We start from the raw sequence: 57,671 nt of genomic DNA on the forward strand, positions 1-57,671 counted from the left end.
CCGCGAGGCCGAGGAGCCCGCGCCGGGACAGCCCGCGGGCCGGCGGCTCGGCGGGTGCCGTGCCGTCGGGGGACGGGGTGGTGTCGTCGGTGGTCATCGGGGTCCTCGGTCCTCGTGGGTTCCTCGGGTGCGCGGGTCCGGGGTGCGCGGCTCGCGCCTCGCCGGGCCGGTCGCGCCGCGGGTCAGGCCGCGCCGGTGATGGTCGCGGTGAGCTGCGAGAGGGGCTCGCTCACGGCGTCGACCGCCGCGGCCAGCGCCTTGATGTCCTCGGGTGAGAGCGCGTCGTACGTCGGGAAGCCCGTGTCGACGCTGCCCTGCTCGGCGAGGAGGCCGCGCAGCGCGGTGAACCGCTCGTCGAGCGTCGCGACGAGCTCCGCGTCCTCCGCCTCGGCGACGTCCCGCAGCACCTCGACCGCGACCCACGCGCCGTCGACGTTGGCCTCGAAGTCCCACAGGTCGGTGTGCGACCAGATCTCCTCCTCGCCGGTGACCTTGCCGCCGGCGACCTCGTCGAGGAGCTCCTTGGCGCCGTTCGCGATCTGGAAGGACTCGAACGTGAAGTCGTCGGCGTTGACCTGGTCCGCGAGCTGCTGGGTGTACCGCACGAGGTCGGCCGCGGCCACCTGACGCTGCTCGGGGGTCAGCGGCGTGTACGCGACCCCGCCGTTGTCCTCGGGCGCCGGTGCCCACAGGTCCTTCTCGACGTAGTGCCAGCCGCTCCACGCCTGACCCTCCTCGAGGTCGGCCTCCCGCAGGTCGAGCAGCGGGTCGAGGTCGCCGAACGACTCGGCGACGGGCTCGACGCGCTCCCAGTGCACGCGCGTCGGGGCGTAGAGCTGGCGCGCGGCCTCGTCGTCGCCCGCGACGTAGGCGTCGGCGAACGCCTGGGTGCCGGTCACGAGGCTCGCGACCTGGTCCTTGACGTAGGCGACGTACGACGCCTCGGCCGCCGCGAGCTGCTGCGCGGTGTCGCCCGTGGGGCCCACGTCGGCGCCCGAGTCGGTCACGGTGAACTCGGCGCGGATGCCGTCACCGACCATGCCGGGCTTGCACGCCGTGAAGTAGCTGCCCGGGCGCGCCTGCACCACGAGGTCACGCGTGAGGCCGGGGCCGATGTTCTCGACCTCGGAGACGACGCGCAGGCCGTCCTCGCCGAGCAGGTAGAACTCGGTGACGTCGTCGCCGGAGTTCGTCACGGAGAACGTGAGCGTGCCCGAGGGGGCCTCGGCCGCCGAGACCGCGCAGTCGGACGCGGACGAGTCGACGGTCAGGACGCCGCCCGTCGTGGCGTCGCGCCCGTCGGGCGCCGACGCGGCGGGCTCGTTCGCGACGCAGCCCGCGGCGAGGGGCAGCACGAGCGCGGCGAGGGCGGCTGCGGTGAGGGCGGGGCGGGGCATGACGGTCCTCCGGGGGCGGGGCGGGGTCTGCGGCGGTGGTGCGCGCGCGGCGGCGGTGGTGCCGGGGCGGGTCGGGCGGTCGGTCGGGCGAGGCCCGCGACGACGGGGAGCTCAGGCGGGCGCGGCGGCGGTGCTCACGGCGGGGGCGGGTGTGCGGGCCGGGGCCGGCGGTCCGCCCCACGTCGTGCGCACGAAGAAGAACGCGGTCGGGACGACGTACGCGACCCAGGCGACCAGCTCGAGCCACGTGGTGGCGGGGGAGAAGTTGAAGACGCCCTTGAGCAGCGTGCCGTACCAGCTCGACGGCGGGATGGTGGCCGAGACGTCGAACGCGAGGTTCGACAGGCCGGGCAGGATGCGGGCCTCCTGCAGGTCGTGCACGCCGTAGGACAGCACCCCGGCGGCCACGACGACGAGGAACAGGCCGGTCCACGCGAAGAACGTGCGCAGGTTCAGGCGCACCGCGCCGCGGTACACGAGCCAGCCGAGCACCACGGCGGTCGCGAGCCCGAGCGCGGCGCCGAGCAGCGGCGAGGTCGAGGCGCCCGTGGCCTTGGCCCCGGCCCACAGGAACAGCGCGGTCTCGAGGCCCTCGCGCCCGACGGCGAGCAGTGCCATGACCGTGACCGCGCCCTTGCCGGCGCTGATCGCGTCGTCCAGGCGGCTGTGCAGGTCCGCCTTGAGGTGCCGGGCGGTCCTCGCCATCCAGAAGACCATCCACGTGATGAGCCCGACGGCGACGATCGAGAGCGAGCCCCCGATGGCCTCCTGCGCCTCGAACGTCAGGCCCTGCGGGCCGAACGTGAGGAGCGCGCCGAAGCCGAGCGAGACGACGGCGGCGATGCCGACGCCGGACCACAGCGCGGGCAGCAGGTCCCGGCGCCCCGTCCGCACGACGTAGGCGACGAGGATCCCGACGACGAGCGCCGCTTCGAGGCCCTCGCGCAGGCCGATCAGGTAGTTGGCGAACATGGCGGCTCTCGCTCCAGGACCGGCCCGTCCCCGCGTCCGGGGGTGTCGGTGGGTGGCTGTCGTAGTGAGGGATGCCTTACCTCACCGTGGGGAATGTACTGCACCCCGCGCGCCGCTCGGGAGGCGTCTCGCGGACGGGTGGGTGTGAGAGCCGTCACCCGCGACCGCGGGCATCACGCCGCGCGGGCGGCAGCCAGGCGGGTGCGGAGGGCGGGCCACGCGTCGGCGAACGCGGGCAGCAGAGGCAGCGCGTCGACCTCCGCGGCGGCCACCCACCGCACCTCGAGGCTCTCCGCGTCGGTCACGGCCGGCTCGAACGCCGTGACCGCCTCGGCGAGCACGGTCGTGTAGCTCCAGGTCCCGTGGTCCAGCACGTGCGTCCCGAGCACGCGCACCGCACGCGCCGGCACGCCGGCCTCCTCGTGCGCCTCCCGCAGCGCCGCGTCGGCCGCGGACTCCCCGGGGGCGCGCGCACCGCCCGGCAGCCCCCAGGTCCCACCGTGGTCGCTCCACAGCGCACGGTGCTGCAGCACGACCGCGTCGAGCCCACCCGACCCCGCGTCCCAGCGCCCGAGCAGCAGCCCCGCCGCGCCGAGCAGCCCCCAGTGCCGCCGCCCGCACGCGCACTCGACCCAGCCGTCGCCCGGCAGGCGGTGGTGCGCGTGCTCCGTCATGCGGCCGGACCGTGGCCCGTCAGCCGACGATGTCGCAGATCGCGGTGCCGGCGCTCACGCTGGAGCCGACGCCCGCGGCGAGCCCCGTGACGGTGCCTGCGCGGTGCGCGACGAGCGGCTGCTCCATCTTCATGGCCTCGAGCACGACGACGAGGTCGCCCTCCGCCACCTGGGCGCCGTCCTCGACCGCGACCTTGACGATCGTGCCCTGCATCGGCGAGGCGAGCGTGATCCCGCCGGCGCTCGCGGTCGCCCGCGACGGCGCACGCCGGACCGGTCGGCGCGCGGACCCGTTGGGCCGGCCCCGGCCACCGCCGAGCGCGAGCGCGGACGGCAGCACGACCTCGAGCCGCTTGCCGCCGACCTCGACGACGACGCGCTCGAACGACTCGGGCTCCTCGGGCTCGGCCGGGCGGGTCCCGACGGGAGCCACGGGAGCACCCGCGAGCCCCGGCAGCCGGTCCGCGAACTCGGTCTCGATCCAGCGCGTGTGCACGCGGAACGCCTCCTGCGGGTCCGCGGGGACGAAGGCGTCCTCCTCGAGCACCGCGCGGTGGAACGGCACGACCGTCGGGATCCCGACGACCTCGAGCTCGGCGAGCGCCCGGCGGGCCCGCTCGACGGCCTGGCGGCGCGTGGCGCCCGTGACGATGAGCTTGGCGACCATCGAGTCGAACGCGCCCGAGACGGTGTCGCCCTCGACGACGCCCGAGTCGACCCGCACGCCCGGCCCGGCGGGGAAGCGCAGCGTCGTGATGCGACCCGGCGCGGGCAGGAACCCGGCGGCCGGGTCCTCGCCGTTGATCCGGAACTCGATCGAGTGCCCGCGCGTGGCCACGGAGTCGTAGCCCAGCGGCTCGCCCGCGGCGATGCGCAGCTGCTCGCGCACGAGGTCGATGCCGCTGACCTCCTCGGTCACCGGGTGCTCGACCTGGAGCCGGGTGTTGACCTCGAGGAAGCTGACCGTGCCGTCGGCGCCCACGAGGAACTCGCACGTCCCGGCGCCGACGTAGCCGGCCTCGCGGAGGATCGCGACCGACGCGCGGACGAGCTCGGCGTTCTGCTCGTCGGTCAGGAACGGCGCGGGCGCCTCCTCGACGAGCTTCTGGTGGCGGCGCTGCAGCGAGCAGTCGCGCGTCGAGACCACGACGACCGTGCCGTGCGCGTCGGCGAGGCACTGGGTCTCGACGTGGCGCGGCCGGTCGAGGTACCGCTCGACGAAGCACTCGCCGCGCCCGAACGCCGCGGTGGCCTCGCGGACCGCCGAGTCGAACAGCTCGTCGATCTCGTCGGCCTCGCGCGCGACCTTGAGCCCGCGCCCGCCACCGCCGAACGCGGCCTTGATCGCGACGGGCAGCCCGTGCTCCGCGGCGAACGCGTGGATCTCCCGCACGTCGAGCACCGGCTCGGGGGTCCCGGCGACGAGCGGCGCGCCGGCGCGCTGCGCGATGTGCCGGGCGCTGACCTTGTCGCCGAGCTGCTCGATGGCGGAGGGCGGCGGGCCGATCCACGTCAGGCCGGCGGCGATCACGGCGCGCGCGAAGTCGGCGTTCTCGGCGAGGAAGCCGTAGCCGGGGTGCACGGCGTCCGCGCCGGAGCGCCGCGCGACGTCGAGCAGCTTGCCCATGTCGAGGTACGTCTCCTGGGCGCGCGCGCCCTCGAGCGCGTACGCCTCGTCGGCGGAGCGCACGTGCAGGGCCTCACGGTCGGGATCGGCGTAGACAGCGACGGAGCCGATGCCGGCGTCGCGGCACGCGCGGGCGATGCGGACGGCGATCTCGCCGCGGTTGGCGACGAGGACCTTCGAGATGGGGGGCACGGCTCACCGTAACGTGGCCAGGGTCGCAGGTCCCACCTGCTGCGCCGGAGCGCCCGAAGATTGGGGATGTGGCCATCGGGCGCGGACCGGTCTTGTAGGACTCCTCCAACGGCGCGCCGACGATGTCCGGTCGTGGGCCGCGCGGTTGTCCGGTGGGGACAACGCGCGCGGCGGCGGTCAGCGGGCCGGGGTCGTGCGCCAGAGCTCCGGCAGCGTCACGCCGACCTCGCCGAGGAGCTCGCGGAGCAGCGGCAGGCTCAGCCCGACGACGCCGTGGTGGTCGCCCTCGATGCCGGTCACGAACGCGCCCCCGAGCCCGTCGACCGTGAACGCGCCCGCGACCGCGAGCGGCTCGCCCGTCGCGACGTACGCGTCGATCTCGTCGTCGGTCAGGTCCGCGAAGTGCACGACCGTCGAGGACGTCGCCCCGAGCGTGCCGCCCGTCCCGCGCCCGCCGTCGGCCGCGCCGGGCCGGTCGTCGATCAGCCAGTGCCCCGTGTGCAGCACGCCGCTGCGCCCACGCATCGTCCGCCACCGCGCGACGGCCTGCTCGGCGCTCGCGGGCTTGCCGAAGATCTCGCCGTCGAGCTCGAGCATCGAGTCGCAGCCGAGCAGCAGCAGGTCGTCGTCGGGCTCGTCGTCCGCGGCTGCACCCGCGTCTCCCGCGACGGGCGCTGCGGCGAGCGTCCGGGCGACGTCCTCGACCTTGGCCTGCGCGAGCACCAGGACCGCGTCGGCGGGCTCGAGCTCGCCGAACCGCTCGCGCGCGGCGGCGAGCGTCGCCTCCTCGTCGACCGCGGAGACGGCGACGAGCGGGTCGACCCCCGCCGCGATCAGCGTCGCGCGGCGGGCAGGGGAGGCGGAGGCCAGGAGCAGTCGGGTCACGGCGTGCGAGCCTACCGACGCGCCGGCGGAGGCGCCGGGCCGGACGCCGGTGGCGGCGCCGGACGGACGTTTCCTGTGAATCTGCCCCGCAGCGGGTCCTGGGACCTTCGATTCTCGACCTGCGCGCCCGGCGTGGGCGATGATCAGGCGACACCTGCTCACCGACGCACCGCCGCGACCGGCTCGAGCCTCGACGGACCGTGAGGACCCCTGTTGCCATGACCGACGTTCTCGACCCCACGCCACCGAGCACGGTGGGCCGCGCGCGCGAGCTGCGGCACTCGCGCGGCTGGATCTTCGGCACGATGCTCGTCTCCGCGCTGCTGAGCCTCACGGCGTCGCTCGTCCTCTCGGCCGAGGCGATCACCCTGGCGGCGGACCCGACCTCCAAGCTCGGGTGCGACATCAACTCCGTGATCAGCTGTGCGACGGTCGCGCTCTCCGACCAGGCCAGCCTCCTCGGCTTCCCGAACGCGTTCCTCGGCCTGATGGCCGAGCCGGTGGTCATCACGATCGCCGTCGCGGCGCTCGGGGGCGTGCGGTTCCCGCGCTGGTTCATGTTCTCGGCGCAGCTCGTCTACCTGATCGGCGTGATCTTCGCGTACTGGCTGTTCCAGCAGTCGCTGTTCGAGATCGGCGCGCTGTGCCCCTGGTGCATGCTCGTGACCGTCTCGACGACGCTCGTGTTCGCGTCGCTGCTGCACTACAACATCCGTGAGGACAACCTGTACCTCCCTCGCGGGGTGCAGCGCTGGGCCAAGGAGTTCGTCGACGCCGACAACGACGTCATCGTCATCGTCGCGTGGCTCATCCTGCTGGCGGCGCTGATCGTCCTGAAGCACGGCGCCGCGCTGTTCGCCTGACGGAGCGGTCGCCGAGCGGCGACCGCAGCCCGCGCACCGCTCGACGGGGACGATGAGACTTCTCTCATCGTCCCCGTCGTCGTCTCCGGCGGACGCGGGCCCGGCTCGCGGTCGCGTGGGGTGTGGGAAACCCCGCAGCACCTGCTGGGACGGCTCGATCCGCCCACGCGAGGCGGGCTGCGGCCGGGTGAGACCGCTCCCAAGGCCGCGGCGCCGGATCGTCTCAGTGTCCGAGATGTCCGTTTACGCGTGACGCGCCGCGTGGGTTGACTCCGCTGCCGACAGGGGGGTCGGGTGGCTCGGGGTCGAGCAGCCCGACCGCACGACGACGTGCGGGGCCGGTGCGCACGGGTGCCAGGGGGCAGAGATGGACGTGCGTGCAGGCCGGCGTGGTGTCGGCGTCGTGGTGGGTCGGGCGCTCGTGGTCGCGGTCGCGGCCACGTCGATCAGCCTCGTGCCGGTCGGCGCGGGGGTGGCGGTCGCCGAGACGCCGGTGGCGACCGAGGGGGCTCCGCCGGTCGAGCGGCCGCTCCCCCCGACCGCCGTCCGAGCAGGCGACGGGCTCGACGCGCCGGTCGTGCCGCCCGCGGTCGACGCCGCCGCTGTCCCCGGTGACGAGGCGGCCTCGCCGCGCGTCGCCTGGTGGCCCGGCGCCCTCGCCGCTCCCGAGCTGCTCGTGCCGGCCGCGGACGCCGCCGACCCCGCCGACGTCCCCGAGCCGGCGGCCCCGCCGGCCCCGGGTGCCGTCGTGGCCGAGGGTGCCGCGACCGGCGTGCTGCTCCGGTCCGGCTACCTGCTCGGCGACACGTCGCTCGTGACGTACTTCGACGCCGACGTGGCCGACGGCGACCCGACCTCCTGGGCGCGCTGGTTCGCCACGGTGACCGACGCCGCGACGGGCGCGACGCAGGTGTCCGGCTACCTGGACCGCGACGACCTGGCCCGGTGCGGCTCCCCGCGCGAGTTCTGCCGCAGCTTCGGTGCCGCCGACGGCTGGGTCCTCGACGCGACGCGCACCTACACGGTGACGATCACGGTGCTCGACGAGGCGGGGGAGCGCGCGGACTCGGCACCCTCCGCTGCGGCCCGCCCGCGCACGACCGTCGTCCCGCCGAGCCTCTCGGCCGAGCAGGCGGCCGGCTGCGCGTGCCCCAACGTCCTCGGGCGCACCGTCGACGGCCAGGAGCTGCGCGGTGCGCTCGTGAACACCGGGACCGGCGCGTTCAACCGCACCGAGGCCGACCTGACGATGTCCGGCTTCGGCATCCCGTTCCAGGCGGTGCGCTTCTACTCGTCCGCGAACCCCGGCGTCGGCATGTTCGGCGCGGGCTGGACGTGGACGTACGACGCCCGGGTCGAGGCCGGCGACGGTGCGGACGCGGTGCGGGTGCGCGCGGAGGACGGCGCGGAGGCCGTCTACACGCGGGCCGCCGACGGCTCCTACGAGCGGCCGGCCGGCGTGCGCGCGGTGCTGACCGACCGCCCGGGCGGCGGCTGGGTCCTGACCCCGCCGGACCAGCGCCGGCTCGAGTTCGACGCGAACGGCGTGCTGCTGTCCGTCGAGGACGCCCGCGGCCACGGCGTCACGCTCGCCTACGACAGCGCGGGCCTGCTCACGACCGTCACGGACGCCGCCGGTCGGGTCGTCCGCATCGAGAACCGCCGCGACGTCGAGGCGATCAGCAGGATCACGCTGCCCGACGGGCGCAGCGTGCAGTTCGACTACGACCAGGGTCGCCTCGCGAAGGTCCAGGACGCGCGCGGCCTGACGTGGAGCTACCGGTACTCCGGCGGCCGGCTCACCGAGGTCACGAACGCGCGCGGCAAGCGGGACGTCGCCAACGTGTACGACGCGGACGGCCGCGTCACGCAGCAGACCGACGCGTCGGGTGCCGTGAGCACGTTCGCCTGGGACGCGGGTGAGCAGGTCGCCACCACGACGGACCCCGACGGCGTCGTCTCGCTCGACGGCTACCGCGACAACGTGCTGCTGTACTCGCGCAACGGCAACGGCGAGACGGTCACCTACCGCTACGACGCCCGCCTGAACGAGGGCCTCGTCGTCGACCCCGACGGCAACCAGGCGGCGGCGTCGCACGACCCGAACGGCAACCCGGTCGAGCGCGTGGCCCCGGCCCCGTTCGAGTACGTCGAGCGCAACGCGTTCGACGCGGGCAACAACCTCACGTCGCACACCGACGGCCGCGGCAGCACCTGGTCGTACGCGTACAACGCCGAGCAGGAGCTCACGAGCCAGAGGGACCCCGAGCAGTCCGACGGCTACTCCTACGTGTACGACGCGCGGGGCCTGCTGTCGCGGCGCACGGACCCGCGCGGCAAGGTCACGCGCTACGAGTACGACGCGGCGGGCAACCGCACCGCAGAGGTCGCGGCGACCGGCCGACGCACCGAGTTCACGTACGACGCGACGGGCCGCATGGTGTCGGTCGTCGACCCCCGCGGCACGGTCGCGGGTGCGAGCAAGGACGCCTACCGCACGCGCGTCGTGTACGACCACCAGGACCGCGTGCTCGAGCGGTTCGACCCGGGCAAGAGCGTCCCGGTCCGCACGACGTACGACGAGCTCGGCAACGTCGTCGTCGTGACCGACCAGCTCGCGAACTCCTACCGGTACACGTACGACGACTCGGGCCGGCTCGTCACGCTCAAGGACCCGGTCGGCAACGTCACGGAGCACACCTACACGAAGGCGGGCCGGACGTCGTCGGTCACCGACGGCGAGGGCAACCGCACGTCGTGGACCTACGACGGCCAGGGTCGGGCGAAGACCGAGACGCTGCCGCTCGGCAACCAGGCCCGGCGCGACGGCGAGTCCGAGGCGGAGGCGAAGGCTCGGCGCACCGCGTACACGACGACGTTCCACTACGACTTCCGCGGCAACCTGATCCGCGCGGAGCGCCCGGACCCGCAGGGCCGGCCGGTGCAGGTCGACACGCGCTTCGACGAGCTGGGCCGTCCGGTCCAGCAGATCGACGAGCTCGGGGCGACGACGGGGATCGGCTACGACCCGTCCGGTCACGTCACGAACATCTCCGACGAGACGGGCCAGGACCTCGGCTTCACGTACGACAAGGCCGGCCGCCGCACGGGTGGCTCCGGCGTCGAGTCACCCGCGCGCATCGAGTACGACCAGGCCGGCAACCCGACGCGCCAGGTCACCGCGTCGGGCGGCGTCATCACGTGGGAGTACGACGACGACGGACGCCCGGTGGCGGTCACCGAGCCGCGCGGCCACGTCGCGGGCGCCGACCCGGCCGCGTTCACGACCCGCTACACCTACGACCCGTCGGGCAACCTCGTCGAGGTCCGCGACCCGCTCGGTCACGTCACGAAGGCGGCCTACGACACGTCCGGGCGGCTGTCGTCGACGACCGACCCGACCGGCTCGGCCGTGCGGTACGGCTACGACGCCGCAGACCGGCTGACGTCCGTGCTCGGGCCCGACGCGAGCGGTGAGCAGCAGTCGCTGCGCTACCTGTACGACGCGAACGGGCAGGTCATCAAGCGCCGCGACCCGCTGGGTCACGAGGCGGCGCTCGAGTACGACCGCGCCGGACGCACCAAGGCGACGACCGACCCGCTGGGCCGGCGCCGCGAGTACGTGCACGACGCGAACTCCAACCTCACCCAGCTCGTCGCCGCGCGGGTCGTGGAGGGCGACCCGCGGGTCGACCCGAACCGGGAGGCCCGCACGGTCCTGTTCGACTACGACACGCTCGACCGGCTCACGTCGAAGCAGCTCGGGGCCGACGGGCAGGTCTTCACGTACGGCTACGACGCGAAGAACCGTCTCGTCTCGCTCGCCGACCCGAGCGGCGTGCGCGAGCACGCGTTCGACGCGACGGGACTGCTGACGGGGGTGACGCGCACGGGTGTCGACGGCGCCGTCGAGCAGTTCACGTACGCCTACGACGACCAGGACAACCTGACGTCACGCACGTACCCGGACGGCACGACCGTCGCCGCCACCTACGACGTCGCCGACCGCCTCACGTCGCTGACCGCGACCCGGGGCGGGACGAGCGCGGCGTACGGCTTCGGCTACGACGTCGCCAACCAGCTCACGGCGATCACGTTCCCGGAGTCCACCGGGCTGACCGAGGACCGGGAGTACGACGCGGCGGGTCGGATGACCCGGGTCGCCACGACGCGTGCGGGTGGCGAGGTCGTCTCGTCGCACGACCTGGACCTCGACGCCGCCGGGAACCCCACCCGGATCTCGGCGGCGCGGACCACGACACCCGGCGGCACCCCGGTGACGGAGACCACGGCCTACGCCTACGACAAGGCGCACCGCCTCACCTCCGCGTGCTACGGCGCCGAGAGCTGCACCCCGGGCGCGTCGGCGACGCAGCGGTTCGACTACACCTACGACCTGGTCGGGAACCGGGCCGCGCAGAAGATCACCACCGCGACCGGAACCGCGAGCACCGCGTACACCTACGACGCGGGGGACCAGCTCACGCGCGAGGTCACGTCGGTCACCGGGACGGTCACCGGTCTGGGCGACGTGCGCGCCGGCACCCGGGAGTTCACCTACGACGCCGAGGGCAACCAGACGCGCGCGGGTGACGAGCGGTACTCCTACAACCTCGACGGGTCGCTTGCCTCGGCGACGGCCCGGGGGAGCTCGACGCAGTACGCCTACGACGGCGCGGGGATGCGGCTGGGGTCGGTCACGCGGCCGGAGGGCGAGACCGCCGGTGCGAGTACGGCGACCGCCTGGTCCTGGGACGTCGCGGCCGGGATGCCGCTGCTCGCGACCGAGGCCCTGTCAGGTCTCGACGGGGACGGGGCCGAGACGTCGTCGTCCACCACCTCGTTCCTGTACGCGCCCGACGGGTCACCGCTCGCGCTGCTCGGCGGAGGGGCGACCGAGGAGGGCGAGCAGCCCGGCACGTTCTCGGCCTACGTCCGCGACTGGCTCGGCGGCGTGTCGGGGGTCGTGTCGCAGACCGGTGTGCCGCAGTGGGCCTACGACCACGACCCGTTCGGCAACCCGCGCGGCACCGACCTGGTGGACGGTGGCCGACAGCTCGACCCCGGGGCGCCCACGAACCCGCTGCAGTACGCGGGAGGCTACCGGGACGTCACCCAGTCCGACCGGTACCAGCTGCGGGCACGCAACTACGACTCGTCCACGGGCCGGTTCGACTCGATCGACCCGGTCGCCGGGTCCGGGCAGAACGCCGCGGTGTCGTCGTACGCGTACGTCGCGAACCGACCGACGTTCACGACGGACCCGACGGGCAAGCGGCCCGACGACGCCACGGGCACGGACGCGGGCGTCACGACGACGACGGACCCGTTCGCGGGTCAGCGCGAGGCGGCGAAGAAGGCCGTCGCCGAGGCGGAGGCGCTCGTCTCCCAGATCGGCGACGAGATCATCTCGCTGGTCATGGACCTGATCGGGGTCACGGACGCGAGGAAGTGCATCTCCGAGGGCGACGTCGGGGCCTGCATCTCGACCGCTCTGAACGCCGTGCCCTGGGGCAAGCTCTTCAAGGCGGCGAAGGTCGCGATCAAGGCGGTCGGGGTCGGCAAGCGTCTCGTCGAGGGGTACTCCAAGCTCAAGGCGGCCCGGCGAGCCCTCGACGACATCCCGAAGGCGACGCCGACGAAGGTCACGCCCGACGCCGCCGCGGTCACGAAGGCGAACACCGCGGCCAAGCAGGCGCAGGACGCCGCCGCGTCCACCAGGACCGTCGCGACGAGGACCTCGAAGGAGGTCGCGTCGGCGAAGAAGGCCAACGCGAAGGCGCAGGCGCGCGCCGCGGACGACGTGGCGGAGACAGGAGCCCGGGCCTGCTCGTTCGACGGTTCGACGCCCGTCCTGATGGCCGACGGTTCCCGCAAGCCGATCGCGGAGATCGAGGTCGGTGACGACGTCGTCGCTTCGGACCCGGAGACCGGGGAGCGAGGCGCACGCGACGTCGAGCACGTCTTCGTGCACGAGGACACCGTCACCGACCTGGCTCTCGCCGGCGGCGAGGTTCTCGCGACGACGGAGGACCACCCGTTCTGGTCGGTGACCGACCAGAGGTTCGAGCGGGCCGACGAGCTCGCGGCCGGCGAGCTGGTCCTCACGGCCGACGGTCGCGTCCTCGCGGTGAGCGGTCTGCGGGTCACCACCGCGCGCGCAGCTCTCGCCTACAACCTCGAGGTCGCCGGGGTCCACACGTACCACGTCGGTGCTGACGAGGTTCTCGTCCACAACGCGTGCCGCACGTTCTCGAGCCTCACGCCGTCGGGGGTCATCCCCGACACGGCCGGCGTCTACGTGATCGAGATGAAGGACGGGATGGTGTACGTCGGCTCGGCGACCCTCCGGAACACGATCCACCGGCGCTTGCACCGCGCCTTCACCGACAGCACGCACGCCGTCGCCAGCGCGGGCTACAAGGTCTCGGACGTCGCACAGATCCGGACGATCCCCGTCCCCGGCGGAGCGCCGGCGCAGATCCACAAGATGGAGCAGGCGCTGATCGACTCCTACGGTGGGTGGCGCGGTTCGACGTTGCTGAACCGCTCGAACGTTCCCGGCGTGCCCTGATCGACGGCTGGAGGAGGAAGCTGATGGACGACGAGCGCTTCTGGGCACTCATCGACGAGGCCGTCGAGCGTGCGAGCCGCACCGGTGGTGCCTCGGCGGTGGCGGGGAGTGAGGTCAGCGACGTGCTTGTGGACCGGGCCGCACCCGACGAGGTGGTCCGCTTCACCCGGCACGCGGACGTGGTCGCCGGCCGGGCCGCGACGTGGGACCTGCTGGCGGCGTGCCACCTGATCGACGGGTGGCACTCCGACGACGCCTTCCGCGACTTCCGGGACTTCCTCGTCCTCGCCGGCCGGGCGGTGTTCGAGCGCGCCGTCGAGGACGCGGACTCGCTCGCCGAGCGCGCGCCGCTCGTGCTCGGACGGCGGGACGGCCGTCTCGCCCCGGAGCCGGTCGACGACCTCGCCCGGACCGCCTGGGCGCGGCTGACGGGGTCGGACGACGAGGACGACTGGTTCGAGGCGGTCGCGGCCGCCGCACCGGAGGCCGGGGGCGGCTCTGGCGGCGCCGGGCTGCGAGGAAGGCCGTGGGAGTCCTGGGAGCGGCGTGAGTACGACAGCCGGCTCCCTGCTCTGGTCTCGCTGGTCGGCCTGCGCGGCTGACGGTCTGCGCGGCTGACGGCCTGTGTCGACGGGCTGCGGCGCGCGACGAGGATCGCGAGCGCCGCCAGCAGCAGACCCGTGCACGTGTCGGTGTGCGGCAGGTCGAGCAGGTGGCCCGCGCCGGACATGAGGAACGTCGCGGTCACGTCGTTCGTCAGTGCCGTGCGCCCGAGCGGCGCGAGGACGGCGGTCAGCAGCGGACGGGCGGGGGTCGCCAGCAGCACGAGCGTCCCGGTGACGTACGCGCCGGCCATGAGCCCGCCCGTGACGCCCGACGAGTGGCTCGACCAGGTCTCGGTGATCTCGCCGACGTGCCACGGGATCGCGCTGCCGGCGAGGACGGCGAACACCAGGAACACCGGACCGCTGCCGCGCAGCGTCGGTCGGCCCATGCGCTCGACGACGCCGTACCGCACGAGCGCGGAGCCGACGAGGAAGAGCCCGGGGACGAGCGGCAGCCCGCCCTCGAAGAGCCACAGCGCGAGCGCGACGCCGAGCGCTCCGCCGACGGCGACGAGCCACCGCGGGAGCCAGGAGGACGGGAGCAGCACGAGCAGCCCGAGCACCGCGTACTGGCTGAGCGCCTCGCCGGGGTGCAGGCACGCGTGCCCGATGCCGAGGGGCAGCAGCAGGAGCAGGCGGCGGAGCAGCAGGACGCGGGGGTTCGGGGCGCCGCGCCGGGTCGCGGACTCGAGGAACAGCGTGAACCCGATGCCGAACAGCAGCGAGAAGATCGGGAAGAAGCGCTGGTGCGCGAGCAGCTCGATCCAGCCGCTCGGGTTCCCCAGCGTCGCCGGAGGGTTGGCGTCCGTCTCCTAGTCGAACCGGCGGCGCGGGTGGTGGGGGTCACGCGACCAGCCTCGTGCGCGGTCCCAGGCGGCGCGCCCGTCCGTGGACCCCCGCCCGGTGCGCTCGCTCCGCCCCGGGACGGACGAGGCGTCCACCCGCAGGACCCCTGCGGTTGGACGCCTCGCGTGCGTCGTCCGGCTCAGACCAGCGCGGTCCGCAGCACGTCGAGCGGCAGACCACCGAGCGCGAGCGCGCGCTTGTGGAACTCGCGCAGGTCGAACTGCTCGCCGCGCGCGCGGGCGGAGGCGGCGGCGTCGTCCCGCGCCTGCTCCCAGAGCCGCTGGCCGACCTTGTAGGACGGCGCCTGCCCGGGCCACCCGAGGTAGCGGTTGAGCTCGAAGCGGATGAACGCCTCGGGCATGTTGACGTTCGCGAGCAGGAAGTGCCACGCCTTGTCGGCGTCCCACGTGCCGCCGCCCCACCGCTCGGGCGCGGGCAGGCCGAGGTGGACCCCGATGTCCAGCACGACGCGCGCGGCACGCATGCGCTGACCGTCGAGCATGCCCAGGCGGTCGCCCGGGTCGTCCATGAAGCCCAGGTCGGCCATGAGGCGCTCGGCGTACAGCGCCCAGCCCTCGCCGTGCCCCGAGACCCAGCACGCGAGCCGGCGCCAGGAGTTCAGCGTCGCGCGCTCGTGGACGGCCTGGCCGACCTGGAGGTGGTGCCCGGGGATGCCCTCGTGGAAGACCGTCGTCTTCTCGCGCCACGTGTTGAAGGTCGTGACCGACGGCGGGACGGACCACCACATGCGCCCGGGCCGCGTGAAGTCGTCGCTCGGGCCGGTGTAGTAGATGCCGCCGTTCTGGGTGGGCGCGATGCGGCACTCGAGCGTGAGCAGCGGCTCGGGGATGTCGAAGTGCGTGCCGTTCAGCGCGGCGATGGCGCCGTCCGACGTCTCCTGCATCCAGGCGCGCAGCGCGTCCGTGCCGTGCAGGGTGCGGGTCGGGTCGGCGTCGAGCGCGGCGACGGCCTGCTCGACGGTCGCGCCGGGCCCGGCGATCTGCGCCGCGACCGCCTCCTGCTCGGCGACGACGCGGGCGAGCTCCTCGAGCCCCCACTGGTACGTCTCCTCGAGGTCCACCGTCGCCCCGAGGAAGTAGCGCGACCAGAGCCCGTAGCGCTCGCGGCCCGCGGCGTCGGCCTGCGGGGCCTGCGGGGCGAGCTCGTCGCGCAGGAACGTCGTGAGCTGCGCGTAGGCCTCGCGCGCGGCGGCGGCACCGCGCTCGAGCTCGGCGCGCACGAGCGAGCACGACGCGGACTCGTCGAGCGCCGCGGCGACGTCGGGACCCTGGACGTAGGTCGTGAAGAAGGAGGTCGACGGGTCGGCGAGCTCGGTCGCCTGCTCGATGGCCTCGCGCACCTGGCGGACGGCGGCGACGTGCCCCTGCGACGCGGCGAGGCGCAGCGACTCGATGTAGCCCGCCATCGAGTCCGGGACCGCGTTGAGGCGGGCGGCGACGTTCTCCCACGCCTCGACGGTGCCGGTCGGCATGCTGTCGAACACGTCGCGCAGGCCCTGGACGGGCGAGGCGATGTTGTTGAGGCTCGCGAGGTTCTCGCCGGCCGCATCGAGCTCGAGCTCGAGGCCCAGGCGCTCGCGCATCGCGGACAGCGTGACCTCGTCGACCTCGTCGGCCGGCGCGTGCGCGTCGAGCGCGACGAGCGTGCTGCGCGTCGCGTCGGCGCGCGCGGCGTGGCCCGCGGGGGACAGGTCGGTCATCTCGTGGTCGAACCCCGCGACGCCCATCTCGGTCGCGAGGACGGGGTCGAGGCGCGCGACCGTTATGACGTGCGCGTCGGCGATCGCGTCGATCGGGGTGGGTTCGCGGCGGCTGCTGAGGTGCTGGTTCGTGCTCACGCAGCGACCCTACCCGGCGGTCCGGCGCTCCTCGATGAGTGCGGCGACCCCGTCGAGCAGGCGCGCGAGCCCGAAGTGGAACGCGTGGTCCGGGTCGTACGCGGCCTGCAGCGCCTCGCCCGCGACCGGTCCGACGCGCGCGACGGTCGGGTAGCGCTCGGCGTCGAAGACGCGGTCGACGTAGGGGGCGGTCGCGTCCCACCACTGCTGCTCGGTGACGCCGGTGGTCCGCTCGGCCTCGCCCTTCTCGAGCAGGCCGCCGACGGTGCCGTTGACGAAGCCGTTGAGCAGCGTCACGACCGAGTCCATCTCGAGCTCGTCGAGCCCCGTCCCGTCGACCGCCCGCAGCTCGATCTCGTACTTCGCCATGAGGTGCGGGCCGAGCGGCGGGCGGCCCGTCGCGACGTGCAGCGCCCAGGGGTGCCGGACGTAGAAGTCCCAGTTGGCGCGCGCCACCTGCTCGAGGCGCTCCCGCCACGGGGTCTGCGGTGACGGCGGGCCGTCGGGGTACACCTCGGCGAGCGCCCGGTCGAGCATGAGGTCGATGAGCTCGCCCTTGCCGGGCACGTGCGTGTAGAGCGACATCGCACCGACGCCGAGCTGCTCGGCGACGCGGCGCATCGACAGGACCGCGAGCCCCTCGGCGTCGGCGAGCGCGATCGCGGCGTCGACGATGCCGTCGACGGTGAGCCGGGCGCGGGGGCCGCGGGTGGGACGCGGGTGGTCGTCCCCCCGCCAGAGCAGCTCCATGCTGCGGGCCGGGTCGCCCGTGCCCGTGAACTCGGTCGCCATGCCGCCATCCTCCCGCACACGGTCGCCGTGCCGTCGACCGTCCGGCGGCAGAAGGCTCGACAACCCCGTACAGCGTACGCTAACGTCGGTCGAGCAAACTCCGTACGGCATACGGGAAAGGCAGTCCATGACCCCGCCCGCCATCCGCCTGCACCACCTCACCAAGAGCTACGGCCCGCGCACCGTGCTCGACCGGGTCGACCTCGACGTCCCCGCCGGGAGCGTCCTCGGTCTGCTCGGCCCGAACGGCGCCGGCAAGACCACCGCCGTCCGCATCCTCACCACGCTGCTCCGCCCCGACTCCGGCACCGCCGAGGTCGCCGGCCACGACGTGCTGCGCGACCCGCACGAGGTGCGCCGGAGCATCGGCCTCGTCGGCCAGAGCGCCGCGCTCGACGAGGTGCTCGACGCGCGCCAGAACCTCGTCATGTTCGGGCGCCTGCACCACCTCGGCGTCCGGGCGGCACGCGTGCGTGCGGACGAGCTGCTCGAGGCGTTCGGCCTCGCCGGGACCGGCGCCAAGGCCGTCCGCGACTTCTCCGGCGGCATGCGCCGGCGCCTCGACCTCGCGGCGAGCCTCCTGCTCGCCCCGCCCGTGCTGTTCCTCGACGAGCCGACCACGGGCCTCGACCCCCAGGGCCGGCTCGACGTCTGGGCCGCCGTGCGCACGCTCGTCGGCGACGGCACGACCGTGCTGCTCACGACGCAGCACCTCGACGAGGCCGACCGCCTCGCGGACCGCGTCTGCGTGCTCGACGGCGGCCGGGTCGTCGCGGACGGGACGCCCGCCGCGCTCAAGTCCGCGACGGGCGGGGACCGGATCGACGTCGTGCTCGCCGACGCCGCCGACCTCGGGCGGGCCGCGGAGCTCGTCGGCCGAGCGCTCGGCGCGCCCCCGGCGGACGTGGGCACCGACGTCGCGGCGCGCCGCGTGACCGCACCCGTGACCGACCGGATGGGTGCGCTCGCCGCGGTCGTCGCCGCCCTCACGGAGGCGGGGCTCGCGGTCGACGACCTCGGGCTGCGCCGCCCGACGCTCGACGAGGCGTACCTGCGCCTCACGGGGCACGGCGCGCACAGTGACGACCCCGCCCGGCCGGGCCCGGCCGCGGAGCAGGACCCCACCCCGCAGCCGGGCGGCACCGTCCCCGCAGGCTCCGGCACCGCCCGCACCGCCGAGGAGGCCGCATGACCACGACCCTGACCGCGCCGGCGGTCCGCACGCCCGCACCCACCGGATCCGCGCTGCGCTGGGCGCTCGTCGACGGCTGGACGATCGCGCTGCGCGACCTGCAGCACTGGCGGCGCCAGCCCGGACAGCTCGCCGTCGGGCTGCTGTTCCCGGTGCTCATGGTGGTGATGTTCGGGTACCTGCTCGGGGGCGGGATGGCCGTCGAGGGCGGCGGCAGCTACCTCGACTTCCTCATGCCGGGGATGTTCGCGCTCACGATGGTCTTCGGCCTCGAGGCGACGATGACCGCGGTCGCGACCGACGCGGAGAAGGGGGTGACCGACCGGTTCCGGTCGATGCCGATGTCGTCCGCCGGCGTCGTCCTCGGGCGCTGCTTCGCCGACATGCTCAACTCCGTGGTCGGCCTCGCGGTCATGGTCGCGTTCGGCCTCCTCGTCGGCTGGCGCTGGCACGAGGGCCCCGCGCGCGCCGCGCTCGCGATCGTGCTGCTGCTCCTGCTGCGGTTCGCGTTCCTGTGGGTCGGGATCTTCCTCGGGCTCGTCGCGCGCGGGCCCGGCATGGTGGTCGCGGTGCAGATCATCGTGTGGCCGTTCGCGTTCCTGTCGAACGCGTTCGTGCCGACCGAGACCATGCCCGCGTGGCTCGGGACGCTCGCGCAGGTCAACCCCATGGCGGCGAGCGTCGCGGCCGCGAGGGAGCTGTTCGGCAACCCGGGAGTGGGCGGGGACGGCTGGCTGGCCGAGCACGCCGTCTTCGCCGCGGTCGTGTGGCCGGCCGCGCTGGCCGTGGTGTTCCTCGCGCTCGCGGTCCGGCGCTGGACGACGCTCGGGCGCTGACGGGTGCGGCGCCGCCCGGGCCCCCGCCGCGTCGCGGACCGGCCCGGTCGGCGCGACCGTGCGGTCAGCCGCGCAGGCTCCAGCGCCACGCGTCCGGTGCGGCGCCCGGGGTGACGCTGCCGCGCAGCACCCGTGCCCGGTCCGTCCACGCGCTGCGCGGGGAGGTCGCGGTGGTGTCCGCCTCGGACGCCGCCGCGACCAGCCCGGCGACGAGGGCGGCGAGCTCGACGTCGTCGGGCGCCCCGCGCACCACGCGCACGTGCGGGCGCGGGGCGGGTGTCGACGGGACGTCCGGCGACGGCGGGCCCCCGGGGGCCGACGGCGCGGCGCTCACTCGTCGTCCTCGTGGTCGTCGAAGAGCACGGGGGCCCCGCGCGAGGCGCCCCACTCCGAGACCTCGAAGCCCGACTCGAGGAGACGGCGCGCGATCTGCTCGCCCGCGTCGTCGACGAGCCCCAGGACCGAGTCCATCGACAGGTCGGACGTGCCGGCCTGCGGCCCGACGACGAAGCCGAGGTGGAAGGTCTCGACCTCCTCGGCCCCCGGCGGGGTGTCGGCGTCGGACTCGTCCTCGTCGGCGTCGTCCCACGTCATGCCGGTGAGGTCGGGGTGCAGCCCCAGGCGCTCGTGCACGAGGTCGTACAGCGCGGCGTTGAGGCCCGAGACGCGCGCCTCGATCGCGAGGATCCGCGGGTCCTCGTCGGCCTCGTGCGCGCCGAACTCCGCACGCACGCCCACGGCCGTCTCGATGTACTCGTGCAGCACCGCGGTGAGCTCGTCGACCGTGACGTGCAGCTCGGCCGCGTCGACGCCGCTCAGCGGGTCCGGGCCGTGCGCGGGGTGGTCGTGACCCTCGTGGTCGTGCCCCTCGTGGTCGTGGCCGGCGTGCTCGTCGCCGTGCCCGCCCTCGTGGGGCCCCGACGCGCTGTCGTCCCCGCCGCCGGTGCCGCCACCCGTGCCCGTGGGCTCCTCGACGCCGCTCACAGCGGGATGTTCCCGTGCTTCTTGGGCGGCAGGCTCGCGCGCTTGGTGCGCAGCAGGCGCAGCGCCTTCACGATCTCCGTGCGCGTGTGCGACGGCGGGATGACCGCGTCGACGTAGCCGCGGTCCGCGGCGTCCCAGGGGTTCACGATGGCCTCCTCGTACTCGCGCGTGAGCCGGGCCCGCTCCGCCTCGACGTCGCCGCCGGCGTCGGCGACGGTCTTGAGCGCGCCGCGCTGCAGGATGTTCACCGCACCTCCGGCGCCCATGACCGCGATCTGCGCCGTCGGCCAGGCGAGGTTGACGTCCGCGCCCAGCTGCTTGGAGCCCATGACGATGTACGCGCCACCGTACGCCTTGCGGGTGATGACGGTGACGAGCGGGACGGTCGCCTCGGCGTACGCGTAGATGAGCTTGGCGCCGCGGCGGATGATGCCGTTCCACTCCTGGTCCGTACCGGGCAGGAACCCGGGGACGTCGACGAACGTCAGGACCGGGATGTTGAACGCGTCGCACGTGCGCACGAAGCGCGCGGCCTTCTCGGCGGCGTTGATGTCGAGCGTCCCGGCCATCGAGAGCGGCTGGTTCGCGACGATGCCGACCGGGTGCCCCTCGACGTGCCCGAACCCGACCAGCACGTTCTGCGCGTAGAGCGGCTGCACCTCGAGCAGGACACCGTCGTCCACGACGTGCTCGACGACGGTTCGCATGTCGTACGGCTGGGAGTCGGAGTCGGGCACGAGCGTGTCGAGCTCGGCGTCCTCGTCGCTGACCGCGAGGTCGGCCTCGTGGGAGAACGTCGGCGGGTCCGTGAGGTTGTTCTGCGGCAGGTACGACAGCAGCGAGCGCACGTAGTCGATCGCGTCGTCCTCGTCGGACGCGAGGTAGTGCGCGACGCCCGACTTCGTGTTGTGCGTCGTCGCGCCGCCGAGCTCCTCGAAGCCGACGTCCTCGCCGGTCACGGCCCGGATCACGTCGGGGCCGGTGATGAACATGTTCGAGGTGCCGTCGGCCATGACGATGAAGTCGGTCAGCGCGGGGGAGTACACGGCGCCGCCCGCGCTCGGGCCGAGGATGAGGCTGATCTGCGGGATCACGCCGGACGCGGCGACGTTCCGGCGGAAGATCTCCGCGAACTGGGTGAGGCCCGCGACGCCCTCCTGGATGCGCGCGCCGCCGCCGTCGCTGATGCCGATGAGCGGCACGCCGGTGCGCAGCGCGAGGTCCATGACCTTGGTGATCTTCTGGCCGTGCACCTCCCCGAGGCTCCCGCCGAAGACCGTGAAGTCCTGCGAGTACACCGCGACCGGCCGGCCGTCGACCGTCCCGTGCCCGACGACGACGCCGTCCCCGGCCACGCGCTTCTTCTCGAGCCCGAAGTTGGTCGAGCGGTGCCGCACGAACGCGTCGAGCTCCGTGAACGAGCCCTCGTCGAGCAGCGCGTCGATGCGCTCGCGGGCGGTCTTCTTGCCACGGGCGTGCTGCTTGGCCGCGGCGTTCTCCTCGGGCGTCACGACGGCGGCCTGGTGGCGCGCCGCGAGGTCCTCGATCTTGGCGGCCGTGCTGCTCTGGGGTGTCGGCCGGGCTGCGGGCCTGTCGGGTGCGTCGGTCACCCGACAGAGGCTAGTTGCCCGGCGCCCCGGACCGGCGCTCGTCGGCGGCACGCGTCTGCGGGTGCGCGTTGTGCGAACCCGACAAGCGCGCGACCGCGGCGCGCGCGACCGGGCGATGGATGATGTCCCCATGGACACCGCCCCCGACCGTCCGGCGCTGCGCGAGCACGTGCTCCGTGAGCTCCTGCTGGCCCCGGCCGGGCCGCTCGCACGGCTCGACGTCGTCGAGCGGACGGGCTCGACGAACGTCGACCTCGCCGCCGCGCTGCGAGCCGAGCCCGACGCGTGGCCGCACCCGAGCCTGCTCGCCGCCGAGGCGCAGGACTCCGGCCGGGGGCGCGCGGGCCGCACGTGGGAGACGCCCGCGCGCTCGGCGCTCATGCTGTCGTTCGCGCTGCGCCCCACCGCGCCGGTGACGTCGTACGGGTGGCTCCCGCTGCTCGCGGGCCTCGGTGCGGTCAACGCGCTGCGGGCCACGGTCGGGGTGCCCGCGGTGCTCAAGTGGCCCAACGACGTCATGGTCCCCGCCCCCGACGGCTCCGACCTCGCCGGCTGGGGCCCGCTGCGCAAGGTCGGCGGGATCCTCACCGAGCTCGTCACGACGCCGGCCGGCTCGGCCGTCGTGGTCGGCATCGGCATCAACGTCTCGCAGACGCCCGGCGAGCTCCCGGTGCCGAGCGCGACCTCGCTCGCGCTCGCGGGCGGCCGCGACGTCGACCGGGAGATGCTGCTCGTCGCCCTCGTCAGCGCGCTCGCGGAGGTCACGGCGCGCTGGTCGGAGCACGGCGGCGACGTGCACGCCGCCGGCCTGGTCGAGGACGTCTCCGCGGTGTGCGCGACGCTCGGCACGCAGGTGCGCGTCGAGCTCCCGGGCGGGCGCGAGGTCACGGGCACCGCGCAGCGCCTCGACCGCGAGGGTGCGCTCGTCGTGGTCGACGCCTCGGGCGCCGAGCACCAGGTGCTCGCGGGTGACGTGCATCACGTCCGTGCAGCCCGGTGAACTACGCTCGTCCGCGTGGATGACGGCCCTGACCTGACGGACGAGACGCAGCCCGAGAAGGGCGCCGGCCACGACCTCCCGTCGACGCTCGCGGCCCTCGACGAGTCCCTGCTCGGCGGCCCCCGCACCCTGACGCTGCGCGACCTGGCGACCCGGACGGACTCCGACCTCGACCGGATCCGGCTGTTCTGGCAGACGCTGGGCCTCCCGCACACCGCTCCCGACGACGCCGTGTTCACCGAGCAGGACGCCGAGGCGCTCGACCGGATGAGCCGGCTCATGCGCGAGCACGGGGTCAGCCTGCGCACCGCTGTGTCGCTCACGCGCGCTCTCGGCCACACCGCCGACCGGCTCGCGCTGTGGCAGGTCGAGGCGCTCGTCGAGGACCTCGCGACCCGGTACGCGCTCGACGACACGTCCTCGCGCCTGCTGGTGCTGGACCGGCTCACCGAGCTCGGGCCGCTGCTCGAGGCCCAGCTCGTGCACGCGTGGCGGCGTCAGCTCGCGGCGGTCGCGGGGCGGCTCGCGGCCGAGTTCGGCGAGCAGCGCACCGCGCCCCCGGACGTCGACGGGCTGCCGCTCGCGCGCGCGGTGGGCTTCGCGGACATGGTCTCGTTCACGCGCCGGACCGCGGGGCTGGGCTCGACCGACCTGTCGGACTTCGTGCAGCGTTTCGAGACCGCGGCGCGCGACGTCGTCACCGCGGCCGGCGGGCGCGTCGTCAAGACGATCGGGGACGCGGTGCTGTTCGTGGCCGACGACGTCGCGACCGGGGCGCAGGTCGCCCTCGGGCTCGCGCGCGTGCTGGGCGGTGAGCTCGACATCGAGCGTGAGCGGGGCGCCGGCGGGCTCGCCGAGCGGGCGCGCGGCGTCACGCCCGTGCGGGTCGGGTTCGTGTGGGGGCGGCTGCTGTCCCGGTTCGGGGACGTGTTCGGGGAGCCCGTGAACCTCGCCGCGCGGCTCACCGACATCGCGGACCCGTCGAGCGTGCTGACGGACCCGGCGACCGCCGCGCTGCTCGAGGGCGACGACCGGTTCGTCGCGGAGCCGCAGCCCGAGCGCGAGCTCGAGGGGCTCGGGGTCGTGCGCCCCGTCCTGCTGCGGGCGGGCGAGGACGCCGCGCCGTCGCCGCGCGACCTGCCGCACGGCCTGAGCTGACCGGCCCGGAGGCTGGCCGGCGGGCCGGCCGGACTGCCTGACCAGGTGGTCGGCTTCCGCTCCACGAGGCGCATCGAATCGATTCGCTCCCGCGCGCGCGGGATGGGACGATCGAGGGGATGAGTACCGGCGGCCCGCAACCCACGTCCCCGTACCGCCCCAACGCGAAGTACGTCCTCCTGCTCGGTGCGATGACCGCGCTCCCCGCGATCTCGACCGACATCTACCTGCCGTCCCTGCCCGACGTCGCCCGCGACCTCGGCACGTCGGCGACCGCGGCGCAGCTCACCATGACCGGGATGCTCATCGGCGGCGCCGTCGGGCAGCTCGTGATCGGCCCCACGTCCGACCGCTTCGGCCGCCGCGCGCCCGTGCTCGTCGGGATCGTCCTGCACGTGATCACGTCGCTGCTGTGCGCCGTCGCGCCGGGGATCGTCCCGCTCGTCGCGCTGCGCGTGATGCAGGGCTTCTTCAACGCGTCGGCCTCGGTCGTGGCCATGGCGGTGATCCGGGACCGCTTCGTCGGCGCGGACGCCTCGCGGCTGCTGTCCCGCCTCATGCTCGTGATCGGTGTCGCGCCGCTGTTCGCCCCGAGCGTCGGCGGCCTCATCGCGGGGGAGTGGGGGTGGCGCGCGGTCTTCGTCGCCCTCGCCCTGTACGGCGCGGCGCTCTGGGTCGTCGTCTGGCGGCGCCTGCCCGAGACGCTGCCCGTCGAGCGGCGCCGCGGGCCCGGCTTCGGCGCGGCGATCTCGGGCTATCGCGCGCTCCTGCGTGACCGGCACTTCCTCGCGCTCGCGGTCCTGCCGGGCCTGTCGGTCGCCGGGCTCATGAGCTACGTCGTCGGGTCCCCGTTCGTGCTCCAGGAGGGCTACGGGCTGTCGTCGCACGAGTTCGCGCTGCTGTTCGCGGTCAACGGCGCCGGGCTCGTCGTGGGCGCCCAGGTCAACGCGGCGCTCGTGCGCCGCTACGCGCCCGTGCGGATCCTGCGCGTCGTCCTGCCGATCTCGGTCGTGTTCTCGCTCGGGCTGTTCGCGGTGGGCGCGACCGGCGCCGGCGGGCTGCCGCTGCTCCTCGTCATGCTGTGGTTCCAGCTCGCGCTCGTGAACTTCACGCCGCCCAACGCCTCGGCGCTCGCGCTCGGGCGGCACGGCGCGATCGCGGGGACCGCCGCGGCGTTCATCGGCTCGTCGCAGGCCGCGATCTCGGGGACCATCAGCCCGCTCGTCGGCGTCCTCGGCGGCGACGCCCTCGCGATGACCGCCGTCATGGCCGGTTCCGCGGTGCTCGCGCTCCTCGTGCTCGCGCTCGGCACGCCCGCCTACCGCGCGGGCGGCTGGGGCACCTGACGCCGGCGGGACGCGTCGCGGCGAGCCCGTCCGCCCGCTCACCCCGCCGTCCGCCCGGTCGCCCGTCGTGCCGGTCGTCCGGCGGCCCGCCGCCGCCCGGCCTCAGCCGCGCGCCGACCCCCACGCGGTGAGCCGCTCGACCGCCTCGCGCAGCACCGGCTCGCGCTTGACGAACGTGAACCGCACCGCGGTGCGCAGCGCGGCGTCGGCCGCCGAGCCCGCGTGCGCGAACGCGCTCACGGGCACCCCGACGACGCCGGCGAGCTCGGGCAGCCGGCGGCACAGCGTCGCGCCGTCGGACACGTCCGCGCCGGCGCGGCCCGCGGCGATCAGCGCCGCGGCGTCCGCTACCACGAAGTACGTGCCCTGCGGGCGCACGACCGCGAACCCGGCGGCCTCGAGCCCCGCGCACAGCAGGTCGCGCCGCGCGGCGAGCGACGCCGCGAGGTCGCGCACCCAGGTCGAGTCGGGCCCGTCGCCGGTCTCGAGCCCGAGCGCGAGCGCGACGGCGGGCTGGAACGGCGCGCCCGAGACGTACGTGAGGAACTGCTTGACCGTCCGGACCGCCTCGACGAGGTGCGCCGGCCCGCTGACCCAGCCGATCTTCCAGCCGGTGAACGAGAACGTCTTGCCCGCCGAGGAGATCGTGAGGGTGCGCCCGGCCATCCCCGGCAGCGTCGCGACGGGCACGTGCACGGCGTCGTCGAACACGAGGTGCTCGTACACCTCGTCGGTCACCACGAGCGCGTCGTGCTCGGTCGCGAGCCGCGCGACGACCTGGAGCTCGGCGCGCGTCAGCACCGCGCCCGTCGGGTTGTGCGGGGTGTTGAGCAGGACGAGCCGCGTGCGGTCGCTGAACGCGGCGCGCAGCGCGTCCTCGTCGAGCCGGAAGCCGTCGGGCGTCGCCCGGAGCGCCGCGGTGGTGTGCGTCGCACCCGCGAGCGCGACGACCGCGGCGTACGAGTCGTAGAACGGCTCGAGCGTGAGCACCTCGTCGCCCGGGCCGGCCAGGGCGAGCACCGCGGCGGCCAGCGCCTCGGTCGCGCCCGTCGTCACGAGCACCTCGCGGTCCGGGTCCAGGACGAGGCCGTAGCGGCGCTCCTGGTGCGCGGCGACCGCGTGGCGCAGCTCGGGGATGCCGGGGCCGGGCGGGTACTGGTTGACGCCCGCCGCGATCGCCTCCTGCGCGGCGCGGGCCACCGAGGGCGGCCCGTCGACGTCGGGGAAGCCCTGGCCGAGGTTGAGCGCGCCGGTGCGGGCGGCGAGCGCCGACATCTCCGCGAACACGGTCGCGCGCGTGGTGCCGTCCGCCTCGAGCAGCCCGGTCGCGCGGGCGACGGCGCGCCAGCGTCCCTCGTCGGTCGGCATCGGTGCTCCTGTCCTCGGCGGGGCGACCCGACGAGGATAGGGCGGCGTGCCCGGGTCGGCCGGGCTCAGCCGATCCCCGCCGCGCCGGTGACCCCGGCGGCGACGACGAGCACGAGCGATCCCCAGGCCGACAGGACCCACCACTCGACGTGGCGTCGCCGCGTGCTGCGCGGCATCTCCTGTGTCTCCATGCCCGGAAGATCGGCAGCCGCACCGCGTGAGACAACAACCGGGCCGCGGGTTCAGCCGCTCCGCGAGGTTTTCACCCGTCGGTCGCCACGGCCCCCGCGATCTGGTTCCGGAGCTTCTCGACCTCGGCCGAGAGCGTCTCCAGCGTGACCTCGGCCTTCGTGTCGGTCGAGTCGATCGCCGACTCGACCTGCGTGCGCGCGTCCGCCAGCGCGGCCTCGGCCGCCGCGAGCTCGTCGCGCGTGGCCTGCGTCGCCTCGGCCCCCTCGGCGGACGCGGCGTCGAGCGCGGCCTGTGCCTGGTCGACCGCGGACGACGCACCCGTCACGGCCTCACCGACGGCGGCGCTCGCCTGGTCGTCGAGCTTGCTCGCCTCGGCCTGCGCGTCGGTGATCGCGTTGCGGACCTCCTGCGCCTCCGCGTGCGCCGCGTCGATCTGGCCCTGGAACGAGTCGATCGCCGCCTTCGCGTCGTCCACGGCGGTCTCGGCCTGGTTCGTGAGCTCCTGCGCCTCGGCGCACCCGGTGAGCGCGAGCGCGCCCGCGAGCGTCAGGACGGGCAGGGCACGGGCGGCGCGGCCGAGGCGGGGGGATGACGTGCGCACGGGTGGCTCCTCACAGGTCGGGGGCCCCCAGTGTGCCCGGTATGTCCCCTCGCCGCCGCCGGTACGACGCTCCGCGGACGGCGCGTCGTGCCGGCGCGGTCCGGCCGGCGGAACCGGGACGGCGTGCCGGCCACGCCGGTGCCGCCCGCGTGGCCCAGGGCCGGGACGAGACGCGGCGCCGGGCATGGCAGCGCCCCGCCCGCGCGGCCGGTGGGCACACGCGGACGGGGCGCTGCGGCGAGCAGCCGGACCCACGGATGGGGGTCAGGCGGGGACGGACTTCTCCGTCCCGGCCGAGGTCACGGCCTCCTGGGGTGCGTCACCACACGCACCCTGCTGCTCGCGGCGGCCCCGGACGTCGGAGAGCGACGTGCCGTAGTAGGCCGCAGTCATCAGGTCCTTCATGTCGGCCAGCATCGGCATCCGCGGGTTCGCGGGTGCGCACTGGTCCTCGTAGGCGCCCATCGCCACCTCGTCGAGGCGGCCGAGGAACTCCTGCTCGTCGACGCCCTGAGCCTGGAACGACGCCGGGATGCCGACCTTGGAGCGCAGCGCCTCGACGGCCAGGGCGTAGGACTCGACGCCCTGCTCCGGGGTCTCGGCCGGGAGCCCGAGCATCGCCGCGATCTGCTGGAAGCGCTCCGGGGCGACGTAGTGCTCGTACTTCGGCCAGCTCGTGAGCTTGGTCGGGACGGTGCCGTTGTAGCGGATCACGTGCGGCAGGAGCGTCGCGTTCGTGCGGCCGTGCACCAGGTGGTGCGTGGAGCCGATCACGTGCGCCATCGCGTGCACGATCCCCAGGAACGCGTTCCCGAAGCTCATGCCGGCGATCGTCCCGGCGTTGTGCATCTTCTCCCGCGCGTCGGACGTCTCGGGGGCGCCCGGCGTGCCGTTCACGCTCTGCGCGAGGTTGTCGAAGATGAGCCGGATCGCCTGCAGCGCCATCCCGTCGGTGAAGTCGTTCGCGTACACCGACACGTACGCCTCCGTGGCGTGCGTCAGGGCGTCGAAGCCCGAGTCGGCGGCGAGCGAGCGCGGCATCTTGGCGGTCAGGACCGGGTCGATGATCGCGACGGACGGGGTCAGCGCGTAGTCGGCGAGCGGGTACTTCTTGCCGGCGTCGGGGTCGGAGATGACCGCGAACGGCGTGACCTCGGCGCCCGTGCCCGACGTCGTGGGGATGCAGACGAGCTGCGCGAGCTCGCCGAGCACCGGGAACTTGAAGGCGCGCTTGCGGACGTCGAAGAACTTCTGCTTCAGGTCGGAGAAGGTGATCTCGGGGTGCTCGTACAGCAGCCACATGACCTTCGCGGCGTCCATCGGCGAGCCGCCGCCGAGGGCGATGATCGTGTCGGGGCGGAAGTGGCGCATCTGCGCGGCGCCGGCCTGGACCGTGCGGACGCTCGGCTCGGGCTCGACCTGGTCGATGATCTGCAGCGCGACCTTGCCGGGGCGGCGGTTCAGGACGTCGATGATCTTGTCGACGAAGCCCAGGGTCGTCATGGTCGCGTCGGTGACGATCGTGACGCGCTCGACGTCGGGCATGTCGGTGAGGTAGCGGATCGCGTTCGGCTCGAAGTACGTCTTCGCGGGGACCTTGAACCACTGCAGGTTGTTGTTGCGACGGCCGATCCGCTTGATGTTCACGAGGTTGACCGCCGAGACGTTGTTCGAGACCGAGTTGCGCCCGTACGAGCCGCAGCCGAGGGTCAGCGAGGGGATGAAGGCGTTGTAGATGTCACCGATGCCACCGAGCGAGGACGGGGCGTTGGTGATGATCCGGACCGCCTTGCAGCGCGTGCCGAACTCCTCCATGAGGGCCTCGTCGCGCGTGTGGATCGCGGCGGAGTGGCCGAGGCCGTCGAACTCGACCATCTGCTCCGCGTAGGTGATGCCCTGCTCGGTCGTCGTGGCCTTGAGCACCGCGAGGACGGGGCACAGCTTCTCGCGCGTCAGCGGCTCGTCGGGGCCGACGCCGCTGACCTCGGCGAGGATGATCGAGGTGTCGGAGGGCACGGAGAAACCGGCCTGCTCGGCGATCCACTGCGGCGACTGGCCGACGACGGGCGCGTTGAGCTTCGCCTCGCCGCAGCTCTTGCCCTTGGCCTCGACGCCGAAGATGAACTTCTCGAGGAGGGCCTTCTCCTTCGTGTTCGCGCGGTACGCGTGCAGGACCTTGAACTCGGCCATCGCCTCGTCGTAGATCTCCGCGTCGATGATGACGGCCTGCTCCGAGGCGCAGATCATGCCGTTGTCGAACGCCTTGCTCAGCACGACGTCGTTGACGGCCCGCTTGAGCTTCGCGGTCTTCTCGATGTAGGCGGGGACGTTGCCCGCGCCGACGCCGAGGGCCGGCTTGCCGCACGAGTAGGCGGCGCGGACCATCGCGTTGCCGCCCGTCGCGAGGATGAGCGCGACGCCGGGGTGGTTCATGAGGGCGTTCGTCGCCGCGAGCGACGGCGTCTCGACCCACTGGATGCAGTTCTCGGGGGCGCCGGCGGCGACCGCGGCGTCCCGCACCACGCGGGCGGCGGCGACCGACGACGCCTGCGCGGCGGGGTGGAACGCGAAGATGATCGGGTTGCGGGTCTTGAGCGCGATGAGCGACTTGAAGATCGCGGTCGACGTCGGGTTCGTCACCGGGACGACGCCGCAGATGACGCCGACGGGCTCGGCGATCTCGGTGATGCCCGTGATGTCGTCGGTGCTGATGACGCCGACCGTCTTGAGCGAGGACATCGAGTTCGTGACGTGCTCGCACGCGAAGATGTTCTTCACGGCCTTGTCCTCGAAGACGCCGCGGCCGGTCTCCTCGACCGCGAGCACCGCGAGCTGGCCGTGCTGGTCGAGCGCGGCGACCGACGCCTTCTTGACCAGGTGGTCGACGTCCTCCTGCGTGAACCGCGCGTACTCGGCGAGCGCCTTGGTGGCGCCCGCGACGAGCGCGTCGATCGCGGTGGTGGTGCCGGTGTCGGTCCCGGTCTCGGTGGTGCTGCTCACGGGGTGCTCCCCACGTCTCGTCGGTGTGGTGTGAGGGCTTCCTCGACCTCGTGACACCCACGCTAGGAGCGGGTCCCGCGGGATCCCTGCGCCGAAGGTCCCGATCGTCCGGGGCCCGGCGGCGCCCGCGGGGCGCCCTGCAGACGCGCGTCGACGCCGCCTGGGACCGGGGTCCTACGGCGGTCGCCGACCGTCTCGTGCGCACCGCCCCGGACGTCCGCGGGCCGGGCCCGGGCGCCCCCGGCCCGCGTCAGACCCGGTTGACCCAGGACGCCGCGAGCGCCTCGTCCTCGAGGTCGAGCTCGCGCAGCACGCGGCGCATCACGACCTCGTCGAGCTCGCCCGCGTCACGGCGCTCGACGAGCACCTCGCGCTGGGCCCGGACGAGGTCGCGGCGCAGCTGCTGCCCGCGCCTGCCGGCCAGCGGAGCCGGCACGAGGCGGCCGGGCGCTCCGTCGCCGTCCTCGCCGCGCTGCGTCCCGCCCTCGGGGTCGATCATCGCGGCGGCCGCCCGGGCACGTGCGGTGGTCGCGCCGACGAGGCGCTGGACGAGCCGCGCGGCCTGCTCGTCGCCGAGCTCGCGCGCCCACTCCGGGGTCCGCTCCTCGAGCACCCGCCGGACGGCGGCGGCGGTCGCGACCCGCAGCTCGGCCTCCTGGGTCGCGTCGCGCGCGTCCTCCTCCTGCGACCCGACGCCGAGCCGGCGGATCACCCACGGGAGCGTGAGCCCCTGCAGCAGCAGGGTGCCGATCGCGACGGTGTACGCGACGAGCTGCAGCGAGGCCCGGTACGGGAACTCCTCGCCGTCGACCTCGGCGGGCACCGCGGCGGCCGCGGCGAGGGTCACGACGCCCCGCATGCCCGCCCACGAGACCACGGCCGACTCGCGCGCCGTCAGCAGGTCGGCGGGCCGGTCGCCCGCCGCGCCGGCGTGGCGCCGGCGGCGCACGTGCCCGGTCGCGAGCACGTAGACGGGGCGCACGAGCAGCGCGGTCCCGAGCACCGCGAGCGCGACCAGCGCGGCGCTCGCGAGGCCCTCGTGCGAGCGGCGGACGTCGTCGATCAGCCACGGCAGCTGCAGGCCGATGAGGGCGAACGTGAACGCCTCGAGCGGCAGGACGAGCGTCGACCACAGCGGCGCCTGGAACAGGCGCGTCGCGAACCCGGCGCGCGGCGCGGTGTGCCCGAGGTACAGCCCCGCGGCGACGACCGCGAGCACGCCCGAGCCGCTCAGCGCCTCGGCCGACCAGTACGCGGCGAACGGGGTCAGCAGCCCGACGGCCGACGCGACCACGGGGTCGTCGAGCCGCATGCGGGTCTGGTGCACGACGACGCCGAGCCCGAGACCGATCGCGACGCCGACCACGACCGCGAGCGCGAACACGCCGGCGCCGCCCGAGAACGCCGCCGTGCCAGTCACGACGGCGGCGAGCGCGACCTTGTACAGCGTGAGGGAGGTCGCGTCGTTGATCAGGCTCTCGCCCGAGAGCATCGACATGACCCGCCGCGGCAGCCCGAGCCGGCGCCCCACCGCCGCGGCCGCCACGGCGTCCGGCGGCGCCACCACGGCACCGAGCACGAGCGCGACGGCGAACGGCAGGCCGTCGACCATCAGCCACACCACGAGCGCGACGGCGAACGCGCTCACCAGCACGAGCCCGACCCCGAGCCGCAGGATCGGCCCGACGTAGCGGCGGACGTCCTGGTACGAGCTCTCGGTCGCCGCGGAGTACAGCAGCGGCGGCAGCACGAACTCGAGGATCAGCTCCGGGTCGACCTCGTAGCGCGGGACCCCGGGCACGAACGACACGGCCAGCCCGACCGCCACGAGCACGAGCGGCGACGGCCACCCCCAGCGCCGGCACACCGCGGTGACGGCGACGGCTCCGGCGACGAGGACGAAGATCTCGACGTGGTGCATGCGGCTCCCCGTGCGGTCGGCGTGCGCACGAGCCTAGGTCGGGGCCGCGGCCCGCGCGCGGCCGCCTTGCAACCGCGCGCGCGTGATGCGCTACTGGACGGCGCGGCCCGTGGGGGTCGTCGACCCGCGGACAGGAGACCCATGGCTGAGCAGGACCACGTCGAGCTCGTCGACCCCGACGGGACGGCGTCCGGCGTCGCGCTGGTCTCCCAGGCGCACGCCGCCCCCGGGCTCCTGCACCGCGCGTACTCGGTGCAGCTCGTGGACGGCGAGGGGCGGCTCCTGCTCCAGCAGCGCGCCGCCGTGAAGCGGCGCTTCGCCGGCCTGTGGTCGAACTCGACGTGCGGGCACCCGGCCCCCGGCACGACGCTCGCCGACGCCGCGCGGGTGCGGGTGCGCGAGGAGCTGGGCGTCGACGTCGACGGGCTCGTCGAGGTCGGGGCCTTCCAGTACAGCGCGCCCGACGCCGCGTCCGGGCACGTCGAGCGCGAGCACGACCACGTGCTCGTGGCCCGGTTCGACGGCGCCCTGTCCCCGGACCCGGACGAGGTGTCCGACGTGCGGTGGGTCACGCGCGAGGAGGCCGCGGGGCTGGTCGCGGCGGGGGAGACGACGCCGTGGTTCGCCCAGGTGCTGGCGCTCGCGTCGCCCGAGGTGCCCGCGCGGGGCTGAGCCGCCCGCGGTGGGGCTAGCCGCTCGCGCCGGGCTGAGGCGCCCGTGGTGGGGTCGAGCGGCCCGGGAGCCTGCGCGTGCGCAGGGCCGCCCGGCCGCGTCGCCCGGGCAGCCGTGCCGGCCGACCGGGTGCCCCCTACGTCGTGCCCTCCGCGTGCTCGAGCGGCCGGTCCAGGATCGCCGCGAGCCGCGCGACCTCGGCGCCGAGGTCGTCGCCCCCGACGGAGCCGCGGTCCACCGACGTCTCGACCGTGCCGCCGCGCACCGCCCAGGTGCCGACGACGACGCCGCCGCGCACGACGAGGTCGGCGCCGCGGCTGACGCTGGCGCGCAGGTCCGCCGGCACGACGTGCACGTCCGCGGTGCCGGGGCCGAGCACCCACTGGTCGTACCGCGGCAGGAGCCGCACCGCGTCCGTCGGCCGGGCGGCGGCGAGCCCGTCGAGGTCGTCCCGCACGATCCACCGCGGCTCGCCCCCGACGTCGACGCTCACGAGGCTGTCGCAGCCCTCGACCCACCGCCGGACGTGCGTCCGGCGCACGCCCAGGCCCTCGACGAGCCAGTGCGCGAGGTTCTGCTCGGACGCGGGGCCGTACGCGCGCACGTACTGCGCGACGGCGCGCGGCCCGGCCTCCTCGACGTCGGGCAGCCCCGGCCACCCGGGCACGGCGTCGAGGCGCTGCAGCGTCATCGCGCCGTCCCGCGACGGGCCGAGGCTCAGGTCGCCCTGCCACGCGAACGGCTTGAGGAAGGTCGCCGCCGGGTCGGTGACCGCCGCGCCGAGGTGCGCGAACCGCGCCTGCGCCGTGACGGCAGCGGCGAGCCCGGCGCGCGTCAGCGGCCCGTCCGTCAGCGCCTCGCGCACCGCGGCGCGCAGGTCCGGCCAGTCGTCCGGGGTGAGCCGGTAGGAGCTCTGCCAGCCGGGACGCTCCCACATCCGGCTCGCGGCCCGCAGCGCGAGCGCGTCGGCGGCGTGCCCGGGTGTCATCAGGTGCACGGCGCCCCGGTGGGCGAACGTCCGCACGAGCCGGCCCTCGTCGAGCGCGCGGGCGAGGTCACCCGGGGCGGACGACCGGCGGCGCGTGCGGGTGCCGAGCTCGGCCCAGGCCGGGTCGAGCTGTGCGGCGACGGCACCCAGGGTCGCGACGACGTCGGCGGCCGAGGTGGAGCCGACGGGCTCGAGGAGCTGACGCTGCAGGCGCCACGCGAGGGCGGCCGGCCACGAGAGGGAGAGCACGGGCCGACGCTACTGCCGGGCCACCCCGGCGGGGGAGAGCCGGCCGTGACGTGCCGGGTGATGAGGAGGGGTGCCCGCGAAAGGACTCGAACCTTCGACCTTCTGCTCCGGAGGCAGACGCTCTATCCACTGAGCTACGCGGGCCTGCGCCGGTCGTGCTGGCGCGGTGCACGACACTACCAGCCCCGACGCCCCGGCGGTTCGGACGGGCGGTACCCGGAGCCGTCGGGCGGCCCGGCCCGGGTGGCGGGCCGGCGCAGCCGGGTGCCGGTGGGTCAGCCGCGCCCGACGAGCGCCGACAGGTACGTCTCGACCTCGGTCATCGCGGTCTCCTCGTCGCCGGCCACGATCGCCGCGACGAGGTCGTCGTGCCCCGCGTCGCCGAGCGCGGGGCGCTCGAAGTTGAACCGGATGTTCTCGCTGATCGCGTCGATCAGGCTCTCGTACAGCGAGAGCAGCACCGGGTTCCGGCCCGCGCGCGCGATCGCGAGGTGCAGCGCGAGGTCGGTGCTCACCATCTCGTCGAGGTCGCCGCCCGCGTACGCGACCGCGCGCTGCTCGCGCAGCCGCTCGAGCGTCGTGACGTCCGTGGCGGTGCGTCGCCGGGCCGCGAGCCGCGCGGCCTCGACCTCGAGGCTGCGCCGGACCTCGACGACGTCGCGCTGGCGGGCGTCGGCGATCTGGCGGCCCATCGTCACCGCGAGCTCGGACGTCGAGAGGACGTAGGTGCCCGAGCCCTGCCGCCGCGCGAGCAGCCCGGCGTGCACGAGCGACTGCACGGCCTCGCGCACCGTGTTGCGCCCGACCCCGAGGAGCTCGGCGAGCGCCGGCTCGGGCGGGATGCGCGTGCCGACGGCCCACTGGCCGGAGGTGATGCGCTGGCGCAGCGTGTCGACGGCGTTGTCGATCAGCCCGGTGCGGCGTGTCATCCCGTCCCTCTTCGCGTCCGTGACGACCTGCCGCGGTGCGGGCCGCAGGTCGAGTGCCGGTGCAGTCAACACCGTGCACGGTGGTGACCGCCAGGGACCGGGGACCCCCGGATCCGGACGAGCGTCCGGTACGTGCGCGAGGCGGGGTGCGCGGGTGGCCGCGACGGCCTCCCGGCGGCTCGGGAACGGGCGTCGGGGAGCGCCCGACCGGCGGAATCCTGTCGGGGTGCCCGGCCCGCGCTCGGTACCCTGGGCCGGTGACCCCCGCTGAGCTCTCCCAGGCCCTCCGTGCTGCCCTCGTGGCCGCGGTCGACGACGGCACGTTCGCCCTCGACGCCGCGCTCGTCCCCGCCGAGGTCCACGTCGAGCGACCCCGTCAGCGTGAGCACGGCGACTGGGCGACCAACGTCGCGATGCAGCTCGCGAAGAAGGCCGGCACCAACCCGCGGGCCTTCGCCGAGGAGCTCGCGCGCCGGCTCGCCGAGCACCCCGGCGTCGCGAAGGTCGACGTCGCCGGTCCCGGCTTCCTCAACATCACGCTCGACGCGGCGGCGGCCGGCGAGCTCGCCCGGTCGATCGTCGAGCAGGGCACGGCGTACGGGCGCAGCGAGACGCTCGCGGGTCAGCGGATCAACCTCGAGTTCGTCTCGGCCAACCCCACGGGCCCGCTGCACATCGGCGGCGTGCGCTGGGCCGCGGTGGGCGACTCGCTCGCCCGGGTGCTGCAGGCGTCGGGCGCCGACGTCACGCGCGAGTACTACTTCAACGACCACGGCGCGCAGATCGACCGGTTCGCGCGCTCGCTCGTCGCCCGGGCCCGCGGCGAGGAGGCCCCCGAGGACGGCTACGGCGGGCAGTACATCACCGACATCGCCGAGGCCGTCGTCGCGGACGCGCTCGCGGCCGGCGAGCCCGACCCCCGCACGCTGCCCGACGCCGAGGCGGTCGAGGCGTTCCGCTCGCGCGGCGTCGAGCGCATGTTCGGTGAGATCAAGGCCAAGCTGCACGACTTCCGCGTCGACTTCGACGTGTACTTCCACGAGGACTCGCTGCACGAGTCGCAGGCCGTCGAGCGCGCGATCGCCCGCCTGCGCGAGCTCGGGCACATCTTCGAGACCGACGGCGCGACGTGGCTGCGGACCACGGAGTTCGGTGACGACAAGGACCGCGTCATCGTCAAGTCCGACGGCGAGGCCGCGTACATCGCGGGCGACCTGGCGTACTACCTCGACAAGCGCGAGCGGGGCTTCGACCGCGCGATCATCATGCTCGGCGCGGACCACCACGGGTACATCGGCCGGATGATGGCGATGTGCGCGGCCTTCGGGGACACCCCGGGCGTCAACCTCGAGATCCTCATCGGGCAGATGGTCAACCTGCTCAAGGACGGCGAGCCGGTCCGGATGTCCAAGCGCGCGGGCACGATCATCTCGCTCGACGACCTCGTCGACGCGGTCGGGATCGACGCGGCCCGGTACGCCCTCGCGCGCTCGGCGGCGAACTCGCAGCTCGACATCGACCTGGACCTGCTCGCGAGCGCGACCAACGAGAACCCCGTGCACTACGTGCAGTACGCGCACGCCCGCACCGTGGGCGTCGGGCGCAACGCGGCGGACTCCGGCGTGGACCGTGCCGCCGGGTTCGACCCGTCGCTCCTCGACCACGAGGCCGACGCGGTCCTGCTCGGCCTGCTCGCGCAGCTGCCGCGCGTCGTGACCCAGGCCGCGGAGCTCCGCGAGCCGCACCGCGTCGCCCGGTACCTCGAGGAGGTCGCCGGCGCCTACCAGAAGTGGTACGAGCTGCGCCGCGTCACGCCGCTGGGCGACGAGGAGGTCACGGACGTGCACCGCACGCGGCTGTGGCTCAACGACGCGACCCGCCAGGTCCTCGCGAACGGCCTCGAGCTCCTGGGCGTGAGCGCGCCCGAGCGCAAGTGACCGGCTCGCCCTGGTCGAGCGGCGTCGCCCGCACGGCCGACGGCTCCGTCGCGGTCGCCGGCGTCGACGTGCGGGCGCTCGCGGCCGAGCACGGGACCCCGGCGTACGTGCTCGACGAGGCCGACTTCCGTGCGCGGGCCCGGGCGTACCGGGACGCGTTCGCCGCGGCGTTCGAGCCGCTCGGCACGGGCGTCGACGTGTACTACGCGGGCAAGGCGTTCCTCTCGGTCGCCGTCGCGCGGTGGGCCCACGAGGAGGGGCTGCGCGTCGACACGTCGACGGGCGGCGAGCTCGCGGTCGCGCTGCGCGCCGGGCTGCCGGGCCCGGAGATCGGGCTGCACGGCAACAACAAGTCGGACTCCGAGCTCGCGCGTGCGCTCGCCGCGGGGGTCGGCCGGATCATCGTCGACTCGTTCGGCGAGGTCGAGCGGGTCGCGGCGGCGGCACGCGCGCACGGCGGCGGCCCGGCACCGGTCATGGTGCGCGTCACGACGGGCGTGCACGCCGGCGGCCACGAGTACATCTCGACCGCGCACGAGGACCAGAAGTTCGGGCTCTCCCTCGTCGCGGGCCCGGACGGTGGCACGAGCCCCGCGATGGCCGCGCTGCGCGCCGTGCTCGAGCTCCCCGAGCTCCACCTGCTCGGCATCCACTCGCACATCGGCTCCCAGATCCTCGACCCGTCGGGCTTCGAGGTCGCCGCCCGCAAGGTCCTCGCGCTGCGTGCCGAGCTCGCGCGCGACACCGGCTACCTCGTCCCCGAGGTCGACCTCGGCGGCGGCTACGGCATCGCCTACGTGCCCGGGGAGGTCCCGCTCGACCCGGCCCGCGTCGCCAAGGACCTCGCGTCGACGGTCGACGCGGTGTGCGCGGAGCTGTCCACGCCGCTGCCGCGCCTGTCGATCGAGCCGGGCCGGGCGATCGTCGGGCCGACGACGTGCACGCTCTACACGGTCGGCACGGTCAAGCCCGTCGCGCTCGACGACGGCCGCACGCGCCTGTACGTGGCGGTCGACGGCGGCATGAGCGACAACATCCGCCCCGCGCTGTACGGCGCCGCGTACCACGCGGAGGTCGTCTCCCGGACGAGCAGCGAGCCCGGCGTGCTCGCGCGCGTCGTCGGCAAGCACTGCGAGAGCGGCGACATCGTGGTCCACGAGGTGCAGCTGCCTGCCGACGTGCGGACCGGCGACCTGCTCGCGGTCGCCGCGACGGGTGCGTACGGCCGCTCGATGGCCTCCAACTACAACCACGTGCCGCGCCCGCCGGTCGTCGCGGTGACGGACGGTGCCACCCGCGTGCTCGTCCGCCGCGAGACCGAGGACGACCTGCTGGCGCTGGACCAGGGCTGAGGGCCTGGCGGCCAGGCCCCTATCCTGTGACGCGGCCCGACGGACCCGCGGCGCGCGCGTGCCGAGCAGCACGCACCGCCCCGGGCGGACGGGCGGACGAGACCGACGCACCACCCAGGAACGACCGAGCGGGCGCAGCCCCGAGGCGGAGGCCGACGCAGTGACAGCAGCCGACGGGCAGGCAGGCGCCCCGACCGACGAGCGCACCGGCGAGCCCCGCGCGACGCCGCTGCGCGTGGCCGTGCTCGGGTGCGGCGTCGTGGGCACCGAGGTCGTGCGCCTCCTGACGACCCAGGCCGACGACCTCGCCGCCCGCACCGGGGCCCGGCTCGAGGTCGTCGGGATCGCCGTCCGCGACACCGCGACCCCGCGCGACGCGGTCGTCGACCCGGCGCTGCTCACGACCGACGCCGAGGAGCTCGTCACGCGCGCCGACGTCGTGATCGAGGTCGTCGGCGGCATCGAGCCCGCGCGCTCGCTCCTGCTGCGCGCGATCGAGCACGGCGCGTCGGTGGTCACGGCCAACAAGGCGCTGCTGGCGCAGGACGGCCCGACGCTGTACGCCGCCGCGGACGCCGCGGGCGTCGACGTGTACTTCGAGGCCGCCGTCGCGGGCGCGATCCCGATCGTGCGCCCGGTGCGCGAGTCGCTCGCGGGCGACCGGGTGCGCCGCGTGCTCGGCATCGTCAACGGGACCACCAACTACGTGCTCGACCGCATGACGACCGAGGGGCTCGACCTCGACCAGGCCGTCAAGGAGGCGCAGGCGCTCGGGTACGCGGAGGCCGACCCGACCGCCGACGTCGAGGGCTTCGACGCCGCCGCGAAGGCCGCGATCCTCGCCTCGCTCGCGTTCCACACCCGCGTGTCCATCGACGACGTGGACCGCGAGGGCATCACCGCGATCACCGCGGACGACGTCGCGTGGGCCGAGCGCACCGGCTACGTCATCAAGCTGCTCGCGATCGCGGAGCGCCGCGACGAGGGCGTCCAGGTGCGCGTGCACCCCGCGCTCGTCCCGGTCGCGCACCCGCTCGCGGGGGTCCGCGGGGCGTTCAACGCGGTGTTCGTCGAGGCCGAGGCCGCGGGCGAGCTCATGTTCTACGGCCGCGGCGCGGGTGGCGCCCCCACGGCGTCCGCGGTGCTCGGCGACGTGGTCTCGGCCGCGCGCCACCGGGTGCTCGGCGGCAAGGGCCCGGTCGAGTCGTCGTACGCCGGACTGCCCGTGCTGCCCGCGTCGTCGGCGCGCACGCGCTACCAGGTCCGCCTCGACGTGCAGGACCGCCCGGGCGTGCTCGCGCAGGTCGCCGCGCTGCTCGCCGACCACGGCGTCTCGATCGAGGCGGTCCGCCAGGCGCCCGCGCCGCTGGGGCCCGACGGCGGCGACGGTCTCGCGCGCCTGATCATCACGACGCACGAGGCGTCCGAGGAGTCGCTCGCGGCCACCGTCGCCGCGATCACCGAGCACGAGGCGGTCCGCCGGGTGCTGTCCGTGCTGCGAGTCGAGGGAGTCTGATGGCCCACCAGTGGCGAGGCATCATCGCCGAGTACGCGGACCGGCTGCCCGAGCACGTGCAGCGCAAGGTCGTCACGCTCGGGGAGGGCGGCACGCCGCTCGTCCCCGCGCCGGCGCTCTCCGAGCTCACGGGCGCCGAGGTGCTCCTCAAGGTCGAGGGCATGAACCCGACCGGCTCCTTCAAGGACCGCGGCATGACCACGGCGATCTCGTCGGCGGCCGGGCGCGGCGCCAAGGCGGTCGTGTGCGCGTCGACCGGCAACACGTCGGCGTCGGCCGCGGCCTACGCCACGGCGGCCGGGATGCTGTGCGCGGTGCTCGTGCCGGACGGCAAGATCGCGATGGGCAAGCTCAGCCAGGCCATCGCGCACGGCGCGCGCCTGCTCCAGGTCGACGGCAACTTCGACGACTGCCTCGTCGCGGCCCGCAAGCTCGCCGAGGTGTACCCGGTCGAGCTCGTCAACTCGGTCAACCCCGACCGCATCGAGGGTCAGAAGACCGGCTCGTTCGAGGTCGTCGACGCGCTCGGCGACGCGCCCGACATCCACGCGCTGCCCGTCGGCAACGCGGGGAACATCACGGCGTACTGGCGCGGCTACCGCGAGTACGCGGGGCTCGACGCGGGCGAGCAGCACGGCGCCGTCGCGACGCGCACCCCGGCGATGTGGGGCTTCCAGGCCGCCGGCGCGGCGCCCATCGTCTCGGGCCACCCCGTCGACCAGCCCGAGACCATCGCGACCGCGATCCGCATCGGCAACCCGGCGTCGTGGCAGCAGGCGGAGGAGGCGCGCGACACCTCGGGCGGCCTGATCGAGGCCGTCACCGACGAGCAGATCCTCGCCGCGCACCGCATCCTGTCGAGCCAGGTCGGCGTGTTCGTCGAGCCCGCCTCGGCCGCGGGCGTCGCGGGCATCCTCATGCTGGCGGAGCAGGGCCGGGTCCCGGCGGGCGCGCGCATCGTCGTGACGGTCACGGGCCACGGCCTCAAGGACCCGCAGTGGGCGCTCAAGACGGCCGACGGCTCGGAGATCGTGCCCGTGCGCGTCAGCGCGGACGTCGTGTCGATCGCCGACGCGCTCGAGCTCTCCTGAGCCGCGCGACCATGCGCCTCGGTCACCACCACGTCCGCGCGCGCGTCCCGGCGACGAGCGCGAACCTCGGCCCCGGCTTCGACGCGCTCGGGCTCGCGCTCGGCCTGCAGGACGACCTCGAGGTGCGCGCGCTGGGCTCGTCGGGCGTCGTGGTCGACGTGACGGGGGAGGGCGCCGACTCGGTGCCGCGCGGCGAGGACCACCTCGTGGTGCGCGCGCTGCGGCTCGCGCTCGACCACGTCGGTGCCTCGCAGACCGGCCTGCACCTGACGTGCACCAACCGCATCCCGCACGGGCGGGGGCTCGGCTCGTCGGCGGCCGCCGCGGTCGGCGGGCTCCTGCTCGCGCGTGCGCTGCTCGCGGACCCCGAGGCGCTCGACGACGACACCGTGCTCGGCCTCGCGACCGAGCTCGAGGGCCACCCGGACAACGCCGCGCCGGCGCTGCTCGGCGGTGCGACGATCGCGTGGCTCGAGAGCGCGGACGAGCGGGCGCCGGGCGGGCACGCGGGCCGCGGCGCGGGTGCCGGGGTCGTCCGACCGGACGGCACCGACGGTCGCGACGCACGGACCGCGACGTCGTCCTCGCCGGCGGCCCGTCCGGACCGTCCCCGCGCGGTCCGCCTCGACCTCCACCCGGACGTCGCCCCGCTCGTCGTCGTCCCGGCGACCGAGCTGTCGACGCGCCGCGCCCGCGGCGTGCTGCCGGCGAGCGTCCCGCACACCGACGCCGCCCAGCAGGCCGGGCGTGCGGCGCTGCTCGTCGAGGCGCTCGCGCGCCGCCCCGACCTCCTGCTGCCCGCGACCCGCGACTGGCTGCACCAGCCCTACCGTCGCGACGTCATGCCGGACAGCCTCGCGCTCGTCGACGCGCTGCGGGCGCACGGCGTCGCGGCGGTCGTCTCCGGCGCCGGGCCGACGGTGCTCGCGCTCGCACGCGTGCGGCGGGACGCCGCGGGGACGGCTGTCGGCACCGACGCGGACGCCGTGGTCGACGACGCGTTCGGGGGCGTCATGGGTGGCTGGACCGTGCTGCGCCCGGACGTCGACCTCGCCGGCGGGAGCGCCTGGCCCGTCGGCTGAGGTCTCGCCCGCGCGGACTCCGGCGTCGTCCTCGCGGGGTGCCGGGACCGCGCCGGACCGCTCTCGCGACCCCGGCCGAGCGGGCGACGAGCGGGCCGCCACCCGGTCGGGTGAACATGTGTCCAGGAGCGGGCGATATCACACGCGGTGGTACGATAACGCTGTTCCCCGGATCTCGTGCTCCGTCACGTTCCCGTCTCTCCACACCCGCACACCTCAGCCTCGAGGGTGCGCGACGGGCACCCGCGAGCCCAGCCGGGAGCGATCCAGCCCACGTGCGCAGACGTCGTCGTACGCAGCGCGTGTGGCTCCAGCAACGATCCGGCCGCTCAGGACCGGACGTAGGCCGAACCCGCAGACCGGGTGAGTGCCACCGACGAGGGGGAAGGGTCCTTCGTGACAGACACCATCGAGTCCGCCGTGAGCGCCAGCACCGGTGGATCGAGCCGCAGCGCCGCGATCTCGGCACTGCGGCTGCCCGAGCTCCAGGCGCTCGCCGCCGAGCTCGGCGTGACCGGGACGTCCAAGATGCGCAAGAGCGACCTCGTGGACGCCATCAAGACCAAGCGCTCGGGCGGCCGCGCGCCGGCGCCCCAGGCGCAGCCGGCTGCCGAGCAGCCGACGCTCGCGGGGGTCACCGCGGAGAGCGCGCCCGAGACCTCCCCTGAGCCCGCCCGCGCGGCGCGCAGCGGCGGTCGCCGCGCGAGCCGTCGGGAGGAGGCCCCGCGCGTCGACCAGGCGGAGCCCGCCGAGCGGAACGCCCCGGACGGTGACGTCCCCGTCCGTGTCGACGCCCGGCTCGAGGCCGTCGAGCGCACGCTCGACGCGCGCCTCGCGGGGGAGACCCGGGACGAGCGGGCGGCACGGGCCGCCGAGGCCATCGCGCCGCTCGCGGGTGAGCGGCGCTCGCGCCGGTCGGGGCGTGGCGCCGGTGCGCCGCGCGTCGAGGCCGGTGCCGACGTCGAGGTGCGTCCCGAGGTCGAGCAGGGCGGCCAGCAGCGTGACGGCGGGCAGCAGCGCGACGGCGGCCAGCGTGACGCCGGCCAGCGCGACGGCGCGCAGCAGCGTGAGGGTCAGCAGCGCGACGGCCAGCCGCGGCAGAACCGCGACCAGAGCCAGGCCGCCGGCAACCAGGCGCTCCTCGAGGACGACGAGCGAGGCGGCCGTCGGCGGCGCTCGCGCGACCGCTACCGCGACCGTGACCGCACCAAGCCGCAGCGCGGCCGCGGTGGCCGGGCCCCGGGCAGCGACCTCGCCGGGTACGAGGAGATCGAGGTCAGCGAGGACGACGTCCTGCTGCCCGTCGCCGGGATCCTCGACATCCTCGACAGCTACGCGTTCGTCCGCACGACCGGCTACCTGCCCGGCCCGAACGACGTGTACGTCTCGCTCGGCCAGGTCAAGAAGGCCGGCCTGCGCCGCGGTGACGCCGTCACCGGCGCCGTCCGCCAGCCGCGCGAGGGCGAGCAGCTGCCGCAGGGCAACGCCGCGCGGGCCAAGTTCAACGCGCTCGTGCGCCTCGACTCGGTCAACGGCCTGCCGCCCGAGGAGGCGCGCCAGCGCGCCGAGTTCTCGAAGCTCACGCCGCTGTACCCGCAGGAGCGCCTGCGCCTCGAGAGCGAGCCGAACAAGCTGACGCCGCGCGTCATCGACATCGTCGCGCCGATCGGCAAGGGCCAGCGCGGTCTGATCGTGTCGCCGCCCAAGGCCGGCAAGACGATCATCATGCAGCAGATCGCCAACGCGATCACCACGAACAACCCCGAGGTCCACCTCATGGTCGTGCTCGTCGACGAGCGCCCCGAGGAGGTCACGGACATGGAGCGGACGGTCAAGGGCGAGGTCATCGCCTCGACGTTCGACCGCCCCGCGTCGGACCACACGATCGTCGCGGAGCTCGCCATCGAGCGGGCCAAGCGCCTCGTCGAGCTCGGCCAGGACGTCGTCGTGCTGCTCGACTCGCTCACGCGGCTGTCGCGCGCCTACAACCTCGCGGCGCCCGCGTCGGGCCGCATCCTCTCGGGCGGTGTCGACGCCTCGGCGCTGTACCCGCCCAAGCGGTTCTTCGGTGCGGCGCGCAACATCGAGCACGGCGGCTCGCTCACGATCCTCGCGTCGGCGCTCGTGGAGACCGGCTCCAAGATGGACGAGGTCATCTTCGAGGAGTTCAAGGGCACCGGGAACATGGAGCTGCGGCTCTCGCGGAACCTCGCCGACAAGCGCATCTTCCCGGCGGTCGACGTCAACGCCTCGGGCACGCGCCGCGAGGAGATCCTCATGGGGTCCGACGAGCTCAAGATCGTGTGGAAGCTCCGCCGCGTCATGGGGGCCCTCGACCAGCAGCAGGCGATCGAGCTCCTGCTCGGCAAGCTGCGCGAGACCCGCTCGAACGCGGAGTTCCTCATGCAGGTGCAGAAGACGACGCCCGGCACGGGCAACAACGACTGACGCACGTGCGCCGCGCCCGGACCGGGTGCGGCGCACGTGGGTCGTCACGACCCCGCGAGAGGACGGCGGCGGGTCCGGGAAGGTTTCCGGCCTCCGCTGTGTTCTGGCACAATGTTCCGTTGGTCTGCGGTTCACGTGTGCGGTTCGCGTGCACGACCCGGAGACGACCCAGCGAGGAGAACCCTGTGAAGTCTGACATCCACCCCGCGTACGTGGTCACCCAGGTGACCTGCACCTGCGGGAACACGTTCACGACCCGGTCCACCGAGACCTCGGGCCAGATCCGCACCGACGTGTGCAGCGCCTGCCACCCGTTCTACACGGGCAAGCAGAAGATCCTCGACACCGGTGGCCGCGTGGCCCGGTTCGAGGCGCGCTACGGCAAGAAGCCGGCCGCGGCGCCGGCCGCCGACACCTCGGCCGAGTAGCGACCTGACAGCGCCGGTGCCCGGCGGACGACTGCCCTCCATGGCAGTGTCCGCGCGGGGCACCGGCGCTGTTCGTCTGCCCAGGGCGTGATGCCCGGCGGACGAGCCGGTCCCCGGGCACCACCAGCCCTCGCACGCCGTGCCCCCCCGCCCACCGGGGGAGCGCGCACGTCCGACACCCCCGCACGTCACGCCAGGAGGCGCCCGCATGAGCGACCCGTTCGCCGCAGCGGAGCCGCTGCTCGCCGAGCACGCCGAGATCGAGACCCAGCTCGCCGACCCCGGGGTGCACGCCGACGCCGGGCGCGCCCGCAAGCTGGGCCGGCGCTACGCCGAGCTCGGCCAGGTCGTCGCCGCCTACCGGGCGTACCGCGCCGCGACCGACGACGTGGCCGACGCGCGCGAGCTCGCCGGGCTGGACGACGCGTACGCCGCGGAACTGCCCGCGCTCGAGGAGACCGCCGCCGCCGCGGCCGAGCGCCTGCGCCGCGTGCTCGTCCCGCGCGACCCCGACGACGCGCGCGACGTGATCCTCGAGATCAAGGCCGGCGAGGGCGGGGAGGAGTCCGCGCTGTTCGCGGGAGACCTGCTGCGCATGTACCTGCGCTACGCCGAGCGCCGCGGCTGGAAGACCGAGGTGATCGAGTCCACGGAGTCGGACCTCGGCGGCTACAAGGACGTCCAGGTCGCGGTGAAGGCCCGCGGCGCGCTGACCGACCCCGCGCAGGGCGTGTGGGCCAGCCTCAAGTACGAGGGCGGCGTGCACCGGGTGCAGCGCGTCCCCGTCACGGAGTCCCAGGGCCGCATCCACACGTCGGCCGCCGGCGTGCTCGTGCTCCCCGAGGCGGACGACGAGGCCGAGGTCGGGATCGACCCCAACGACCTGCGGATCGACGTGTTCCGCTCGTCCGGGCCGGGCGGCCAGTCGGTCAACACCACCGACTCCGCGGTGCGCATCACGCACGTGCCCACGGGCATCGTCGTGTCGATGCAGAACGAGAAGTCGCAGCTGCAGAACCGTGAGCAGGCGATGCGCGTCCTGCGTGCGCGGCTCCTCGCGGCGAAGCAGGAGGAGGCCGCGGCCGCGGCCAGCGAGGCGCGTCGGTCGCAGGTCCGCACGGTCGACCGCTCCGAGCGCATCCGGACGTACAACTACCCGGAGAACCGCATCGCGGACCACCGCACGGGCTACAAGGCGTACAACCTCGACGTCGTGCTCGACGGCGACCTCGACGCGGTCGTGCGCTCGGCGATCGAGGCGGACGAGGCGGCCCGGCTGGCCGCCGCGGGCGCGTGAGCACGACGACGCTCGCGACCGCCCTGCGGGACGCCGAGCGCACCCTGGCCGCCGCCGGCATCGGGTCGGCGCGCGTCGACGCCGAGCTGCTCGCGGCGCACCTGCTGCGGTCCGCGTCGGGGCGGGACGTCAGCCGCGGCGAGGTGCAGACGGCGGCGCTGCTCGGCCGGCCGGCGCCCGAGGGGTACGCCGAGCTCGTCGGCCGTCGCGCCGCGCGCGAGCCGCTCCAGCACCTCACCGGGCGCGCGCCGTTCCGGGGCGTCGAGCTCGCCGTCGGGCCCGGTGTCTTCGTCCCGCGACCCGAGACCGAGCAGGTCGTGGAGCACGCGGTGCGCGAGGCCGCGGCCGTGCTGGCCCGCACGGGCTCGGCGCTCGTCGTGGACCTGTGCGCGGGCTCGGGGGCGATCGCGGTCGCCGTGGCCGTCGAGGTGCCCGGCGCCGTGGTGCACGCGGTCGAGCTCGACGCCGCGGCGCACGCCTGGGCCGCGCGCAACGTCGCAGCCCTGGCCCCGGGCGTCCGGCTGCACCGCGGCGACGCGCGCACGGCACTGCGCGCCCTCGACGGGACGGTCGACGTCGTCGTGTCGAACCCGCCGTACGTGCCGCCGGGCGCGGTCCCGGTCGACCCCGAGGTCGCGCACCACGACCCTGCGGTGGCGCTCTACGGGCTCGGCGCCGACGGGCTCGAGGTCCCGCGGGGGATCGTGGCGGCCGCCGCACGCCTCCTGCAGCCCGGCGGTCTGCTCGTCATGGAGCACGCCGAGGTGCAGGACGCCGCGGCGCGCGCGACGGTCGAGGCGACGCGCGCGTTCACCGGGGTCGGGACCGCGCCCGACCTCACCGGCCGCGCCCGGATGGTGCTCGCCCGGCGCGCAGATCCTGACCGGCTGGACGGCATGGCGCCCGGCCCCTCCGTGGGAGACTCGCAGCCGTGAGCCTGCTGCGCATCAAGGACGCGACGGACCCCGCGACGTGGGGGCCGTCGCTCGACGCCGCCGTGGAGGCGCTCGGACGCGGCGACCTCGTCGTGCTGCCCACCGACACGGTCTACGGCATCGCCGCCGACGCGTTCGACCCGGCGGCCGTCCAGGCGCTGCTCGACGCCAAGGGGCGCGGGCGGCAGATGCCGCCGCCCGTGCTCATGCCCGACCTGCGCACCCTCGACGGCCTCGCGACCTCCGTGCCCGACGCCGCGCGCGCCCTCGCGGAGGCCTTCTGGCCCGGCGGGCTGACGCTCATCGTCCGCGCGCAGCCGTCGCTCGCGTGGGACCTCGGAGAGACGCACGGGACGGTCGCCCTGCGCGTGCCCGACCACCCCGTCGCGCTCGAGCTGCTGCGCCGCACGGGACCGCTCGCGGTGTCGAGCGCGAACCGCACCGGCAAGCCCGCGGGCACCGACGTGCGCGAGGCGTACCGCCAGCTCGGCGCGCGCGTGCCCGTGTTCCTCGACGGGGGAGAGGCACCCGGCGGGGTGTCGTCGACCATCGTGGACGCGACCGGCGACGTGCTGCGCGTCGTGCGCGAGGGTGCGATCGGCCTCGAGGAGCTGCGCACGGTCGCGCCGGTCGAGGGCCCGGCCCCCGCACCGGCACCGGGCGCCGTCGCGCCCGAGGCGACGGCTGCCGGGGCCACGACGCCCGACGCCGGGACGAGCGGGGTCGCGACGGTCGACGCCGGGTCGACCGGTGCCGCGACCAGCGGTGCCGCGACGAGCGGCGCCGCGACCACGGGCGCGGCAGCGGACGACGCCGCGCCGGCCGCGACCCTGCCCGTCTCGACGGTGAAGCCGTCCGCGGGGCGCGCGTCGTCCCCGCCGTCCGACGACCCCGCCGACGACGCCCCGCAGCCGGGCGGTGAACCGGGCCGGTGAGGGTCTACCTGCTCCTCCTGCTGGTCTCGGCGGCGACGACCTACCTCATGACGCCGCTCGCCCGGTGGTGCGCGCTGCGCTTCGGGGCCATCACCGCGGTGCGCGACCGCGACGTGCACGCGATCCCGACTCCCCGCCTCGGGGGCCTGGCGATGCTCGTCGGGCTGCTCGTCGCGCTCACGGTCGCGAGCGGCCTGCCGTTCCTCAGCAGCGTGTTCACCGACCCGCGCCCCATCTGGGGCCTCGCGGGCGGCGCCACGACGGTGTGCCTGCTCGGCGTCGCGGACGACATCTGGGACCTCGACTGGGTCACCAAGCTCGTCGGCCAGGTGCTCGGGGCCGGGTTCATGGCCTGGCAGGGCGTGCTGCTCTTCCAGCTCCCCATCTTCGGCGACGTGGTGATCGGCTCCGAGCGGGTGTGGCAGGCGCTCACGGTGCTCGTGGTCGTCGTGGCGATGAACGCCGTGAACTTCGTCGACGGGCTCGACGGGCTCGCCGCCGGGATGATCGGCATCGGCGGCACGGCATTCTTCCTGTACTCGTACTGGCTGACGATCCTCACGGTGGACGGCGGCCGCGGGAACTACGCCAACCTCGCGACGCTCGTGCTCGCGGTGCTCGTCGGGATGTGCGTGGGGTTCCTGCCGCACAACGTGTACCCGGCCCGCATCTTCATGGGCGACTCGGGGTCGATGCTGCTGGGTCTCGTCATCGCCGCGGCGACGATCATCCTGACCGGCCAGCTCGACGCGTCCGCGCTCCCCGCGAACGACGGCGCCGCGCTCCTGCCGCGGCAGCAGATCCCGGTCTTCGTGCCGATCCTGCTGCCCGTGGCGGTGCTGCTGCTCCCGCTGCTCGACATGGGCCTCGCCGTGGTCCGGCGCGTGGGTGCGGGGAAGTCCCCGTTCCACCCGGACCGCATGCACCTGCACCACCGCCTGCTCTCGCTCGGGCACTCGCACCGCAGCGCCGTCGGGATCATGTGGATCTGGACGGTCGTCTTCGCGTTCGGCACCGCGTCGCTCGTGGTGCTGTCGACGACGCAGGCGCTGTGGCTGCTCGGCGTCGGCATGGTCGCGGCGGCGCTGCTGACGCTCGGGCCGCTGCGCGGCAAGGACGGCGGCGCCCAGCCCATCGTCACCGGGGTGACGCCGGTGGTCCCACCCGCGACCGGCACGCCCGCACCCGACGCGCACGCGACCGGCACCCGGTCCGCGGACCACCGTGCCGCGACCCGCACGACCGTCGGCCCCGGCCGCCCCACGACCACGACCACGACCCCCGGCCCCGCCCGGCCCCCGGCCGGCCACCCGACCCCGGAGAAGCGCCCATGACGTCCTCGGACCCCCAGCCCACGCCCGCGCGCCCGTCGTCCTCCGCGGCGGCCGACGCCGTCTTCCGTCGCGCGCTGCGCGACATGCTCGTGCTGCTCGCGGCGCTCTCGGTGCTCGGCGTGGGCATCGGGTGGCTCGTCGCGGGCTCGGCCGGCGTCTGGGGCGCCCTCATCGGGGTGGGCCTCGCGCTCGTCTTCTCGGGCACGACCGTGGTCTCGATGCTGCGCACCGCGCACGCGAGCCCGCAGGCGATGGCGGGCGTCGTGATGGGTGCCTGGCTCGGCAAGGTGATCGTCGTGATCGTGGTCCTCGCGGTGCTCCGCGACCTGGAGTTCTACGACCGGACGGTCCTCGCGGTCGTGCTGCTCGTGGGCGTCCTGGGCTCCGCGCTGCTCGACTACCGGGCGGTCACGAACGGCCGGATCCCGTACGTCGAGCCCGCGGACCGCGGTCCGGAAGGCGCGGGTTCATAGGTTAGGCTTCACCCATCCATGACGGCCAGGTTCCTACGGCATGCCCGCACTGATGCGGCCCGCCCGGCACCGTTGACCACCAGGAGCTCGCACTGTCCAGCCTCGCGATGATCGCCCCCCTCGCCACCGAGGAGGAGAGCGGGTTCCACGCGCCGTCCATCGCCGACTTCTTCCCGGCGCCCATCCTCTTCGAGGGCACCTTCTTCGAGTTCAACCGGCTCCAGATGGTGCGCCTGATCGCCGCCGCGGTGCTGATCATCGTCTTCGTCCTCGCAGCCAAGCGGGCCAAGCTCGTCCCCGGCCGCGGGCAGAACGTCGCCGAGATGCTCCTCGACTTCGTGCGCGTCAACGTCGCCGAGGAGATCATCGGCAAGGCGAAGGCGCACAAGTACGTCGCGCTGCTGACGACGCTCTTCCTCGCGATCCTCGCGTTCAACCTCACGGGCATCATCCCGGGCCTGAACATCGCCGGGTCGTCGCTGATCGGCGTGCCGGTCATGCTGGCGCTCTGGGTCTACGTGATGTACCTCGGCGCGGGCGTCAAGGCCCACGGCGTCGGCGGGTTCCTCAAGATGAGCCTGTTCCCGCCCGGCGTCCCGACGTTCATGTACGTGCTGCTGACGCCCATCGAGTTCCTGACGGTGTTCATCCTGCGGCCCGCCACGCTCGCGCTGCGACTCATGGCCAACATGGTCGCCGGTCACCTCATGCTCGTCCTGTGCTTCTCGGCCACCCAGTTCTTCATCTTCGAGGCCACCGGCGCCATGAAGGTGTTCGGGGCCCTGACCTTCGTCTCCGGCTTCGCGCTGACGCTCTTCGAGGTCTTCGTCGCCGCGCTCCAGGCGTACATCTTCGTGGTGCTGACGGCCGTGTACCTCAGCCTCTCCATCGAAGACGAGCACTGACCCACACCCCCCGGGGGTCGCTCGACCCCCACCCACGAACGAGCGTCCGGCCGACCGGCCTGGCGCCCAACGGAAGGAACGAGCAACCGTGGCACTTGCGGAAACCACCACCGTCCTCGCCGAGGTCTCGGGCAACGTCGCGACGATCGGCTACGGCCTCGCGGTGATCGGCCCCGGTATCGGCCTCGGCATCCTCATCGGCAAGACGATCGAGGGCATCGCGCGCCAGCCCGAGGTCGCCGGCCAGCTCCGGACGACGATGTTCATCGGTATCGGCTTCGTCGAGGTCCTCGGCCTGCTCGGCCTCATCACCGGGTTCCTCTTCCAGTGATCACCGCCGCGACGTCGGCGGCCCTGATCTCGGCCGCTGAGGGAGAGTCCGTCGAGGGCATCCAGCTCCTCATCCCCGAGTTCTACGACATCTTCTGGTCGACCATCGTCCTGGCGATCATCGCGGTCGTGTTCTACAAGTACGTCCTGCCGAAGTTCCAGGTCGTGCTCGACAAGCGCACCGAGCTGATCCAGGGCGGCATCGCGAAGGCCGAGTCGGCTCAGGCCGAGGCCGCTGCGGCGCTCGCCGAGTACCACCAGCAGCTCCAGGACGCCCGGACCGAGGCCGCGAAGATCCGCGAGGACGCGCGCACCGAGGCCGGGCAGATCGTCGCCGAGTCCCGCACCAAGGCGCAGGAGGAGGCGGCGCGCATCGTCGAGACCGCGCACCGCCAGATCGAGGCGGAGCGCCAGCAGGCGTCGGTCTCGCTGCGTGCCGACGTCGGGGCGCTCGCGACCCAGCTCGCCTCCAAGATCGTCGGCGAGTCGCTCGAGGACACCGCGCGCCAGTCGCGCGTCGTCGACCGTTTCCTCGACGAGCTCGAGGCCAGCACCACGGCGAACGCCGGTAAGGGGAACTGATGCGCGGGACGAGTCAGGCGTCGCTGCGGAGCGTGGAGAACCGGTTCGAGCCGGTCCTCCGTGCTGCCGGCGTCGAGTCGGCGACGCTGGGCGAGCAGCTGTTCGCCCTGGTCGACGCCCTCGACTCGTCCGGCGCGCTGCGCCGGACGCTCGCGGACCCGTCGGCCGACGGTGACGCGAAGGCCCAGCTGGTCGCGCACGTGCTCCAGGGCGCGCACACGAGCACCGTCGCGGTCGCGCAGGAGCTGGTCCGGGCGCGCTGGTCGGCGGACGTCGACCTCACCGAGGCGGTCGAGCACCTCGCGTTCCAGGCGGTGCTCGCGTCCGCCGAGGCGACGGGCACGCTCGAGCGCGTGGAGGAGGACCTGTTCCGCCTCACGCGCTCGCTCTCCGGTCAGCGGGACGTGCGGCGGATCCTGTCCGACGACGCGACGTCGACTCCCGCCGCCCGGGTGGGTCTGCTCGACGCGATCCTCGCGGGTGGGGCGACCCCGGCGGCGGCGCTCCTGGCGCGGCGTGCCACGCAGAGGCCGCGCGGCCGGCACTTCGTGACGACGCTCGGGCACATCGGCGACCTGGTCGCCGAGCGTCGCAACCGGCTCGTCGCGACGGCCACGTCGGCGACCGAGCTCACGGCCGTCCAGCGCACCCGGCTCGAGGGCATCCTCGAGCGTGCGTACGGGCAGCCGGTCCAGCTCAACGTGATCGTCGACGAGAACGTCCTCGGCGGCCTGCGCATCCAGGTCGGGGCCGAGGTCGTCGACTCGACGGTGCTGTCCCGGCTCGCCGACGCGCGGCGCCGACTTGCCAGCTGACGGCCGCGCTCCGCGCCCCGTCCCCAGAACGCGTTCGACCCGCACGCGACCCGCGTGCGACACGACAGGAGAGAAGCAATGGCTGAGCTGACGATCCGGCCGGAGGACATCCGCTCCGCGCTGGACAGCTTCGTGAAGTCCTACGAGCCCACCGGTGCGGTCACCGAAGAGGTCGGCCGGGTCACCCTGGCGGGCGACGGCATCGCGCAGGTCGAGGGTCTGCCCGGCTGCATGGCCAACGAGCTGCTGCGCTTCGAGGACGGCACGCTCGGCCTCGCGCTCAACCTCGACGTCCGCGAGATCGGCGTCGTCGTGCTCGGTGAGTTCACCGGCATCGAGGAGGGCCAGGAGGTCCGCCGCACGGGCGAGGTGCTCTCCGTCCCGATCGGTGACGGCTACCTCGGCCGCGTCGTCGACCCGCTCGGCGAGCCGATCGACGGCCTCGGCGAGCTCGTCACGGAGGGTCGCCGCGCGCTCGAGCTGCAGGCGCCCGGCGTCATGCACCGCAAGAGCGTGCACGAGCCGCTCCAGACGGGCCTCAAGGCCATCGACGCGATGATCCCGATCGGCCGCGGCCAGCGTCAGCTCATCATCGGCGACCGCCAGACGGGCAAGACGGCGATCGCGATCGACACGATCATCAACCAGAAGGCCAACTGGGAGTCGGGCGACCCGACCAAGCAGGTCCGCTGCATCTACGTCGCGATCGGCCAGAAGGGCTCGACCATCGCCGCGGTGCGTGGCGCGCTCGAGGAGGCCGGTGCGCTCGAGTACACGACCATCGTCGCGTCGCCGGCGTCCGACCCGGCCGGCTTCAAGTACCTCGCCCCGTACACCGGCTCGGCCATCGGCCAGCACTGGATGTACCAGGGCAAGCACGTCCTCATCGTGTTCGACGACCTGTCGAAGCAGGCCGAGGCCTACCGTGCCGTGTCGCTGCTGCTCCGCCGCCCGCCGGGCCGCGAGGCGTACCCCGGTGACGTCTTCTACCTGCACTCCCGCCTGCTCGAGCGTTGCGCCAAGCTCTCGGACGAGCTCGGCGGCGGCTCGATGACCGGTCTGCCGATGATCGAGACGAAGGCCAACGACGTCTCGGCGTACATCCCGACCAACGTCATCTCGATCACCGACGGCCAGATCTTCCTGCAGTCGGACCTGTTCAACGCCGACCAGCGCCCCGCCGTCGACGTCGGCATCTCGGTGTCCCGCGTCGGTGGTGCCGCGCAGGTCAAGGCGATGAAGCAGGTCTCCGGCACGCTGAAGCTCGACCTCGCGCAGTTCCGCTCGCTCGAGGCGTTCGCGATGTTCGCCTCGGACCTCGACGCCGCGTCGCGTGCGCAGCTGACCCGTGGCGCGCGCCTCATGGAGCTGCTCAAGCAGGGCCAGTACAGCCCGTACCCGGTCGAGGACCAGGTCGCGTCGATCTGGGCCGGCACCAAGGGCAAGCTCGACGACGTCCCGGTCGAGGACGTGCGCCGCTTCGAGACGGAGCTGCTGGACCACCTGCGCCGCAACAGCGAGGTGCTGACCACGATCGCGTCGACGGGCAAGCTCGACGAGGCGACCGAGTCAGCGCTGTCCTCGGCGATCGACGACTTCCGCAACGGCTTCCTGAAGGGCGACGGCTCGCCGCTCGTCGGCGGGGACGACGAGGGTGAGTCCGTGCCGGTCGAGCAGGAGCAGATCGTCCGTCAGAAGAAGGCCTGACCGATGGCCGGTACCCAGCGCGTCTACAAGCAGCGGATCAAGTCGACGCAGGCGCTCAAGAAGATGTTCCGGGCGCAGGAGCTCATCGCCGCGTCCCGCATCGGGCGTGCGCGGGGCCGGGTCGCGCAGGCGACGCCGTACTCGCGGGCGATCACGCGTGCCGTCTCGGCGCTCGCGACGCACTCGACCACGTCGCACCCGCTGCTGACCGAGCGCACCGACACGAACCGCGTCGCCGTGCTGCTCATCGCGTCGGACCGCGGCATGGCCGGCGCGTACTCGGCGAGCGTCATCCGCGAGACGGAGCGGCTCGTCGAGCGGCTCCAGGCGTCGGGCAAGGAGGTCGCGCTCTACGTCTCCGGGCGTCGCGCGGTGTCCTACTACACCTTCCGGCGCCGTGAGCTCGCGGCGCAGTGGCAGGGCGGCTCGGACGCGCCGCAGGTCGACGTGGCCGACGAGATCGCCGACACGCTCCTGAGCGCGTTCGACGCCCCGGCCGAGGCCGGCGGGGTCGGCGAGCTGCACGTCGTGTACACGCAGTTCGTCAACATGGTCACGCAGCGGCCGCGGGTCATCCGCATGCTCCCGCTCGAGGTCGTCGAGGGCGTCGCCCCCGCCGGCGAGGGCGACGCGCTGCCGCTGTACGACTTCGAGCCCAGCCCGGAGGCCGTGCTCGACGCGCTGCTGCCGCGCTACGTCCGCAGCCGCATCTACAGCTGCATGCTGCAGGCGGCCGCCTCCGAGCTCGCCGCCCGCCAGCGGGCCATGCACACGGCGACCGAGAACGCCGAGGACCTCGTGCGCATGTACACGCGGCTCGCGAACCAGGCCCGCCAGGCAGAGATCACCCAGGAGATCAGCGAGATCGTGTCGGGCGCCGACGCGCTCGCCTCCTGACACCAGCACGACCCAGACCACGCCGGAGTCCGCTCCGGACGAGCGAAGCGAGGCAGGACATGACCGCCACCACCGTCGACGCCACGGCGACCGACCCGGGCGCGCCCGGAGTGGGTCGCGTCGCCCGGGTCATCGGCCCCGTCGTGGACATCGAGTTCCCGTCGGACCAGATCCCGGACATCTACAACGCGCTCCAGGTCGACATCGACCTGTCCTCGCAGGGCGAGGGCGAGCAGGACGGCTCGTTCACGATGACGCTCGAGGTCGCCCAGCACCTCGGCGACTCGCTCGTGCGCGCCGTCGCGCTGCGCCCCACGGACGGCCTCGTCCGCGGTGCGCTCGTGCGCGACACGGGTGCGCCGATCAGCGTCCCCGTCGGCGACGTGACCAAGGGCCGCGTCTTCAACGTGATCGGCGAGGTGCTCAACCTCGAGGAGGGCGAGAAGCTCGAGATCACCGAGCGCTGGCCCATCCACCGCAAGCCCCCGGCCTTCGACCAGCTCGAGTCGAAGACGCAGATGTTCGAGACCGGCATCAAGGTCATCGACCTGCTCACGCCGTACGTGCTCGGCGGGAAGATCGGCCTCTTCGGTGGTGCGGGCGTCGGCAAGACGGTCCTCATCCAGGAGATGATCCAGCGCGTCGCCCAGAACCACGGTGGTGTGTCGGTGTTCGCCGGTGTCGGCGAGCGCACCCGTGAGGGCAACGACCTCATCGTCGAGATGGAGGAGGCGGGCGTCTTCGACAAGACGGCCCTCGTCTTCGGCCAGATGGACGAGCCGCCGGGCACGCGTCTGCGCGTCGCCCTGTCCGCGCTGACGATGGCGGAGTACTTCCGCGACGTGCAGAAGCAGGACGTGCTGCTCTTCATCGACAACATCTTCCGGTTCACGCAGGCCGGCTCGGAGGTCTCGACGCTGCTCGGCCGCATGCCGTCCGCGGTCGGCTACCAGCCGAACCTCGCCGACGAGATGGGTCAGCTGCAGGAGCGCATCACCTCGACGCGTGGTCACTCGATCACGTCGCTCCAGGCGATCTACGTCCCCGCGGACGACTACACCGACCCCGCGCCGGCCACGACGTTCGCGCACCTCGACGCGACGACGGAGCTCAGCCGTGAGATCGCCTCGCGCGGTCTGTACCCCGCGGTCGACCCGCTCGCGTCGACGAGCCGCATCCTCGACCCGCGGTACGTCGGGCAGGCGCACTACGACACGGCCACGCGCGTGAAGTCGATCCTGCAGCGCAACAAGGAGCTCCAGGACATCATCGCGATCCTCGGTGTCGACGAGCTGTCCGAGGAGGACAAGACCGTCGTCGCCCGGGCGCGCCGCATCCAGCAGTTCCTGTCGCAGAACACCTACATGGCCGAGAAGTTCACGGGCGTCGTGGGTTCGACGGTCCCGGTGGCGGAGACCGTCGAGGCGTTCTCGCGGATCGCGGACGGCGAGTTCGACCACATCGCCGAGCAGGCGTTCTTCAACATCGGCGGCCTCGAGGACCTCGAGCGCAACTGGGCCCGGATCCAGAAGGACTACGGCGTCTGACGCCTGGGTCCACGACCGGGTTCGAACTGAGCAGAGGGAGTCAGCATGGCTGAGCTGGAGGTCGACGTCGTCGCCGCCGACGGCAAGATCTGGTCGGGCCACGCGCGGCAGGTGAGCGCGCCGGCCGCGGACGGGGAGATCGGCATCCTCGCCGGGCACACCCCGGTGCTCTCGGTGCTGCGCCGCGGCGAGGTCCGGGTCGCCCGGGCCGGCGGCGAGGTCCTGCGCTGGACGGTCGGAGGCGGGTTCCTGTCCGTCGACTCGGACCTGGTGACGGTCGTGGTGGACTCGGTCGAGGACACGACCGGCACCCAGGTCGCGCACTGACGGAGCCGTCATGTCAGGGCAGCAGATCGCTCTCGTGCTCCTCGGAGCGGTGGTCGTCGCCCTGATCGTGCTCGGTCTCAGCGTGTCGAGGCTGGGCCGGCTCACGCGTCGCGTCGGGTCCTTCGAGTGTGCGTTCCGCCGCTCGGAGGGCCCGTCCGCGTCGTGGGTCACGGGGGTCGGCCAGTACGGCGCCGAGAGCCTGTACTGGTGGCGTGCGCGGTCGCTGTCGGTGCGGCCGTCGCGGTGCTGGCGCCGGTCGGCGATCGTGGTGAGCGAGCGCGCCGTGATCGAGGAGTCGCCGAGGTTCGGCCGTCAGGTCGCGGTGCGCTGCACGGTGCAGGGCGAGTCGTTCGACCTCCTCATGAGCCCGGAGGCCTCCGCGGGCCTCACGTCGTGGCTCGA

The 57,671-nt window shown here is 74.2% G+C and carries 48 protein-coding genes, 1 tRNA gene and 1 pseudogene (1 of these 50 running past the window's edge); 31 read left to right on the forward strand and 19 right to left on the reverse strand.

All coding sequences use genetic code 11. From position 1 onward, the window contains the following. Positions 1 to 182: 182 nt before the first annotated feature. The 5 genes from efeO to AB6N24_RS02785 form a co-directional block, all read right to left on the reverse strand. On the reverse strand, positions 183 to 1,397 hold the full coding sequence (gene efeO / locus AB6N24_RS02765; protein WP_412867908.1) for an iron uptake system protein EfeO: 1,215 nt from the start codon (positions 1,395 to 1,397) through the stop codon (positions 183 to 185). A 111-nt stretch (positions 1,398 to 1,508) separates the two neighbouring features. Continuing rightward, on the reverse strand, positions 1,509 to 2,369 hold the full coding sequence (gene efeU, locus AB6N24_RS02770) for an iron uptake transporter permease EfeU (RefSeq protein ID WP_412867909.1): 861 nt from the start codon (positions 2,367 to 2,369) through the stop codon (positions 1,509 to 1,511). Between the two features lie 173 nt (positions 2,370 to 2,542). After that, positions 2,543 to 3,043 (reverse strand): NUDIX domain-containing protein, encoded by a 501-nt coding sequence (locus tag AB6N24_RS02775; RefSeq protein ID WP_412867910.1) that lies wholly within the window; start codon positions 3,041 to 3,043, stop codon positions 2,543 to 2,545. A gap of 19 nt (positions 3,044 to 3,062) precedes the next feature. After that, positions 3,063 to 4,862, reverse strand: coding sequence for an acetyl/propionyl/methylcrotonyl-CoA carboxylase subunit alpha (locus AB6N24_RS02780; protein WP_412867911.1), 1,800 nt, complete (start codon positions 4,860 to 4,862; stop codon positions 3,063 to 3,065). Between the two features lie 177 nt (positions 4,863 to 5,039). Then, positions 5,040 to 5,747 (reverse strand): nucleoside triphosphate pyrophosphatase, encoded by a 708-nt coding sequence (locus tag AB6N24_RS02785; protein WP_412867912.1) that lies wholly within the window; start codon positions 5,745 to 5,747, stop codon positions 5,040 to 5,042. 218 nt (positions 5,748 to 5,965) lie between these two features. Here AB6N24_RS02785 and AB6N24_RS02790 point away from each other — a divergent pair, with 218 nt between their 5' ends. The 3 genes from AB6N24_RS02790 (at position 5,966) to AB6N24_RS02800 (ending at position 13,786) form a co-directional block, all read left to right on the forward strand. Continuing rightward, positions 5,966 to 6,610, forward strand: a complete 645-nt coding sequence (locus tag AB6N24_RS02790) for a vitamin K epoxide reductase family protein (RefSeq protein WP_412867913.1) — start codon at positions 5,966 to 5,968, stop codon at positions 6,608 to 6,610. A gap of 367 nt (positions 6,611 to 6,977) precedes the next feature. Further along, entirely contained in the window at positions 6,978 to 13,184 is a 6,207-nt protein-coding gene (locus AB6N24_RS02795) for a polymorphic toxin-type HINT domain-containing protein (RefSeq protein ID WP_412867914.1), read from the forward strand. 23 nt (positions 13,185 to 13,207) lie between these two features. Then, positions 13,208 to 13,786 carry a DUF4240 domain-containing protein gene (locus AB6N24_RS02800; RefSeq protein ID WP_412867915.1) on the forward strand — a complete coding sequence of 193 codons (579 nt, stop codon included), beginning with the start codon at positions 13,208 to 13,210 and terminating at the stop codon, positions 13,784 to 13,786. A 101-nt stretch (positions 13,787 to 13,887) separates the two neighbouring features. Here AB6N24_RS02800 and AB6N24_RS02805 read toward each other — a convergent pair. Continuing rightward, positions 13,888 to 14,145, reverse strand: a pseudogene (locus AB6N24_RS02805) (DUF418 domain-containing protein); the annotation flags it as partial. Between AB6N24_RS02805 and AB6N24_RS02810 the strand changes: the two are divergent. Further along, complete coding sequence (locus tag AB6N24_RS02810) at positions 14,039 to 14,605, forward strand: hypothetical protein (RefSeq protein WP_412867916.1); 567 nt, start codon at positions 14,039 to 14,041, stop codon at positions 14,603 to 14,605. The pseudogene AB6N24_RS02805 and the gene AB6N24_RS02810 overlap by 107 nt on opposite strands. Positions 14,606 to 14,774: 169 nt before the next feature. Here the strand turns inward: AB6N24_RS02810 and AB6N24_RS02815 are convergent, their stop codons facing one another. Together AB6N24_RS02815 and AB6N24_RS02820 are read right to left on the reverse strand one after the other, a co-directional pair. Continuing rightward, a complete protein-coding gene (locus AB6N24_RS02815; protein WP_412867917.1) occupies positions 14,775 to 16,493 on the reverse strand; it encodes a DUF885 domain-containing protein in 1,719 nt (572 codons plus the stop codon). 9 nt (positions 16,494 to 16,502) lie between these two features. Beyond that, the gene (locus tag AB6N24_RS02820; RefSeq protein ID WP_412867918.1) at positions 16,503 to 17,285 is read right to left on the reverse strand and encodes a TetR/AcrR family transcriptional regulator; all 783 of its coding nucleotides are present in this window, start codon (positions 17,283 to 17,285) and stop codon (positions 16,503 to 16,505) included. A 127-nt stretch (positions 17,286 to 17,412) separates the two neighbouring features. On the opposite strand from AB6N24_RS02820, the gene AB6N24_RS02825 reads away from it, so the two are divergent. Further along, the gene (locus AB6N24_RS02825) at positions 17,413 to 18,477 is read left to right on the forward strand and encodes an ABC transporter ATP-binding protein (RefSeq protein ID WP_412867919.1); all 1,065 of its coding nucleotides are present in this window, start codon (positions 17,413 to 17,415) and stop codon (positions 18,475 to 18,477) included. After that, on the forward strand, positions 18,474 to 19,313 hold the full coding sequence (locus AB6N24_RS02830; protein WP_412867920.1) for an ABC transporter permease: 840 nt from the start codon (positions 18,474 to 18,476) through the stop codon (positions 19,311 to 19,313). The genes AB6N24_RS02825 and AB6N24_RS02830 overlap by 4 nt, the downstream gene beginning before the upstream one ends. A gap of 64 nt (positions 19,314 to 19,377) precedes the next feature. Here the strand turns inward: AB6N24_RS02830 and AB6N24_RS02835 are convergent, their stop codons facing one another. The 3 genes from AB6N24_RS02835 to AB6N24_RS02845 are packed head-to-tail and all read right to left on the reverse strand — an operon-like array spanning position 19,378 to position 21,907. Further along, complete coding sequence (locus AB6N24_RS02835) at positions 19,378 to 19,647, reverse strand: acyl-CoA carboxylase epsilon subunit (protein ID WP_412867921.1); 270 nt, start codon at positions 19,645 to 19,647, stop codon at positions 19,378 to 19,380. Beyond that, the gene (locus AB6N24_RS02840; RefSeq protein WP_412867922.1) at positions 19,644 to 20,297 is read right to left on the reverse strand and encodes a hypothetical protein; all 654 of its coding nucleotides are present in this window, start codon (positions 20,295 to 20,297) and stop codon (positions 19,644 to 19,646) included. The genes AB6N24_RS02835 and AB6N24_RS02840 overlap by 4 nt, the downstream gene beginning before the upstream one ends. Then, positions 20,294 to 21,907 carry an acyl-CoA carboxylase subunit beta gene (locus AB6N24_RS02845; RefSeq protein WP_412867923.1) on the reverse strand — a complete coding sequence of 538 codons (1,614 nt, stop codon included), beginning with the start codon at positions 21,905 to 21,907 and terminating at the stop codon, positions 20,294 to 20,296. Before AB6N24_RS02845 ends, AB6N24_RS02840 begins: the two co-directional genes overlap by 4 nt. Positions 21,908 to 22,037: 130 nt before the next feature. On the opposite strand from AB6N24_RS02845, the gene AB6N24_RS02850 reads away from it, so the two are divergent. The 3 genes from AB6N24_RS02850 (at position 22,038) to AB6N24_RS02860 (ending at position 25,411) form a co-directional block, all read left to right on the forward strand. Beyond that, the gene (locus tag AB6N24_RS02850; protein ID WP_412867924.1) at positions 22,038 to 22,907 is read left to right on the forward strand and encodes a biotin--[acetyl-CoA-carboxylase] ligase; all 870 of its coding nucleotides are present in this window, start codon (positions 22,038 to 22,040) and stop codon (positions 22,905 to 22,907) included. 15 nt (positions 22,908 to 22,922) lie between these two features. After that, complete coding sequence (locus tag AB6N24_RS02855; protein ID WP_412867925.1) at positions 22,923 to 24,065, forward strand: adenylate/guanylate cyclase domain-containing protein; 1,143 nt, start codon at positions 22,923 to 22,925, stop codon at positions 24,063 to 24,065. Positions 24,066 to 24,184: 119 nt separating this feature from the next. After that, the gene (locus AB6N24_RS02860) at positions 24,185 to 25,411 is read left to right on the forward strand and encodes a multidrug effflux MFS transporter (protein ID WP_412867926.1); all 1,227 of its coding nucleotides are present in this window, start codon (positions 24,185 to 24,187) and stop codon (positions 25,409 to 25,411) included. A gap of 102 nt (positions 25,412 to 25,513) precedes the next feature. Here the strand turns inward: AB6N24_RS02860 and AB6N24_RS02865 are convergent, their stop codons facing one another. From AB6N24_RS02865 to AB6N24_RS02885, 5 genes are all read right to left on the reverse strand, one after another. Then, entirely contained in the window at positions 25,514 to 26,779 is a 1,266-nt protein-coding gene (locus AB6N24_RS02865) for a pyridoxal phosphate-dependent aminotransferase (protein WP_412867927.1), read from the reverse strand. A gap of 65 nt (positions 26,780 to 26,844) precedes the next feature. After that, positions 26,845 to 26,970, reverse strand: a complete 126-nt coding sequence (locus AB6N24_RS02870; protein WP_141372749.1) for a molybdopterin oxidoreductase — start codon at positions 26,968 to 26,970, stop codon at positions 26,845 to 26,847. 71 nt (positions 26,971 to 27,041) lie between these two features. Then, on the reverse strand, positions 27,042 to 27,572 hold the full coding sequence (locus tag AB6N24_RS02875; protein ID WP_412867928.1) for a hypothetical protein: 531 nt from the start codon (positions 27,570 to 27,572) through the stop codon (positions 27,042 to 27,044). Positions 27,573 to 27,836: 264 nt separating this feature from the next. Then, a complete protein-coding gene (gene adhE / locus AB6N24_RS02880; RefSeq protein WP_412867929.1) occupies positions 27,837 to 30,572 on the reverse strand; it encodes a bifunctional acetaldehyde-CoA/alcohol dehydrogenase in 2,736 nt (911 codons plus the stop codon). A gap of 250 nt (positions 30,573 to 30,822) precedes the next feature. Further along, positions 30,823 to 32,493, reverse strand: a complete 1,671-nt coding sequence (locus AB6N24_RS02885) for a cation:proton antiporter (protein WP_412867930.1) — start codon at positions 32,491 to 32,493, stop codon at positions 30,823 to 30,825. A gap of 141 nt (positions 32,494 to 32,634) precedes the next feature. On the opposite strand from AB6N24_RS02885, the gene idi reads away from it, so the two are divergent. Further along, a complete protein-coding gene (gene idi, locus AB6N24_RS02890) occupies positions 32,635 to 33,165 on the forward strand; it encodes an isopentenyl-diphosphate Delta-isomerase (RefSeq protein WP_258723917.1) in 531 nt (176 codons plus the stop codon). A gap of 136 nt (positions 33,166 to 33,301) precedes the next feature. Here the strand turns inward: idi and AB6N24_RS02895 are convergent, their stop codons facing one another. The 3 genes from AB6N24_RS02895 to AB6N24_RS02905 all read right to left on the reverse strand — a co-directional run bounded on the left by AB6N24_RS02895 (position 33,302) and on the right by AB6N24_RS02905 (position 35,331). After that, the gene (locus AB6N24_RS02895; RefSeq protein ID WP_412867931.1) at positions 33,302 to 34,402 is read right to left on the reverse strand and encodes a DNA glycosylase AlkZ-like family protein; all 1,101 of its coding nucleotides are present in this window, start codon (positions 34,400 to 34,402) and stop codon (positions 33,302 to 33,304) included. A gap of 71 nt (positions 34,403 to 34,473) precedes the next feature. Beyond that, positions 34,474 to 34,546 (reverse strand) — tRNA-Arg (locus AB6N24_RS02900). A 131-nt stretch (positions 34,547 to 34,677) separates the two neighbouring features. Further along, positions 34,678 to 35,331, reverse strand: coding sequence for a FadR/GntR family transcriptional regulator (locus tag AB6N24_RS02905; RefSeq protein ID WP_412867932.1), 654 nt, complete (start codon positions 35,329 to 35,331; stop codon positions 34,678 to 34,680). Between the two features lie 257 nt (positions 35,332 to 35,588). Between AB6N24_RS02905 and argS the strand changes: the two genes are divergently transcribed. From argS to AB6N24_RS03010, 21 genes are all read left to right on the forward strand, one after another. Further along, positions 35,589 to 37,268, forward strand: a complete 1,680-nt coding sequence (argS, locus tag AB6N24_RS02910; protein WP_412867933.1) for an arginine--tRNA ligase — start codon at positions 35,589 to 35,591, stop codon at positions 37,266 to 37,268. Beyond that, the gene (gene lysA / locus AB6N24_RS02915) at positions 37,265 to 38,620 is read left to right on the forward strand and encodes a diaminopimelate decarboxylase (protein ID WP_412867934.1); all 1,356 of its coding nucleotides are present in this window, start codon (positions 37,265 to 37,267) and stop codon (positions 38,618 to 38,620) included. Before argS ends, lysA begins: the two co-directional genes overlap by 4 nt. A gap of 229 nt (positions 38,621 to 38,849) precedes the next feature. Further along, on the forward strand, positions 38,850 to 40,136 hold the full coding sequence (locus AB6N24_RS02920; RefSeq protein WP_412867965.1) for a homoserine dehydrogenase: 1,287 nt from the start codon (positions 38,850 to 38,852) through the stop codon (positions 40,134 to 40,136). Continuing rightward, on the forward strand, positions 40,136 to 41,227 hold the full coding sequence (gene thrC, locus AB6N24_RS02925) for a threonine synthase (RefSeq protein ID WP_412867935.1): 1,092 nt from the start codon (positions 40,136 to 40,138) through the stop codon (positions 41,225 to 41,227). Before AB6N24_RS02920 ends, thrC begins: the two co-directional genes overlap by 1 nt. Positions 41,228 to 41,238: 11 nt before the next feature. Then, the gene (gene thrB, locus AB6N24_RS02930; RefSeq protein WP_412867936.1) at positions 41,239 to 42,309 is read left to right on the forward strand and encodes a homoserine kinase; all 1,071 of its coding nucleotides are present in this window, start codon (positions 41,239 to 41,241) and stop codon (positions 42,307 to 42,309) included. Positions 42,310 to 42,705: 396 nt separating this feature from the next. Beyond that, positions 42,706 to 44,757 (forward strand): transcription termination factor Rho, encoded by a 2,052-nt coding sequence (rho, locus tag AB6N24_RS02935; protein ID WP_412867937.1) that lies wholly within the window; start codon positions 42,706 to 42,708, stop codon positions 44,755 to 44,757. Positions 44,758 to 44,942: 185 nt separating this feature from the next. Further along, positions 44,943 to 45,185: a 50S ribosomal protein L31 gene (rpmE, locus tag AB6N24_RS02940; protein WP_412867938.1), complete on the forward strand. Its 243-nt coding sequence runs from the start codon at positions 44,943 to 44,945 to the stop codon at positions 45,183 to 45,185. Positions 45,186 to 45,393: 208 nt separating this feature from the next. Further along, positions 45,394 to 46,482: a peptide chain release factor 1 gene (prfA, locus tag AB6N24_RS02945; RefSeq protein WP_412867939.1), complete on the forward strand. Its 1,089-nt coding sequence runs from the start codon at positions 45,394 to 45,396 to the stop codon at positions 46,480 to 46,482. After that, a complete protein-coding gene (prmC, locus tag AB6N24_RS02950) occupies positions 46,479 to 47,417 on the forward strand; it encodes a peptide chain release factor N(5)-glutamine methyltransferase (RefSeq protein WP_412867940.1) in 939 nt (312 codons plus the stop codon). The genes prfA and prmC overlap by 4 nt, the downstream gene beginning before the upstream one ends. Further along, positions 47,414 to 48,352, forward strand: coding sequence for an L-threonylcarbamoyladenylate synthase (locus AB6N24_RS02955; protein ID WP_412867941.1), 939 nt, complete (start codon positions 47,414 to 47,416; stop codon positions 48,350 to 48,352). The genes prmC and AB6N24_RS02955 overlap by 4 nt, the downstream gene beginning before the upstream one ends. After that, positions 48,349 to 49,686 (forward strand): glycosyltransferase family 4 protein, encoded by a 1,338-nt coding sequence (locus AB6N24_RS02960; RefSeq protein ID WP_412867942.1) that lies wholly within the window; start codon positions 48,349 to 48,351, stop codon positions 49,684 to 49,686. The genes AB6N24_RS02955 and AB6N24_RS02960 overlap by 4 nt, the downstream gene beginning before the upstream one ends. After that, positions 49,683 to 50,159, forward strand: a complete 477-nt coding sequence (locus AB6N24_RS02965; protein ID WP_412867943.1) for a Cg1360 family ATP-synthase-associated protein — start codon at positions 49,683 to 49,685, stop codon at positions 50,157 to 50,159. The genes AB6N24_RS02960 and AB6N24_RS02965 overlap by 4 nt, the downstream gene beginning before the upstream one ends. A gap of 107 nt (positions 50,160 to 50,266) precedes the next feature. Next, positions 50,267 to 51,064, forward strand: coding sequence for a F0F1 ATP synthase subunit A (gene atpB / locus AB6N24_RS02970; protein WP_412867944.1), 798 nt, complete (start codon positions 50,267 to 50,269; stop codon positions 51,062 to 51,064). An 88-nt stretch (positions 51,065 to 51,152) separates the two neighbouring features. Then, positions 51,153 to 51,395 carry an ATP synthase F0 subunit C gene (gene atpE, locus AB6N24_RS02975; protein ID WP_412867945.1) on the forward strand — a complete coding sequence of 81 codons (243 nt, stop codon included), beginning with the start codon at positions 51,153 to 51,155 and terminating at the stop codon, positions 51,393 to 51,395. Beyond that, a complete protein-coding gene (locus AB6N24_RS02980; protein ID WP_412867946.1) occupies positions 51,392 to 51,976 on the forward strand; it encodes a F0F1 ATP synthase subunit B in 585 nt (194 codons plus the stop codon). Before atpE ends, AB6N24_RS02980 begins: the two co-directional genes overlap by 4 nt. After that, a complete protein-coding gene (locus AB6N24_RS02985; protein WP_412867947.1) occupies positions 51,976 to 52,791 on the forward strand; it encodes a F0F1 ATP synthase subunit delta in 816 nt (271 codons plus the stop codon). The genes AB6N24_RS02980 and AB6N24_RS02985 overlap by 1 nt, the downstream gene beginning before the upstream one ends. A 78-nt stretch (positions 52,792 to 52,869) precedes the next feature. Beyond that, a complete protein-coding gene (gene atpA / locus AB6N24_RS02990) occupies positions 52,870 to 54,498 on the forward strand; it encodes a F0F1 ATP synthase subunit alpha (protein ID WP_183296640.1) in 1,629 nt (542 codons plus the stop codon). Positions 54,499 to 54,501: 3 nt separating this feature from the next. Continuing rightward, positions 54,502 to 55,395, forward strand: a complete 894-nt coding sequence (locus AB6N24_RS02995; RefSeq protein WP_412867948.1) for a F0F1 ATP synthase subunit gamma — start codon at positions 54,502 to 54,504, stop codon at positions 55,393 to 55,395. A 59-nt stretch (positions 55,396 to 55,454) separates the two neighbouring features. Further along, positions 55,455 to 56,942, forward strand: coding sequence for a F0F1 ATP synthase subunit beta (atpD, locus tag AB6N24_RS03000; protein ID WP_258723899.1), 1,488 nt, complete (start codon positions 55,455 to 55,457; stop codon positions 56,940 to 56,942). A gap of 45 nt (positions 56,943 to 56,987) precedes the next feature. Beyond that, entirely contained in the window at positions 56,988 to 57,269 is a 282-nt protein-coding gene (locus tag AB6N24_RS03005; protein WP_183296639.1) for a F0F1 ATP synthase subunit epsilon, read from the forward strand. A gap of 10 nt (positions 57,270 to 57,279) precedes the next feature. Next, positions 57,280 to 57,671 carry the 5' portion of a DUF2550 domain-containing protein gene (locus tag AB6N24_RS03010; protein ID WP_412867949.1) on the forward strand. 34 nt of this gene lie beyond the right edge of the window, so the window shows 392 of its 426 coding nt (coding positions 1–392); its start codon is at positions 57,280 to 57,282; its stop codon lies beyond the right edge, outside the window.

The organism is Cellulomonas jepli (assembly GCF_047229345.1).
GTDB lineage: Bacteria > Actinomycetota > Actinomycetes > Actinomycetales > Cellulomonadaceae > Cellulomonas_A.

Coding starts and splice junctions, on each gene's coding strand:
- efeO (WP_412867908.1), bottom strand. CDS start 1,397: ATGCCCCGCCCCGCCCTCACCGCAGCCGCCCTCGCCGCGCTCGTGCTG.
- efeU (WP_412867909.1), bottom strand. CDS start 2,369: ATGTTCGCCAACTACCTGATCGGCCTGCGCGAGGGCCTCGAAGCGGCG.
- AB6N24_RS02775 (WP_412867910.1), bottom strand. CDS start 3,043: ATGACGGAGCACGCGCACCACCGCCTGCCGGGCGACGGCTGGGTCGAG.
- AB6N24_RS02790 (WP_412867913.1), top strand. CDS start 5,966: ATGACCGACGTTCTCGACCCCACGCCACCGAGCACGGTGGGCCGCGCG.
- AB6N24_RS02795 (WP_412867914.1), top strand. CDS start 6,978: ATGGACGTGCGTGCAGGCCGGCGTGGTGTCGGCGTCGTGGTGGGTCGG.
- AB6N24_RS02800 (WP_412867915.1), top strand. CDS start 13,208: ATGGACGACGAGCGCTTCTGGGCACTCATCGACGAGGCCGTCGAGCGT.
- AB6N24_RS02810 (WP_412867916.1), top strand. CDS start 14,039: ATGAGCCCGCCCGTGACGCCCGACGAGTGGCTCGACCAGGTCTCGGTG.
- AB6N24_RS02820 (WP_412867918.1), bottom strand. CDS start 17,285: ATGGCGACCGAGTTCACGGGCACGGGCGACCCGGCCCGCAGCATGGAG.
- AB6N24_RS02825 (WP_412867919.1), top strand. CDS start 17,413: ATGACCCCGCCCGCCATCCGCCTGCACCACCTCACCAAGAGCTACGGC.
- AB6N24_RS02830 (WP_412867920.1), top strand. CDS start 18,474: ATGACCACGACCCTGACCGCGCCGGCGGTCCGCACGCCCGCACCCACC.
- AB6N24_RS02850 (WP_412867924.1), top strand. CDS start 22,038: ATGGACACCGCCCCCGACCGTCCGGCGCTGCGCGAGCACGTGCTCCGT.
- AB6N24_RS02860 (WP_412867926.1), top strand. CDS start 24,185: ATGAGTACCGGCGGCCCGCAACCCACGTCCCCGTACCGCCCCAACGCG.
- AB6N24_RS02865 (WP_412867927.1), bottom strand. CDS start 26,779: ATGCCGACCGACGAGGGACGCTGGCGCGCCGTCGCCCGCGCGACCGGG.
- AB6N24_RS02870 (WP_141372749.1), bottom strand. CDS start 26,970: ATGGAGACACAGGAGATGCCGCGCAGCACGCGGCGACGCCACGTCGAG.
- AB6N24_RS02885 (WP_412867930.1), bottom strand. CDS start 32,493: ATGCACCACGTCGAGATCTTCGTCCTCGTCGCCGGAGCCGTCGCCGTC.
- idi (WP_258723917.1), top strand. CDS start 32,635: ATGGCTGAGCAGGACCACGTCGAGCTCGTCGACCCCGACGGGACGGCG.
- AB6N24_RS02905 (WP_412867932.1), bottom strand. CDS start 35,331: ATGACACGCCGCACCGGGCTGATCGACAACGCCGTCGACACGCTGCGC.
- thrC (WP_412867935.1), top strand. CDS start 40,136: ATGGCCCACCAGTGGCGAGGCATCATCGCCGAGTACGCGGACCGGCTG.
- thrB (WP_412867936.1), top strand. CDS start 41,239: ATGCGCCTCGGTCACCACCACGTCCGCGCGCGCGTCCCGGCGACGAGC.
- prfA (WP_412867939.1), top strand. CDS start 45,394: ATGAGCGACCCGTTCGCCGCAGCGGAGCCGCTGCTCGCCGAGCACGCC.
- AB6N24_RS02965 (WP_412867943.1), top strand. CDS start 49,683: ATGACGTCCTCGGACCCCCAGCCCACGCCCGCGCGCCCGTCGTCCTCC.
- atpB (WP_412867944.1), top strand. CDS start 50,267: ATGATCGCCCCCCTCGCCACCGAGGAGGAGAGCGGGTTCCACGCGCCG.
- AB6N24_RS02985 (WP_412867947.1), top strand. CDS start 51,976: ATGCGCGGGACGAGTCAGGCGTCGCTGCGGAGCGTGGAGAACCGGTTC.
- atpA (WP_183296640.1), top strand. CDS start 52,870: ATGGCTGAGCTGACGATCCGGCCGGAGGACATCCGCTCCGCGCTGGAC.
- AB6N24_RS02995 (WP_412867948.1), top strand. CDS start 54,502: ATGGCCGGTACCCAGCGCGTCTACAAGCAGCGGATCAAGTCGACGCAG.
- atpD (WP_258723899.1), top strand. CDS start 55,455: ATGACCGCCACCACCGTCGACGCCACGGCGACCGACCCGGGCGCGCCC.
- AB6N24_RS03005 (WP_183296639.1), top strand. CDS start 56,988: ATGGCTGAGCTGGAGGTCGACGTCGTCGCCGCCGACGGCAAGATCTGG.